Raw genomic sequence first — 55,732 nt, 5'->3', positions numbered from 1 at the left:
GACCACCACATGGCGCGAAACGCCATGAGTGGACAGGAACCAGCTCTCGAAACTCGCGACGCGCTGGTCGCCGAATTGCGCGGCCACATGCCGGGCGGCCATGTAGTCGTCGAAGGTGAAGGTGTCTGATTGCAGGGCGCTTCCGGTCCAGACGACGCAGCTGTAGGTCTCGGTCATCAGATCGTCCTTCGGGTAGATGTCGCTGGCGTTGCGTTCGGGGTAGATCGCCAGATCGACTTCTCCGCGCTCCAGGCGCTGCAGGTTCTTGTCGCCCAGCTCCACGACGTCGATGGAAATGCCCGGGGCCTCTTCTTCCAGGCGCTGAGCCAGGGGCGTCAACAGCACCGTGGTGGCGTAGTCCGACGCGTTGAAGACGAAACGCCGTTGCGCGCTTTTCGGATCGAACTCGATTTTGGCGGCCAGCGTGGCCTGTGAGCGAAGGATGAGGTCCCGCACCGGCTCGCGCAGGCTGAGCGCCAGCGGGGTCAGGTTCATCCGGCGCCCGACCTGCACCAGCAACTCGTCACCGAAGTGCTCCCTCAAACGCCCCAGTGCGCTGCTGGTGGCCGAGGCGCCGATGTGCAGTCGCTCGCTCGCGCGCGTGATGCTGCGGGTTTCGAGCAACGCATCCAGCGTGACAAAAAGGTTGAGGTCGAAGTGGCCCAGACGCATCGAAAGATTATGGCATCGGGCGTTTGACCTGTTGATGGCATCAACAGATTGGTTCGAAAACATTTGATTTGCAGGAGGCATGAAGCCTCCTACATTTGCGCCAGATCAAAAAACAAGGCCAGAAGAGACATGCACAAACACACGTTCCCAGACGCCACGTCCCCGCGCCGTTGACGTGACCGCGCCGACTTGGAGTCGGCGCCGCTCAGCACCCATTCGCCATTTCGACCGTTCAGGCCCGTGCCTGTTCAGGCGGAGCTTTGCCCGTTTTCGCAGAGGGCGCCCCCCGAGCGCCCATTTTCATCAGCCCACTGGAGACAACCACGTGAACACGATCCCCACCGCTCGCGGCACCGTCCGCACCACACGCACCCGGCCCCGCCCGGTTCTGAGCCGCGTGGCCCTGGCCGCGCTGCTCAGCCTGGGCGCTTCCACGGCGCAGGCCTTTGAAGTCGACACCGGCAACCCGGACCTCAAGGTCCTGTGGGACACCTCGGTGAAGTACAGCACCGGCTTCCGGTTGAAGAACCCGTCGCCGGCGATCGTGGAGGGGGCGAACTACGACCCCGCCTCCGCAGGCTACTTCCCCAACACCGACGATGGCAGCCGCAACTTCAAGCGAGGCCTGGTGTCCAGCCGGCTGGACCTGCTGAGCGAGCTGGACGTCGCCTACCAGAACGTGGGCTTTCGGGTCTCCGCGGCGGGTTGGTACGACTCGGTCTATCAGTCCCGCAACGACAACAACTCGCCCGCCACCGCCAACCAGATCTCGGTGGGCAGCAACCAGTTCACCGACGCGACGCGCCAGCTGCATGGCGGAGATGCCGAAGTGCTGGATGCCTTTGTCTTCGGCAAATTCAAGCTGGGCAACATGCCGGTTCTGGGTCGCCTGGGCAAACACACCCTGGTGTACGGCGAGAGTCTGATGTTGGGCGCCAACGGCATCGCTGCGGCTCAGGCCTCAATCGATGTCGTGAAGGCGGCCACGGTGCCGAACGCCCAGTTCAAGGAATTCATGATGCCGATCAACCAGCTGTCGGGCCAGGTGCAGGTCACGCCCGGTGTGATGCTGGGGGGCTACTACATGCTCGACTCCATGAGCGACCGCTTGCCCGGATCGGGCAGCTACTACTCGTTCATGGATGCGCTGGCCACGGGCGGTGAACGTCTGATCGTGGGCTCATCGCCGGCTGGCAACGTCAGCTTTCACCGCGAGGCCGACCTCAAGGCCAAGAAGAGCGGCCAGTTCGGTACCCAGCTGCGCTTCAGTCACGCAGACGTGGACTACGGGCTGTACGCGGTCCAGTGGAACGACCATGGGCCATCGGGGCTGTACCTGCATCCTTCAGCGGGTGCACCGTCGGTGAGCGCCAGTGGTGTTCAGGTCGGGACCTACCAATGGGTGTTCCACGAAGGCATCCGTGCGCTGGGCGGGAGCTTCAGCACCACGGTGGGCAATGTCAACGTCGCCGGTGAGGCCTCCTTCCGCAGCAACACGCCGCTGGACAGCGACGCGCAGGTGGACCTGGCCGGCGCGAACAACAACAGCAATCCCCTGTACGCGGTGGGCAAATCGGCTCACGCCCAGGTGAACTGGATCGCCAGCCTCGGCCCCAGCTTCCTGGCACGCGAGGCCGATTTCGTGGGCGAACTCGGCTGGAACCGGCTGCTGTCTGTGACCAAGAACCGCTCCGCGATGAACCCCAATGCCACCCGCGATGCCACCAACATCCGCGTCATCTTTGAGCCCAAGTACCGGCAGGTGATGCCCGGCGTGGATCTGAGCGTGCCGGTGGGTGTGGGCTACGGCCTGTCGGGCAACTCGTCGGTGGTGGGCGCCTTTCTGGGCGAGGGCATCGGTGACGTCAGTGTCGGCCTGAACGGCTCGTACCTGGATGTCTGGCGCTTTGGCCTGAACCTGACCCACTACTTTGGCAAGGCCGGCGCCTTCATCGAGGCCGGGCACCGCTCGTTCAAGCAGAACTACGCCGATCGAACCTATCTGTCGTTCAACGTCCGCCGCACCTTCTGATCTTTCGGAGACCCACCATCATGTTCAAGAAAAAACTCATTCCCCTGGCCGCGCTGGCCGTGGCCGTGGCCGCAGCGCCTGCCGCTTGGGCCGCCGTCACCGCCGAGGAGGCCGCCAAGCTGAAAACCGAGCTGACGCCACTGGGCGCCGAGAAGGCCGGCAACAAGGACGGCAGCATTCCCGCGTGGAGCGGTGGCTACACCACGCCGATCCCGGGCTTCAAGAACGGCGGCAAACGCGCCGACCCGTTTGCCGCCGACAAGCCGCTGTACCAGGTGACCGCCAAGAACCTGGATCAGCACGCCGACAAGCTGAGCGATGGCGTCAAGGCCATGCTCAAAAAGTACCCCGACAGCTTCCGCGTCGACGTGTACCCGACCCGCCGCACCGCCGCCGCGCCGCAGTGGGTCTACGACAACACGGCCAGGAACGCGGTGAAGGCAGAGCTCAAGGACATGGTGCCGGCGAACGCCTACGGTGGCATTCCGTTCCCCATTCCCAAGAGCGGCGCCGAAGCGATGTGGAACCACGTCCTGCGCTGGCGCGGCGAGGCCTGGCATGTGGCCATCAAGGGCGTGCAGACCACCTCGGACGGCAAGCACGTGACCACCGGTATCTCCTCGGGCGACTTCCAGATGCCCTACTACTTCAAGGACGGCAGTGCGGACAAGTTTGATGGCCAGCACTGGTCGATCCGCATCCAGACCACCGGCCCGGCGCTGCGTGCCGGCGAAGGCGTCGTGGGTCGCCAGCATTTCAACGGCGACAAGACCCAGGTCTGGGTGTACGTCACAGGCCAGCGCCGCGTGCGCAAGGTGCCGAATGCCTGCTGCGACACCCCCACCCCCAACAGCTCTGGCGTGGCCACGTTCGACCAGACTGACGTGTTCGACGGTCGTCTCGACCGCTTCGACTGGAAGATCGTTGGCAAGAAGGAAATGCTGATCCCGTACAACGGCAACAAGTTGCTGACCGTGCCCGAGGACAAGGCCTTGCTGGCGCACCACCTGAACCCCGACGCGACGCGCTGGGAACTGCACCGGGTGTGGGTGATCGAGGCCACCGTGGCCGCCGGCAAGCGCCACGTGTCGCCCAAGCGCCGCTACTACCTCGACGAAGACACCTGGATCGCGACCCTCGCCGACCACTGGGACGCCAACGGCCAGCTCTGGCAGATGGGTTTCTCCAACCCGGTGGTGATGCCCGACCTGCCTGGCACCACGTCGCCGCAGCAGTTTGGTTTCTACGACCTGATCTCGGGTGCCTGGTACCACGACAGCGCCCTCAACGACGCCGCCGAGCAGTACAAGATCATGCCGCGCTACCCCGACACGACCTTCACCCCCGAAGCGCTCGCCGGTGACTCGATCCGCTGAGTGTTGAACATGCACACGTCAACGTTGTGGTCCGCCGCGCTAAGGCGAGGGAAGCGTGTGGGTGTGGCCGGTGCTGCGCTGGTGGTGGCCTGCCTCGGTGGCGCGGTGGCCAGCACCGCGCGGGCGCCGCTGCCCGCGCCGCTGGACCGGCCCGCCATCGCACTGACCGCGCCCGCTCGCGCCGCCTTGTTGGGCCTGGCGTCGGCCGGTTCGAGGGTTGTGGCCGTGGGCGAGCGCGGCACGGTCTTGCTGTCCGACGACGCCGGGGCCACCTGGCGGCAGGCGCAGAGTGTGCCGGTGAGCGCCACGCTGGTGGCGGTGCAGTTCGTCACCCCGCGCACGGGCTGGGCCGTGGGCCACTACGGTGTGGTGCTGCGCAGCGATGACGGTGGTGAACACTGGACCCGCCAGCTCGACGGCCACGGTGCCGCAGCGCTGATGCTGCAGGAGGCCCAGGCCAGCGGCGACGCCAAGGCCTTGGTCGAAGCGCAGCGGGCGGTGCAGGAAGGCGCGGACAAGCCGCTGCTGGCGCTGCACTTCCGCAACGAGCGCGAAGGCTGGGTGGTGGGCGCGTTCAACCTCGCGCTGACCACCCGCGACGGCGGCCAGTCCTGGCAATCGGTCAGCACCCGCTTGCCCAATCCCAAGGCCGCCCACCTGTACGGGTTCGACCAGGCGCAAGACGATGTGCTGATCGCGGGTGAGCAGGGCCTGCTCATGCATTCGAGCGATGGCGGCCTGAACTTCCAGCCCGTCGCCACCCCCTATGCCGGCAGCTTCTTTGGCGTCACGCGCGAGGCCGATGGCGCCTGGCTGGTCGCCGGCCTGCGCGGGAATGTCTGGCGCAGTGCCGACCAGGGCAAGACCTGGACCGCGTTGACCGGTCAGGCGCCCGTGAGCATCACCGGTGTGTTGCGGGACCCCCAAGGCCAGGTCTGGCTGGCCAACCAGGCCGGGCAGTTGCTGCAGCCCCGTCCCGGCGCTGACGCGCTGGGCCTGGTCGGCACCACCGCGGCGCAGCAGCCGGCCAGCCTCCTGCGGCTGGCCGACGGCAGCCTGCTGATGGCTGGCTGGAATGGCATCACCCGCGTCCCCCACGATCCGGCCACGACGGCCCGCTGAGACCATGACCCCCTCGACCCCAATCCTTTCCAGCGAGCAGGTCAGCAGCTTTGACCGGCTTTCCGGCTCGCTCGTGGAGCGCGCGCTGTTCAACCACCGGATCGTGGTGTTGCTGATCTGCGCGCTGATCACGGCCTTGCTGGGCTTCCAGGCCACCCGCCTGACGCTCAATGCGAACTACGAAAAGACCATTCCCCAAAGCCAGCCCTACATCCTGAACTGGCTGGCCCACCAGTCGGACCTGAAGGGCCTGGGCAACGCGGTGCGCATCGCCGTCGTCAACCCCCGGGGAGACATCTACGACGCGGCCCACCTGGAGACGCTGCGCGCCCTGAGCGACCAGGTGTTTCTCATCCCGGGGGTGGACCGTGCCGCGATGAAATCGCTCTGGACACCCAGCATGCGCTGGACCGGCGTGACGGAGGAGGGGCTGGAGGGCGGCCCCGTGATCCCCGATGGTTACGACGGATCCCCCGACAGCCTGCAGGCGCTGCGCACCAACGTGCAGCGCTCGGGCGAGATCGGTCAGATCGTGGCGCTGGACGGACAGTCCAGCGTGATCCACATGCCGCTGCTCGCCCGCACCGCAGACGGACAGGCGCTCGACTACGTGGCCCTGTCGGAGCGGCTGGAGACGTTGCGCACCGAATTCGAGGCCCGGGGTGTGCGCCTGCACATCACCGGTTTCGCCAAGATCGTGGGCGACCTGATCGCGGGCCTGCAACAGGTGCTGGTGTTTTTTGCCCTGGCCGTGGCCATTGCCGCCGCCATGGTCTATGGGTACACGCGCTGCGTGCGCTCCACCGCGCTGGTGGTGCTGAGCTCGCTGATCGCCGTGGTCTGGCAGATGGGCCTGTTGCCCACGCTCGGCTATTCGCTGGACCCGTACTCGATGCTGGTGCCCTTCCTGGTGTTCGCCATCGGCATGAGCCACGGTGCGCAAAAGATGAACGGCATCATGCAGGACATCGGTCGTGGCGTGCCGAAGTGGATCGCCGCCCGCTACACCTTCCGGCGCCTGTTCCTGGCGGGCTTGACCGCGCTGGTGGCCGACGCCGTGGGGTTTGCCGTGCTGCTGACCATCGACATCCAGGTGATCCGGGAGCTGGCGGTGGCGGCCAGCATCGGCGTGGGCGTGCTGATCTTCACCAACCTCATCGTGCTGCCCATCCTGTTGAGCTACACCGGCGTGAGTCCGGCGGCGGCCGCGCGCAGCGTTCGCAGCGAGCAGGCCTTTGCGCAGGCCGACGGGCACGAGCGCAGCGGGCTGTGGGCCACGCTGGAGCGCTTCACCGAGCGGCGCTGGGCGCTGCCGACCGTGCTGATCAGCCTGCTGCTGGCCGGTGTGGGTTACGCCACCAGCCGCCACCTCGCCATCGGCGACCTGGATCCGGGGGCGCCGGAGCTGCGGGCCGATTCCCGCTACAACCGCGACGTGGCCTTCGTCAACGCCCACTACGGCGCCAGCAGCGATGTGTTTGCCGTGATGGTGAAGACGCCCGAAGGCGCGTGCGCCGACTACGACACCCTGATGCGTGTCGATGCCCTGGAGTGGCAGCTCCAGCAACTGCCCGGCGTGGAGTCCACCCAGTCCCTGGCGCGGCTCAACCGCCTGGTGCTGACCGGGCTCAACGAGGGGCAGCCCAAGTGGCTGGAGTTGATCTCCAACCAGGCGATGCTGAACATGGTCACCGGCACCGCACCCCGGGGCCTCTACAACGAAACCTGCAGCCTGCTCACGGTCAGTGCGTTCCTGAAGGACCACAAGGCCGCCACGCTCAACGGGCTGATCGCCAGCGTCGAAGACTTTGCCGCCCACAACGACAGCCCCAAGGCCCGCTTCCTGCTCGCGGCGGGCAGCGCGGGCATCGAGGCCGCCACCAACACCGTGGTCCGGGAGGCCTGGCACACCATGCTGCTGCTGGTCTATGCCGCAGTGGTGGCGCTGGCCTTCATCACCTTCCGCTCCTGGCGCGCCGTGGTCGTCGCGGTCTTGCCCCTGATGCTGACCTCGGTGCTGGCCGAAGCCTTGATGGTGGCCCTGGGCATGGGCGTCAAGGTCGCCACGCTGCCGGTCATTGCGCTGGGCGTGGGCATTGGTGTGGACTACGCGCTGTACATCCTGAGCGTCATGATGGGTGAGCTGCGCAAGGGCGCGACCCTGTCCGAGTCGTACCGGGTGGCCTTGCATTTCACGGGGCGCGTGGTGATGCTGACCGGCCTGACCCTGTCCGTGGGTGTGGTCACCTGGGTGTTTTCGCCGATCAAGTTCCAGGCCGACATGGGACTGTTGCTGGCGTTCATGTTCCTGTGGAACATGCTGGGTGCGCTGGTGCTGCTGCCGGCCTTGTCGCACTGGCTGCTCCGGCCGCTGGTGCACGCCAGCGCCCGCGCGCCCGGCACCCCGTCGCAGGCCGTGGTCACCGCCACCGCCCACTCCACTGCGATCCCAGCCTGATCGATCCCATTGTCATCGCCATTGCCATGACCGAATCACTGACCTGCGCCATCGGCCGCCTTCGACCCCACCACTTCGGCATCAGCGTCCCCGACCTGGACGCCGCCTTGTCCTGGTACGAGCGCATGTTGGGCTTCTCCGTCGAACAACGCTTGTTCATCGACAAGATCCCGGCCCACATCGCCTTCGTGAAACGGGGCGATTTCCGGATCGAGATCTTCCAGGTGGAGGGCGCTGCGGCGCTGCCACCGGACCGCCGCGTGCCCAACCTCGACCTCAAGACCCACGGCAACAAGCACATGTGTTTTGAGGTGCCCGATGTGCCGGCCGCCATGGCCGCCTTGCGTGCGGCGGGAGCCGACATTGCCTTCGAGGTGACCATCGACGGCAACCCCACGGCCTTCGTGCGCGACTGCGCGGGCAACCTGCTGGAGTTCCTGCAGCCTTTCGAGTCGCGTCGCACGCATCAGGGTTGACCCTGGTATGAGCCACTGCGATGCCGTCCATCCAGAGAATCGATTTCCGCAGACAGCGCCGCCTACCTAGCATCGCACCCGAATCCACCCAGCCGAGGGTTTGCCGCTGGCGCCCTCGAATCCTTCCACCCACTTTGTAGCCCTGAAGAATCATGTCCATCCAGATCATCAAACAAGGCAAACCGGCCGCCATCAAGGCCGATATGAATGCGCAGGTGCGAGCCACCGTCGAAGGCATCCTGACCGACATCGAAGCCCGTGGCGACGCGGCCGTGCGCGAGTACAGCGCCCAGTTCGACAAGTGGTCGCCCGCCACCTTCCGCCTGACCCAGGCGCAGATCGACAGCTGCATCGCCCGCGTGCCGGCCAAGGCGCTGGACGACATCCGGTTCGCGCAGGCACAGATCCGCCGCTTCGCCACCATCCAGCGCGAGTCGATGAAAGACGTGGAGGTGGAGACCCTGCCCGGCGTGGTGCTCGGTCACCGCAACATCCCGATGAACTCGGTCGGTTGCTACATCCCCGGCGGCAAGTACCCGTTGATCGCCAGCGCCCACATGAGCGTGCTGACGGCGAAGGTGGCCGGGGTGAAGCGCGTGATCGCCTGCGCGCCGCCGTTCGAAGGCCAGCCCTGCCCCGAGATCGTGGCCGCCATGCACCTGGCCGGGGCCGATGAGATCTATTGCCTGGGCGGTGTGCAGGCGGTGGCGGCGATGGCCATCGGCACCGAAAGCATCGCGGCGGTGGACATGATCGTCGGGCCGGGCAACGCTTACGTGGCCGAAGCCAAGCGCCAGCTGTTTGGCCGCGTCGGCATCGACCTGTTCGCCGGTCCCACCGAAACCATGGTGATCTGTGACGACACGGTGGACGCCGAGCTGGTGGCGGTGGACCTGCTGGGCCAGGCCGAGCACGGCCCCACCAGCCCGGCCTACTGCATCACGACCAGCCAGAAGATCGCCGCCGAACTGCCGGGCGCCATCGAGACCGTGCTGGCCCGCCTGGACACCGCGCCCATCGCCAGCGTGTCGTGGCGCGACTACGGCGAGATCATCCTGTGTGACACCGACGAGGAGGCGCTGGCCGAGGCCGAGCGCCTGTGCTCCGAACACGTGCAGGTGATGACCCGGGACCCCGACTGGTACCTGCAGCGCATGACGCGCTACGGCGCGCTGTTCCTGGGCCACCGCACCAACGTTAGCTATGGCGACAAGGTCATCGGCACCAACCACACGCTGCCGACGCAGGGCGCCGGCCGCTACACCGGCGGGCTGTGGGTGGGCAAGTTCATCAAGACCCACACCTACCAGCGCGTGCTGAGCGACGAGGCCTCGGTGATGGTGGGCGAGTACTGCTCGCGCCTGTGCGGCTACGAACACATGAGCGGCCACAAGGAGCAGGCCGACATCCGTGTGCGCCGTTTCAAGACGGCCGCGGCGGCCTGAGCGGAGACAGCAGCATGACGATGCTTGACGGCCGCGTGGCGGTGGTGACGGGCGGTGCTGGCGGCATTGGTGAGGCCATCTGCCTGGGGCTGGCCCGCGCCGGTTGCGCCGTGGTGCTGGGCTACAACAGCTCCGAAGGCCCGGCGCAGGCCCTGGCGGCGCAGCTGCCCGTCGCCACGCTGCCGCACCAGGCGCTGAAGGCGCCGGTGACCGACAGCGCCGCCCTGGCCGAGCTGGCCGATCAGGTGCAGCGCCGCTATGGCCGTTGCGACATCCTGGTCAACTGTGCCGGCACGACGCGTTTCGTGCCGCACGCCGATCTCGATGCCCTGGACGACGCGCTGATCGACCAGATTCTCAGCACCAACGTGCGTGGGCCGTTCGCCGCCATACGGGCGCTGCGTCCCTTGCTGGCCGCGCCCCGCGCCGACGGCAGCACCGGCCTGGTGGTCAACATCTCGTCCATCGCGGCGGTCACCGCCATGGGCAGCAACGTCATGTACTGCGCGTCCAAGGCGGCGGTGGACAACATGACGAAATCGCTGGCGCGCGCGCTCGCGCCGCAGGTCCGGGTGTTGTCGGTCTCGCCGGGTCTGGCGGACACCGAGTTCGTCAAGTCGATGGACCCGGGCTGGCGCGACGAGCAGGCCAGCCGGACCCCGCTGCAGCGCCTCGCGCAGCCCGAAGAGGTCGCCGCCGCCGTGGTGGCCGCCGCCACCCACCTCACCTTCACCACCGGCGCCGTGATCCCGGTCGATGGCGGCCGGCCATTGGCATGAACACCACCAGAAAGACACCATGAAACTCGCCACCCTCAAAAACGGCCGCCGCGACGGCCGCCTCGTGATCGTTTCGCGCGACCTGCAGCGCGCCGTGGATGCCGCCGCCGTGGCGCCCACCCTGCAACACGCCATCGAGCACTGGAGCCAGGTCGAGCCCGGTCTGCAGGCCTTGTACGCGCAGCTCAACGCGGGTCAGGCCGCGGGCGCCTTCGACTTCGATCCGACCCAGGCCATGTCCCCGCTGCCGCGCACCCACCAGTTCGTCGATGCCTCGGCTTTTCTGAACCACGGCAACATCATGGAAGAGGCGTACCAGCTGTCGGTGAAGAAGACGCCGGGCATCCCGGTGCTGGTGCAGCGCCAGAGCGACGAGTTCTGGGGCCCGTGCGACGACTACCCGCTGCACAGCGAGGCCGACAACGGCGACTTCGAGGGTGAGTTCGCGGTGATCGTCGACGACACACCGATGGCCAGCAGCCCCGAGGTCTGCGCCAGCAAGATCCGCCTGGTGATGATCCTCAACGACGTCAGCATGCGCGCGCACCTGTTCCGCGAGCTGCAGATGGGCTTCGGCTTCATCAACGCCAAGCCGGCCGCCGTGTTCGGCCCGGTGGCGGTCACGCCCGACGAGCTGGGCGAGGCCTGGGGCGCCGATGGCCGCATCCACCTGGACATGCACGTCAGCCGCAACGGCGAGTGGTTCGGCCACCCCAACGGCCGCGAGATGGACTGGAGCTTTGGCGAGCTGCTGGCCCGCCTGGGCCTGAACCGCAACCTGCGCGCCGGCACCATCCTGGGCACCGGCACGGTCAGCAACCGGGCCGCGCGCACCGTGGGCTCGGCCTGCCTGGCCGAGAAGCGCGCGCTGGAGAAAATCAGCACCGGCGACTCCACCACGCCGTTCCTGCGGTGGGGCGACCGCTTGCGCTTCGAAGCGAAAGACGCGCAAGGGCAATCCATCTTCGGCGCGGTGGACCACCGCTTCGTTCCTTTCAAGGCAGAGCAATAAATGACACACGACATCGTGGCGATGGGCGCAGGCCACAACGGCCTGGTGGCCGCGGCCTACCTGGCCAAGGCCGGCAAGAAGGTGCTGGTGCTCGAGCGCAAGCCCTATCCGGGTGGCGGCGTCTCCACCCAGCAGCTCAACACCCCCGGCTACTGGCACGACGAGCACAGCAGCGTGCACATCATGATCCAGGGCAACCCCATGCTGCGCCAGGACGAGCTCGGTCTGCTGAGCCAGCACGGCCTGAAGTACCACTACTCGCCGGTGCCGCACGCGACCATCTTCCCCGACCAGTCGGTGCTCTACACCTACAAAGACATCGACAAGACCTGCGCGTGTTTCGCCCAGGTCTCGCCGAAAGACGCCGAGACCTACCGCAATTTCGTGAAGATGAGCCAGGGCGTGCTGCAGATGTTCATGCCCGGCCTCTACGCGCCACCGCCGCCGCTGGGCGAGCTGGTGGCCATGCTGGACCGCAGCGATGAAGGCCGGCTGATGCTGGACTACATGAACCGCGACTGCCTGGACCTGGTCAACCAGCTCTACGAGAGCGACAAGATCAAGATCCACCTGCTGCGGCTGGTGAGCGAGAACCTGCAGGCCCCCAACGAACTGGGCACCGGCATGGGCGTGCTGCTGATGCCCGGCATCATCCACACCTACGGCGTGAGCCAACCCATTGGCGGCAGCGGCAAGCTCACCGAGTCGCTGGTGCGCTGCATCGAATCGCACGGGGGCGAGGTGCGCTGCAACGCCGAGGTGGCACAGATCCTCACCTCGGGCGGCCGCGCGACCGGTGTTCGCCTGAGCGACGGCGAGCAGATCATGGCCCGCGACGCCGTGATCGGCGCCATCCACCCGCACGTGATCCGCAAGTTCGTTGAAGGCGTGCCCGAGCCGGTGATGCAACGCGCCGAGCGCGCCACGCTGGCGCCGTTCTCCATCATGGTCAGCCACTACGACCTGAAGGAAAACTGCCAGTTTCACGCGGGCGAAGACGTGGGCCTGGCCACCATGCTGGAGTTCATGGCCACCGACAAGCTCGACGAGATGCTGGAAGACTTCGACGGTCTGAAGCGGGGCCAGATCACCGAGCGCCGCCTGTGCGCGGGTGGCGACGAGAGCATTGGCGACAAGACCCGCGTGCCGGCCGGCGCCGGCATGTTCCACGGCATCACCTTCGCGCCCTACAGCGTGAAGGACAAGCGATGGTCGGGAAAGCACTGGGACGAGTTCAAGGAAGAGATCGGTGACCTGTCGCTTGCGCACTACCGCCGGTTCGTCAGCAACCTCACCAGCGACAACATCATCGCCCGCAGCATCGTCAGCCCGGTGGACCTGGAGCGCTCCAGCCCCAACAGCATGATGCGCGGCGACCTGCACGGCGTGGCGCCGTACTTCTACCAGAGCGCCGGGCACCGGCCCACGCCCGACCTGGGGCAGTTCACCGTGCCCGGTGTGGAGCGCCTGTACCTGGCTGGGCCGTTCCAGCATCCGGGCGGCGGCGTCTACGGCGCCGGCCGCGCGACGGCCATCAGGATGTTCGAGCAACTGGGCATGGACTTCGGCGCCGTGACTGGCGGCAGCCGTCAAGACACGGGCGTGCCGGCCACGCTCGCTGCGGCGAAGAAACAGGGCATGGTCCTGCGCGGCGCGGCCGACGAAGAGCTGATGCACGTCGAGTCGATGGACCGCGTCGGCGATGAACTGGTCATCAAGGGCAAGAGCTTCGGCACCATGCCGATGGAAGCGCGGCTGGACGCGTCGTCGGCCCGCGCCGGTCTGAAGATGCTCGGCCTGTCCAAGCTGGCCTTCCTGGCGTCCCTGCCGTTCCGCAAGGGGGGTGGCGAATGACGCATGTCGTGGTCACCGGCTCCGAAGGGTTTGTCGGGCAGGTGCTGGTCCAGCGGCTGCTGAGCGACGGCATCGGCGGGCGCCCCGTCACCCGCCTGAGCCTCATGGACGTGGGTTTCGCGACCCCCCCCACCGATGACCGCGTGCGCCAGATCGAAGGCAGCATCGCCGACCCGGCGGTGCGCGCCCGAGCCTATGACGGCGCGGTGCACGCCGTGTTCCACCTGGCCAGCGTGCCCGGTGGTGCGGCCGAGAAGAACTACGAGCTGGGCCGGTCGATCAACCTCGACGCCACGCTGGGCCTGCTGGAGGACTTGAGGACGCAGGCCCAGCCGCCCCGTTTCGTCTTCGCCAGCACCATCGCCGTCTACGGCGAACACCTGCCGGCCGAAGTCAACGAGCAGACCCTGCCCAACCCGGGCCTGAGTTACGGCGCCCACAAGCTGGCCGGCGAGTACCTGGTGGCCGACGCCACGCGCAAGGGCTGGGTGCAGGGCTGCTCGCTGCGCCTGCCCGGCGTGGTGGCGCGGCCGGGCGACGGTGCCGGGATGATGAGCGCCTTCATGAGCCAGTTGTTCTGGAAGCTGGCGGAGGGCGAGCCCCTCACCGTGCCTGTCAGTGCCGAGGGCGTGGCCTGGTGGATCTCGGTCGGCGCCTGTGTGGACAACCTGCTGCACGCGGCCACCGTGGACCCCGCACGGCTCAACCCCCGCCGCAGCTACCAGATGCCGGTGCTGCGCCTGACCGTGGGCGAGCTGGTGAGCGCGCTGGCCCAGCGCTTCGGCGCCGACCGTGAGGCCCTGGTCACGTACCAGCCCGATCCCTTCATCGAAAAGCTGTTCGCCGCCTACCCGCCGCTGGCCACACCGCAGGCCGAGGCCCTGGGCCTGGCGAACGACGGCGACATCCAGACCCTGATCACCCGCGCCATGGCCGATTGAGCCGCCGCGCACACAAGGAGAAATAACATGAACATCCTCGGACTCGACACCCTGGTCTTTGGCGTTGACGACATGGCGGGTTCGCGCCAATTCCTGCTCGACTACGGCCTGGACGAAGTCAGCTTCGACCCCGCCGTGGGCGGCGTGTTCGCGGCGCTGGACGGCACGTCCATCACCATCCGCCACTCGAACGACCCCAGCCTGCCGCCCCTGCCGCCGGGCGCCCATTCGCCCTGCCTGCGCGAGACCATTTACGGTGTGGACAACGCCGACACGCTGGCTGCGCTGAAGGCCGATCTGAGCCAGGACCGGCCGGTGGCGCAGGGCGCCGACGGCGTGCTGCGCACCATGGACGACGGCGGCTTTGCCATTGGCTTCCAGACCACCGTGCGCCGCCCCTACAGGGCGCGCTTCCTGGGCTTCAACGTGCCCGGCCAGCCGCCCGGCCGCGCGCCCAACGACTGCGCCGCCAACCCGGACGAGGTCATCAAGCCACGCTCCCTGAGCCATGTCGTCTACTTCGTGCCCGACGTGGCCAAGGCCGAGGCCTTCTACGCCCGTCTGGGTTTCGTGGTGACCGACCGCTTCAACCAGCTCGGTCCCTTCATGCGCCCGGCCGGCACGCAGGACCACCACACCCTGTTCATGATCGAGCGCCAGAACGAGCACATGGTCGGCTGCAACCACTTCACCTTCCACCTGGGGTCGTGTGCCGAGGTGCTGCAGCACGGCTGGAACTTCGTCAACAAGGGCTACAAGAGCTTCTGGGGCCCGGGCCGCCACATCCTGGGCAGCAACCACTTCTGGTACTTCAACAGCCCCTTCGGCGCCGTGATGGAGATCGACGCCGACATGGACCTGCACGACGAGCACTGGGTGCCGCGCAGCTGCGACCCGGGCAAGGACAACTCCCAGATCTTCCTGTTCGGCGCCCAGCCCAAGTGGGCGCCGGGAGAGTGATGCCCCCGATGGCCGAACAACGCCTCTGCGCGCTGGCCGACATCCCGGACGGCGGTTCACGCGGCCTGTTGCGTGAGGGGCTTGACGACCGGCTGTGTGTGGTGCGCCAGGGCGACGAGGTCTTCGTCTGGCTCAACGACTGCCCCCACGAGCACCGGCCCATGGAGTACCGGCAGGACCAGTTCCTCTCGGGCGACGGCGGCCACATCGTCTGCTACGCGCACTCGGCGCACTTCGACATTCGCAGCGGCCGCTGCTTTGCGGGTCCCTGCCTCGGCGAACACCTGGTGAAGGTGCCGGCACGCCTGCGCGACGGCGCGGTGTGGGTGCCCGCCGAGTTGCCCACCCTTTTTGACTGAAAGCCTGAATTCCCATGTTCCAGTATTTCCCCAGCAACTATGTGTGGAGCCTGTCCACGATGATTGCGCTGACCCACGGCGGCAACATCGGCGAGGTGGACGCGATGTGCGCGCCCATCCTGGAAGCGGCCCGCGCCGGCGACGACCCCGGCACCCTGGCGTTCTATGAAGCCTGGAAGCGCGGCGGCGACCAGTTGATCGCACTGGCCGAAGCCGACCTGCTGCGCGGGCACAAGCTCTCGGCCGGTGAAAAGTTCGGCCGTGCCGCGCTGTACCACGGCATCGCCGAGCGCATGCAGGCGCATGGCTTTGAGGCCCGGCTGGCGATGTACCAGCGCTCGCTGGCGCTGTTTGCGCTGGCGCGTGAGCATGGCCGCGAGAACTGCGAGCGCGTGGAGATTCCTTATGAGGGCACCCACCTCGCCGGCCTGCTGGTGCGCGCCGAGGGCGTGAGCGGCCCGGCGCCCACCGTGGTCGTGATGAACGGCCTGGACTCCACCAAGGAGATGCTGGCCAAGAGCGTGATGGGCACGATGTTCGCCCGCCGCGGCCTGTCGGCCCTGTTCATCGACCAGCCCGGCACCGGCGAAGCGCTGCGCCTGCACAAGCTGCCGGCGGTGCACAACACGGAAGTCTGGGCCTCGAAGGTGGTCGATTGGCTGGTGCAGCACCCCGAGGTGGCCCCGCAGCGCATCGGCGCCCTGGGCGTGTCGCTGGGCGGCTACTACTGCCCGCGCGCCGTGGCCTTCGAGCCGCGCTTTGCCTGCGGTGCCGTCTGGGGCGCCAACCACGACTGGCGCGAGGTGCAGCAGGCGCGCCTGCGCCGCGAGGGCGAGAACCCGGTGCCGCACTACTGGAAGCACGTGCAATGGGTGTTCGGCGCCAAGGACATGGACGACTTCCTGGTCAAGGCAGAACACATGCACCTGAACGGCGTGATGGACCGCATCACCGTGCCCTTCCTGATCACGCACGGCGAGAACGACCGCCAGATCCCGCTGAAGTATGCACACCAGAGCTACGAACAACTGGTGAACTGTCCCAGGAAGGACCTGTTCATCTTCGACCAGACCACCGGCGGCGTGGAGCACAGCTCGCTGGACAACCCCCACAACGCCGGCAACCAGATCGCCGACTGGCTGGCCGAGCAACTCGGCGGCCGCACGGTGTGACCCATCTATCGATCATTTCAGGAGGACAGAACATGGCACTCATTCAGAACGCACTCATCGTCGGCGGAGGCGTGGGCGGCATGTGCGCCGCCATCCAGCTGCGCAAACAGGGCGTTGCGGTCGACCTGGTCGAGATCAACCCCAACTGGGCGCCCGACGGCGCCGGCATCACCATCAGCGGCCCCACGCTGCGCGCGCTGCGCGAGGTCGGCGTCATCGACGAGGTGCTGCGCGAGGGCGGACACTGGAACGCGGTGGACATCTGTGGTCCTCAAGGGGACCTGCGGATGACCGTGCCGGTGGCTCCCGCCACCGGCGCCGAAGAGCTGCCCGGTGCCGGCGGCATCATGCGGCCGGTGCTGGCCGACATCCTGGGGAATGCCACCCTGCGAGCCGGCGCCCGGGTGCGGCTGGGGCTCAGCTTCCAGACCATGGTGCAGGACGACGAGGGGGTGGATGTCGTGTTCACCGACGGTTCGACCGGGCGCTATGACCTGGTGATCGGCGCGGACGGCGTCAACTCCGCCGTGCGCAAACTGGTCATGCCCGAGTTCCCAGGACCGCGGTTCAGCGGCCAGGGCTCGTGGCGCGCGGTGGTGCCGCGCCAGCGCGAGAACAGCACCATCTACATGGGCGCGACCACCAAGGCGGGCATGAACCCGATCAGCGCCACCGAGTGTTACCTGTTCGTGCTCGACAAACGCGCGGGCATGGACTTTATCGATCCCGCCGAATGGCCCGAGAAGCTGGCCGAGCTGCTGGAGGAATTCGGCGGCCAGGTGGGCGAGATCCGCGATGGCCTGCGCAACGGCCGCCTGAAGGATGCCAGGGTGCTCTACCGTCCGCTGGCCGGGCACATGATCCCGGGCCCCTGGCACAAGGGCCGCATCGTGCTGCTCGGCGACACGGTGCACGCCACCACGCCTCACCTGGCTTCGGGGGCCGGCATCGCCGTCGAAGGTGCCCTGGTGCTGGCCGAAGAACTGGGCCGCCGACACTATCTGGAAGGGGCGCTGCTGGCCTACGCCGGGCGACACTACGACCGCTCGCGCCTGGTCGTCACCGCCTCGGGCCGCATGGGTCAGATCGAGCAGGCCGGTGGTTCGCTGGAGGAGCACACGGCCATCATGCGCGACACCCAGACCCGTCTGCGTGCGCCGCTCTGAAACTGTTTTTTGGGAACTTGGAGAAGACACACATGGACATCCATTTCAACGGCCGCACGGCGGTGGTCACGGGCGCTGCGGGCGGCCTGGGTCGCGCCTTTGCGCTGAGACTGGCTGGCATGGGGCATCGCCTCGTCCTGACCGACCGCGAACCCTGCGACGCGCTGGCGCGGGAGATCGATGCGATGGGCGGGCAGGCCACGGCGATGAACTGCGATCTGTCGGACGCGGCCGACGTGCAGCGCTTTGCCGCCTCGGCGCTGGCGCTGACAGGCCGGGTCGATGTGCTGGTCAACAACGCCGCCTTCATGCCCATGGCACTGATACAGACAATCACTGCCGCGTTGTGGCGACAGATCATGACGGTCAATGTGGACGCGCCCTTCCTGCTCGCGCAGGCCTTCAGTGTCGGCATGGCCGAGCGTGGATGGGGCCGCATCGTCAACCTGGCCAGCAGCACGGTGTGGGGGCCGCCACCCGGCATGAGCGCCTATGCCTGCAGCAAGATGGGGGTGATCGGCTTGACCCGAGCGCTGGCCAGTGAACTGGGCGGGCAGGGCATCACCGTCAACGCGATCTCGCCCGGGCTGACCCGCCACCCCGGCAGCGCGGCCAACCTGCCGGAGCAGGCTTTCGAGGCCGTGAGGTCCCGGCAGTTCATCCCGCGGACGGAGGTGCCTGGCGATCTCACTGGGGCGCTGGCGTTCCTGGTGTCCGACGACGCTGCGTTCTACACCGGCCAGGTGATGAACGTGGACGGGGGCGGTTTCGGCTTCTGATCAGACGCCGATCTGGTCGAGCGCCGGCAGGGACTGGGCCTGGGCGATGATCTTCTCGCGCAGCCAATGGCTGCCGGGATCGAGGTCGCGGTAACGGTGCCATTGCAGCGTCTCGATCAGCCGGGGCGCCTCGAAATCCAGCCGAACCAGGCGCACCGGAAACTGCTGGGCGACCTGGATCGCCATCCGCGTGTGCAGCGTGGCCACGCGGATCGTCCCCTTGAGCAGCAGCGGCAGCAAGCCGAAGTTGTTGACCACCACCTCCACATGCGGGGGTGCGCCGTGTTCGCTGACGAACCAGGACTCGAAGTGGGGCCTGCCGTTGTTCTGCATCGTGATGTGGCGCAGGGCCTTGAACTGCGCCAGCGTGACACGGTCACCGACCGCCGTGTTGTCGCGGTCCACCACCGCGTGGTAGCTGTCTTCAAACAGATCGATGGACGCCTGGTTGGGGGTCGTGAAGCGCGCCGGGTTGATGACGAAATCGACCTCGCCGTTTTCCAGTTCGGTGGCGGCCATGTTGCTGGGCTGATGGAATTCCACGGTCACCCCGGGCGCCTCCTGGTGCACGTCGCGCAGCACGTCCAGCAGCAGCACCTGGGTCAGGTAGTCGGACGCGACGATGGAGAAGTGCCGGCGTGAGCTGGCCGGGTCGAACTCGGGCCGGATGGACAGCGTGGCGTCCAGTCGCAGCATCAGGTCGTTCACCTTTTCCACCAGCGTCTCGGCCAATGGCGTGAGTTCCATGCGCCGTCCGACCGGCGTGATCAGCGGGTCATCGAAGTACTCCCGCAGGCGGGCCAGCATGCCGCTCATGGCGGACTGTGTGACGTGCAGCTGTTCGCCTGCGCGCGTCACATTGCGTTCGGTGAGCAATGCGCGCAACGCGGTCAGCAGATTCAGATCGAGGCGTTGGTAGCGCATGGTGTCGCGGTGGTGGTGTGGCGGCAGTATAGAAATGTCTCGCGCGATTTCGGGGCCATCAAGGGTTTGCACTGATATGTGGGTTCCTGATGCGCTGCATCGCGAGATACGATTTCCGCGCCCGAGAACGGATGCATACCATGCGTGCACTTTCACCAAGGCAATCGCATGAGCATGACAAAGAATCCTCTGAAGGGCTGGCAGGTTGATCGATCCGACATCCGCACAAGGGGTGTCGATCTTCAGCGCCCCGAGTGCATCCTGGCCGAGCGCGATGGCACGCTCTGGACCGCCGACGCGCGTGGCGTCATGAAGCTGAACAACGACGGCAGCCAGGCGCTGATTCGTCAGCAGGGCGTGGCCGACCGCGACCTGAACGCCGCCGCGATGCTCATGGGCGGCAGCCTGCCCAACGGCATCGCGTTTGACCGGGACGGCCACATCCTCATCGCCAACTTCGGCACCGATGCGATCGAGCTGATGACCCGCGACGGGCAGTCCAGAACCCTGCACGACCGCATCGACGGCGAGCCTTTGGGCAAGACCAACTTCGTGCTCACCGATTCCCGGGGGCGCATCTGGTTCACCGTGACCACGCGCCTGCAACCCTGGACCCGGTCGATCAACGAGAAGGCGCCGGACGGCTACGTCGGCCTGATCGACGAGAAGGGCATCCGGATCGTTGCCGACGGTTTCGTCGGGACCAACGAAATCCGCCTCGACGCCAAGGAGGAGTGGCTCTATGTGGTCGAGTCGAATGCCCGGCGCATCTCTCGCCTGCGGGTGGCGGCGGACGGCTCTTGCAGCGACCGCGAGGTGTTCGGTCCGTCCAACCTGGGTGGCATTCCCGACGGCTTTGCGTTCGACGCGTTCGGCAACCTCTGGATCACCCTGATCATGGCCGAGCGGCTGGTGGCGCTGACACCCGAGGGCGAGTTGCTCACGCTGCTGGACGACGGCAAGCCCGAGGTCGTTGCCGAGTTTGATCGCCACTTCTACGACGGGACCATGACGCCCGAGGTCATGGCCAGCTGCAAAGGTAGCCTGGCGCCGTGGATGGCCAGCCTGACCTTCGGCGGTCCCGACTTGCGCACGGTGTACCTGGGCAGCCTGCTGGGGACCAGCCTGCCGTACTTCCGGTCACCGGTGGCGGGGTTGCCGCTGTCGCACTGGCATACGCGTTAACGGATTGATCAACGTGACGCTGGAGATCGCTGCATTTGCAATCCGTCCGGGGCAACAGCCCGGCTTTGAAGCTGCGTTTGCCAAGGCACAGCGCTTGCTGGTGGGCATGAAGGGCTATCTCTCCCACGACCTGCAACGCTCGGTGGACAGCGACCAGAGTTACGTGCTGTTGATCGAGTGGCGAGCGATTGAAGACGCCACCCTGGGGTTTCGCAAGTCGAACGAGTACGAACGGTGGATGGCGCTGTTGCAAAGCTTCCTGGTGGAGACTCCGCTGATCCAGCACTTCCATGCCGTCCGCTAGCGCCCTTTCACCGAACCAGCGTTCATCAGAACGCGTATCCAGACCTACAACCAGGAGACATCCATGACCATTCAACATTCGTTGGCCTCTCAGAGGTCGCTGTCGGCGGAAATCCCTGCACAGCCTCGCCTGATTCAGGCTTTCATTCTGCTCGTGACGGCCAGCCTGACCGTGCTGGTGACGGCCATTCTGGGGCCCAGTCTGCCGGAAATGCAGGCTCACTTCAAAGATGTGCCCGGCGCGGACTACCTGGTCCCGCTCACCATGACCGCACCGATGCTGATGATGGCGGCGCTGAGCGTCTTTGTTGGTGAATTGGCTGACCGTTTCGGCCGCAAGCGCCTGCTGGTGAGCTCCACAGCGTTCTACGCGGTGGTCGGTGCTGCACCCATGTTGCTGGACTCGCTGCCGGCCATCATCGCCAGCCGCTTCGCGCTGGGCATCCTGGAGGCGGTGCTGATGACCGTCAGCACCACGATGATCGGCGACTACTACGAGGGTGCCAAACGCGAACGCATGATGTCGCTGCAAACCACCGTGGCGGCGACATCGGCCTTCTTGCTGAACAACGTGGGCGGCATGATCGCCGAACACGGCTGGCGGGCACCCTATGCCGTATTCACCATCAGCCTGCTCCTCGCACCCTTGATGGTCATCTATCTGTGGGAGCCCAAAAACCGGGCCAGCATGACGACAGAGCAGCTCCGGCTGGACACTGATTCCTTTCGGCCGGGCCAGTTGGCATTTGTCTGTCTGCTCGCGGTCATGCTGGGCATTGTTTTCCTGACGGTGCCGGTGCACTTCGGTTATCTCCACGGTGACATCGGCGTGCAGTCACCGTCGCAGATCGGAATGGCCTATGGCATCAACAGCCTGGGGGTGATCAGCGGCACCTTGCTGTTCGGCTGGGTGCTCGCGCAGAGATTCAAGGTGCCATTCCAGTTGGCGTTCGGTTGTCTGCTGGGAGGCCTGGGCTTCTTCATGATGCAGTCGGCCACGAGCTACGGCAGCCTGACCATGGCCGGATTTTTCAACGGTCTGGGCGCCGGTGTACTGCTGCCAACCATGGTGACCTGGAACATGCGCGATCTGCCGGTTTCGCGCCGCGGCATGGGCACTGGGGCCTTTCAGTCGTGCTTGTTCTTTGGCATGTTTGTCAATCCCATCCTGATCGTCTGGCTGGAAAAGCACCTGGGTGGTGCCCGCGCCCTGGCCATCGGCCTGGAGGGTCAGGTTCTCATGGGGCTGGGGTTGGTCGCGCTGGTGGTTGGTATCTTGAAGAAAGGCCGCTGATCTGACTGTCTGCCAACACGGAGAACGCCATGCAAGGCCAAGTTGATGTGGGTCACAGGGTCAAACCTGCCAAGCCCAGCAAACGGGGCGACCGACTCAACGGCAAAGTGGCGGTGGTCACCGGCATCGGCGCGGGCATCGGCCGAGGCATCGCGCTGATGTTTGCCCAGCAGGGCGCCTGTGTGATCGGCTGCGACATCGACGTGGCCAGCGCCGAGGCCACCGTGGCCGCGGCGGCGGCCGAGGGGCTGACCATCCACAGCCTGCACCCGCTGGATCTCACGCAGCCCGCGCTCATTCGCCAGCTCTTCGACCGTGTGATGGCGCTGCACGGTGGCCTGGACATTCTGGTCAATGCCGCAGCGTTTGGTGCGTTCGAGTGGCTGGAGCAGATGGACTACGAAAGCCAGTGGCGCAAGACCCTCACCGGTGAAGTGGACATCGTGTTCCTGGCGTGCCAGGCGGCATGGCCCCTTCTCAAACAACGCGGTGGTGGCTCGGTCATCAACTTCGCGTCGGCCAACGCCCGCATGGCGCTGCCGCTGTCACCGGCGCTGGCGCACTGTGCCGGCAAAGGGGCGGTGCTGGCCATGAGCCGCCAGCTGGCGATGGAAGGCGGGCCACACGGCATCCGCGTCAACACCATCTCGCCCGCGCTGGTCGAATCGGCGGCCACACGCCATCCGCTGGACAACGTACCGGGCTTCAAAGAGCAGGCGCTGGAGAAGTTCATGATCAGGCGTCTGGGCCAACCCGAAGACATCGGCTGGCTGGCGATCTACCTCGCCTCGGACGAGGCGTCCTGGGTGACTGCTGCCGACTTCAACATCGACGCTGGCGCTACCGCCTGGTGAGGCTCGCTGGGTTCACCGTCCCGGGCAAATGAGTCTTCAGGGTCGAGCGACATTCGGGTCGCTTATTCTCGTGGGCCCGTCCAGCCTGCAAAGCACCGTCAATCAATCCGCGTCAGGCGCTCGTCCAGCCGGTCTTTCAGCCGGGTGAGCTGTTCGGTCAGGGCGGTCAGTTCGGCTGCGCTCAAATCGCCAAAGATCAGTTCGGCCACACCCGCGTCGGCCGTCTCGAAGCGCTCAACCGCCGCAAGTCCGGCGACCGTGGGCAGCAAGCGGTGGCTGCGCCGGTCGTCGGGGTGGTCCTCGCGGAGCAGCAGCCCCTCATCCAGTAGCTCCTTCACCAGCTGGGCCACCTGGCCCTTGTCGCGACCCGTGAGCAGGGCCAGGCCCTGCTGGGTGATGCCGGGCTGGTGTTGGCACAGCTGCAGCATGCGCAGCATGCATGGGCGCCGTGGCGGGCGCACCGTCACCTTCCATTCAAGGGAAAAGATTGCACCATCAAAACCTGGGATCAAACACCTAGGCCGAGCCAGACGGCTCCGCACACTCCGTCCCCAAACGCAGCCCGTCCAGATAGTCCGCCCACCGCTGCATCATCAGCCGCCTCGCGGGCAGGTGCGCAGTGCGGTTGTAGGCCCGACCGTTGACATCTTTCACAGCATGGGCCAACTGATGCTCAATGAGGTCCACACGTTCGTTCAACACCTCGTCCATGATCGTGCGGGCGGTCGCGCGAAAGCCGTGGCCCGTGTGGGTATCGGCGCTGTAGCCCATGGCGCGCAAGGCGGCGTTCACCGTGTTCTCGCTCATTGGGCGCTCGCCAGTGCGCAGACTTGGGAACACGTAGCGACCATGCCCGGAGACAGGTTGCACGCCGCGCAGAATTTCAACGGCCTGCCGGGACAGCGGCACGATGTGATCGTGTTTCATCTTCATTTTGGCACCGGGTATGCGCCACTCGGCGGCATCGAGGTCGATCTCGGCCCACGCCGCCGTGCGCAGTTCTCCGGGCCGTACGAACACCAGCGGGGACAGCTTCAAGGCGGCCAGGGTGCACGGGTGACCCTTGAAGTCCTGGATGGAGCGCAAGAGCTCGCCCACCAGCCTGGGGTCGGTGATGGCGGCGTGGTTGGCCGTGGTCTTGGCGGTCAGCGCGTCGCGCAAGTCGGCTGTGACGTCGCGCTCTGCAAGCCCGGTGACCACGGCGTAGCGGAACACCTGCCCACACAGCTGTTTCAGACGGTGGGCGGTGTCGATCGCGCCGCGGGCTTCGAGCTTGCGTACCACCCGCTCCAGCACGTCGCGCGGGCCGATGGTGGCGATGGGCATGTTGCCGATGAAGGGGAATGCGTCCTTCTCCAGCCAGGTCTTGACCTTCAGCTGGGTGATTTCCGCGCGCTTGGCCGATGTGCGCGCCAGCCAGTCCCGAGCCACGGCTTCGAACGTGTTCGCTGCCTCGGCGATCTTGGCCTGTTTTTCCTGGCGCTTCGCGGTGCTCGGATCGACGCCGTCGGCCAGCAAGGCTCTGGCCTTGTCGCGCCGCTGTCTGGCCTGGGCCAGTGTGACGGCGGGGTAGACGCCCAGTGCAAGCGTTTTCTGCTTGCCCAAGTAGCGGTAGCTGAGGCGCCAGTATTTGCCCGCATTCTTCACATGCAGGTACAGCCCCTGGCCATCGGCATACTTGTCGCCCGGTGGTTTTCCACTGGGCTTGGTGGTCCTCACGAAAGTGTCGGTCAGTGCCATCGCGTACCCCTTCTGTTGGTACTTCTGATGCTGGTATTTGCAAGTGCCAACTCAGATACCAACATTTCTCTGAGATTTAATGGTATCTCTTGGGAGCATTTGGAACAAGAAAAAACCCGCAATGCCAGTGGGCATGCGGGTTTCAAGAGCTTTCCGGGACTTTCTGGGACTTCAATCTGGTACCACCAACAGGAATCGAACCTGTATCTAGCGCTTAGGAGGCACTCGTTCTATCCATTGAACTATGGCGGCAGCAGGGCGCATTGTAAAGGCGGTAGGCCCGGGAGGGCCTGGGTCAGACCGCCTGGTCTGCCGCTTCGCGGCCCAGCAGGCTGCTGTGGGTGGGCACCTGTTCGCCCAGGAAGTCGAGGAAACGTCGCACGGCGGGGGTGAGGCCGCGGCGCGAGGGAAAGACCGCGTGCACGATACCCCGCGGCGGTTGCCAGTCGGGCAGCAGCCGGACCAGCCGGCCCTGGCGCAGGTCGTCTTCGCACATGTAGCTGGGCAGCCAGCACATGCCCGTGCCGGCGAGCGCGGCCAGGCGCAGCGTGAGCAGGTCGTCGGCCACGTAGCGCGGCGTGTGCTGCACAGTGGTTTCCCGCCCGTCCGGGCCGGTCAGGCGCACGCTGGCGCGGCCGTCGGTGGTCGACATGGCCATGCTGTCGAGCCGGCCCAGCTCTTCCAGCGTGGCGGGTGTGCCCTGCCGGGCCAGCAGCGCGGGGCTGGCCACCAGCACGGGCGCGTCGTCGCCCAGGCGCTTGATCACCAGGCTGCCGCTGTCGTCGAGCGTGGTGCGCACGCGCAGCGCCACGTCCACGCCTTCTTCCACCAGGTCGACCACGCGGTTGCTCACCAGCATCTCCACGCGCACCAGCGGGTTGCGCGCCAGGAATGCCGGCATCAGTTCGGCCAGCACGGTCTGCGCCAGCGTGACCGGGCAGGCCACGCGCAGGGTGCCGCGCGGCTCGGTCTGCACCTGGGCCACGGTGTCGGCCGCGGCCTGGGCCGATTCCCGCAACGCCTGGCAGTGGCGCAGGTAGGCCTCGCCGACCTCGGTGAGCGAGAGCTTGCGCGTGGTGCGCTGCAGCAGGCGCACACCGAGTTGCGCTTCCAGCCCGGCCACGCGGCGCGACAGCCGCGACTTGGGCAGGCCCAGCGCCCGGCCGGCCGCGGCGAAGCCGCCGCGTTCCACGACTTCGGCGAACAAGAGCATGTCGTTCAGGTCCTGCATGGTGCACCTCTCCGTTGATTGTCCTGATTATGGAACGATCAATATCAAATCTGGGGACTTATCAGTGAATCGCCACGAAAGCACAATCAATTCACCGCCACGCCACGTGGCTCACCCCTTTCAGGAGATCACCATGCAACTGCTGCACATCGATTCCGCCATCACCGGCGAACAGTCCGTTTCCCGCCAGCTCACCGCCCAAACCGTGGCCGCCTGGGTGGCCACCCACCCCGGCACCCAGGTGCAGCACCTGGACCTGGCCGCCGCCGTGGTGCCCCACCTGGGCGCCGACGCGCTGGGTTTCCGCACCGGTCAAGCCGCCGAAACCGCGATCCAGCGGGAAGAAAACGCGCTGTCCGAAGCGCTGGTGAGCCAGTTCCTGGCCGCCGACGTGATCGTGATCGGCGCGCCGCTCTACAACTTCTCGGTGCCGAGCCAGCTCAAGGCCTGGATCGACCGCCTGGCCCAGGCCGGCCGCACCTTCAAGTACACCGAGACGGGACCGGTGGGTCTGGCCGGCGGCAAGACGGTGATCGTGGCCATCACGCGCGGCGGCGTGTATTCGACCAGCGAAGCCGGTCGCGCCATGGAGCACCAGGAAAGCTACCTGCAGACCGTGTTCGGCTTCTTCGGCATCACCGACGTGCGCTTCGTGCGTGCCGAAGGCGTGGCCATGGGCCCGGACGCCAAGGCCCAGGCGCTGGCCACGGCCGAAAGCGAGATCCAGAGCCACACCGCGGTGGCGGCCAACCAGGCCGTGGTGGCCGAAGCAGCCTGAGTCAACACGGTTCCGGAGCGCCGTGCCTGAACCCGGAACACGGCGGAACCGGCTTGCCGGGCCGCAGCGAGCCAGCGATGGGGGTGGGCTCAGTCGTACCTGTGCGTGAAGATCAGGTCGATGGCGTTCTCGGTGCCGGCGCGGGCGCGCAAGGTCAGGCGTTTCGAGAGGTCGTACAGGATGGACACGGTGCTCATCGCACCGGTCACGCTCTGTTCGTAGCTCAGATAGAGGTCGCTGGAGAGGCGCTTGCCCAGGGTGAGGGCGGCGTCGGTGGTGGTGGTGCCGTCGGCGTTGGTGCGGGTGCCGGTGCTGGAGAAGCCGATCTCGTCCAGTCCCAGGGTCTTGGCCAGCGCGCTGTCGAGGGGTTCGCCGCCACGGGTGAGCAGCTGGCGCGCAGCCTGCTGCAGCACGAAGGCCTGCGCGCCGGCCGATGAAGCCGGGCGGCCGAGCACCAGCCAGGCCAGCTTGTCGCCATCGGGCAGGTCGGGCGCAGCGAACAGGCCCACGCGCGGCCCCTGCGCGTTGCCGGTGATCAGCACGCCCACGCGCTGTTCCGTGTTTTCCGGCAGCTTGCGCATGGCGCGGATGTCCAGTGCCGGGTCGTCGTAGGGGCCGTTGAAGCGCATCACGCCGGATTCGATGTTCAGTTGCTGGCCGTAGGCGCGGTAGGTACCGCTGGCGGTGCGCACCTCGCCGAACACGCGCGGTGTGGGCAGGGTGGGCGTGGCCAGCACGGTGAGCTGGCCTTCAAGCCGGGTCTGGATGCCCTGGCCGCGCACCTCGAACTGCGGGCCCAGGTCGAGGCTGATGGAGACGTCGGGCAACACGCGCTGCGCGTCGCTGGCCTCGGTGGGCAGGGTGCGTGTGGTGCGCACGACCACGTCGGCGTCCAGGCTGGGGGCCCTTTCATCGGGCAGGATGAACAGCGCCGAATCGGCCTTGAGCTGCCCGCGCAACTGCAGCTCCCGGCCGGCGAGTTTCGCGCTGACGTTGCCCGAGAGCGTGAGGCGGCGGTCGGCCCGGTTGGACACGCGCAAGCGCTGCGCCGTGGCCTGCAGCTCGATGAACGGCTGACGCAGCAGGCTGCCGGGCACGGCGCGCCATTCGGCCTGGCCACTGGCTTCGAGCGTGCCGCCGACGGCGGCGCCGCCCGGACCTTGCAGGCTGAAGCGGTCCACGCTGATGCGGTCGCCCACGAGGGTGGCGCGCAGCTGCCCGTTGCTGAAGGCGAAGCCGTCCACCAGCGAGCGCAGCGCCAGTTGATCGCCCTGCAGGTTGCCGCGCCACGCGGGCGCGCCGCGCGTGCCGCCCAGGGTGGCGTCGGCCGTGAGCGTGCCGCTCATGCGCCAGCCCGGCGGCGCCAGCAAGGACCACACGCCCACCTGCGGCAGCCGCACCTGCGCCGTGCCGCTGATCGGCGTGCTGGAGGGCCACCAGCGGTCGAGCAGGCTGGCGTTGGTGTTGGCGCCGCCCGGGTTGAGCCGGGACGACGCGTCGGCGCGGGCCTGGCCCAGGCGTTCGGTGTCCCAGCGCACGAGCGCCTGCACCTCGCGGTCTTGCACCCGCAGGCTGATGCGTGCGTCTTTCACGCCGGCCGTCACCGGGCTGCCGGGCGCAGTGGCGCCTGACGTGGCGGACGCCACGCTGCCGTTGTCCTGCCAGCGCAGGTCGCCACCGCGGCGCTGGAGCGTGGCCGACAGCGTCAACGGCGAGGCCGTGTCGGCGGGCACGCGCAGGTCCCAGTCGCCGTCGAACACCAGGTCGCCGCTCAGGTTGTTCGCCGCGATCGGCCCGCGGCCGGGCGGCTGGCCCAGCGCCGTCAGCGCATCGACCCAGGCCAGGGACAGGCCTTGCAGGCGACCCTGGGTCTCCAGTGCCTGCGCTCGCCAGACCAGGCGCTGCCAGCTGAGGGTGATCGGCGTGTCCAGGGCCGGTGCCGTGCCGGGCTGGGGCCGCAGCTGCAGCTCGCCCGTGCCGGCGTCCACGGCCAGACCGGTCGCCGGTGTGTTTTGCCAGCGCAGCTGGAGCGGCTGGGCGTTTTGCAGCGTCCAGCTGGTGGGGGCGGTGGTGTCGCCTGGCTGGTTTTCCGCCAGGCTCAGCGACAGGCGGCTCAAGTCCAGCCGGCCAGCGCCGGGTGTCAGGGTGCTGTTGCCGGCGGCGGCCAGCGTGGCTTGCCAGGGTGCGGCACTGGCGCTGCCCTGGGCGCTGAGTTGCAGGGCGTTCATCGGACCTTCGGCCCGGAGCGACACACCGCTGAACACGGTGGCCGCGGCTTGGCCGGTCTGCAAGCTCAGGCGTGGCACGGTCACCGAGGCTTGCAGCCGGGGCGCTGCAACGCCACCTTCCGGTCGGGTCTCACCCGGCGGCACCGGCCAGCCCAGCGCACCCAGACCCCCCACCCAGCCCAGACGGGCGCTGCCGCTGCCCTCGGCACGCAGCGCGTCCTGGCCGTCCAGCGCCGCGCGCACGGATTCGCCCACAAAAGGCAGGTTCTGCAGGCTGCGCATCCAGGCCAGCACGCGGGCTGCGCTGTCCAGCTGCAGGCGGGTTTCGCCCTGGCCCTGCGCGTAGGCGGCCTGGCCCTTCGCTTCAAGCCGGGCACCGGGCAGCTGCAGGCTCAGTTGGCCGTCGTAGGCCCAGCGCGTGGTATCGAGTTGGCCGCTGGCATCCAGCTGGGCGTCGGCCATGCGCACGCGCGCATCAATGAGTTCGAGCACCCCGTGCACGGGCGAGGCGGCGTCCGGTCGCCATTGCCCTTTAACGCGCACCTCGCTCAGGCGCAGGCCGCCGAGCTGGGCGCCGGCCGGCTGGCGGGCCGAAGGCAGGACGCGGGCACTCAGATCCAGCGCGTTGGATGCCTTGGCGTCGGGGGCGGCCTGGGCGCTGAACTGGCCGTCCAGCGCACCCGGGGCCAGCGGGCTCCAGAGCAGGGCGGGGCGGATGCCCAGGGCCGACAGTTCGCCCTGCCACTGGCTCACGGTGGTGGTGGCGCCCGCCGTGTCGAGGTTGAACGCGCCCTGGCCTTTCAGTTCACCACCGCCCAGGCGCGCTTCCAGGCCGGAGACGGTCCAGCGCTTGCCGAGCTGCTGGATGTGTGCCTTCAGGCTTTGCAGCGGCAGGCCTTTCTGATCGGCGGGGCCGATGAGCGTGTTGTCGAGGGCGAGCTGCGCGCGCCAGCCGTCGCCCTCGGGCCGGGCCTGCAGCCGGCCGCTCAGGGCTGTGGCGGGCGCGGTGGGCCAGAGCGCGGCGAGGTTCAGGGCCTGGGTGTTCAGGTCGGCGCTCACCAGCGGCTGGGCGGCCCAGGGCATGACGCGGGCGGTGAGCGCGAGCGTGGTTTCAGGGCCGGTGGTGCCGGGCGCGCCCTGGGCGTTGGCGCTCAGGTCCAGCGCGGCTTGTGCGCCGGCGAGCGTGCCGCGTGCCCGGGCTTCGGCGGCCAGGCTCAGGCCGGCACCGTCGGGCACGGTGGTGCGGATGTCGCCCTGCAGGTCCAGCGCCAGCGGCATCGGGGCTTCGCCGCCGAGGCTGAGCTGCGCGCGGTAGTGGCCGTCGGCGAGCTGCAGCGTGTCCAGGCGCAGGCGGTGGGCGGTGCTCAGGCCCGGGGTGTCGGGCAGCGCGGGCGCGTCCCCCGCATCGCTCAGGGCGCCGTAACGGTAGTGCCCGCGAATGCCGTCGAGCTTGAGCGTTGTCTTGCCCATGAGTTCAAAGTGGTCCACGCTGAACGCCAGGCTCAGCGGCAAGGGCAGCGTGAGCGCCTGCAGCGGTTCGGTCGGCGTGGGTGCTCGTTGATCGTCCACACGCAGCGTGCGGATGGTCAGCGCCTTCGGGTGCGCACCGCGGCCGAGCAGGGCGCCAGTCCACAGCGCTTCGTTCCAGTCCAGCTGCACGCCCTCGGCCTGCACGCTGAGCGCGCCCCGTGTCCAGCGCAGCGCGGCGATGCGCCCGCCGCCGCGCAGGCTGCCTTCGACGCCCTCGGTGTGCAGCTGGCCCAGGGTGTCGGTGCGCCCCTGCATCCAGCGGTCGGCCCAGCCCAGCGCCTGCGCCAGCGAGCCCGGCGTGGCGGCCCAGAGCCATAACGCCACACCGCCAGCAAGCAGCAGGGCGATCAGCGCGCCGGGCAGCCACAGGGCCAGCCAACCCAGGCGCCGCCCCGGCGGACGCGGCCCGCGCGCCGGGGTGTCGGGCGGTGGGGGCGGGTTGTGTGCTTCGTTCATGGGTGTCAGAAGCTGAAGCCGACGTTGAGGTGAACGCGCAAGCGTTTCGCGTCCACGCCGTAGGCCAGGTCCAGCTGCAGCGGCCCCACCGGGCTGTTGTAGCGCAGGCCCGCGCCCACGCCCACCCGGGTGTCCACTTGCGAGGTCTGGTTGGTCACCGTGCCCGCGTCCACGAACAGCACGCTTTCCCACGCCGTGCGCAGGCCGTTGCGCCAGATCGGGCGCTGCCACTCCAGGCTGGCCACGCCCAGGTAGCGTCCGGCCGTGACGCTGCCGTCGGGTTGCACCACGCCGATGTCGCGCAGGCCGTAGCCACGCACCGTGGTGTCGCCGCCGGTGAGGAAGAGCAGGGTGTCGGGGATGGGCGCGTCGCGGTTCGCCTGCACCGCGCCGCCCTGCAGGCGCAAGGCCAGCCGGCCGAGGCGGCTGCTGGACGCAGCGTTGCCCGGCGTGTTGCCGGTCGTGAGCCATTCGTCGAGGACCTCGGTCACGGGATCCAGCGGCCAGTAGCCGAGCCAGCGCGCCTGGGTGCTGACGAAGGGCCGGCGCACGCTGCCCAGCGTCATGCCGACACCGAGCGTGAGGCCCAGACCGTAGCCCCGGTTGGGGTAGGGCAGGGTGTCGAAGCGGCGCCAGGTCCAGCCGTAGTTGGCCGAGATGGCGGCCTCATTGCCATCGGATGAGGCCTGCGCCGACGCGGTGTTGACGGTGCGCGCGCGGTCGAACTGCAGGAAATAGCGGCGGTCGAGCAGGGCGCTGGCCTGCGCCTTGCCCGCGCTGAGCCGCAGGCTGGAGAGGGTGGTTTCATCGTCGATCTGGCGCGCCAGGCGCCCACCGGCGAGCCAGTGCCAGCCGTCGTCTTCGATCGGCGCGCTCCAGTCGGACGAGAGCTGCTGGTCGTTGCGTTCGAGCTGCAGCTTGCTCAGCGCCTGCCAGCCAATGCCGGGCACGCGCAGGTGCTTGTGTTCCGCCGAGAGGCGAGGGCCGTTGTTGGTGCTGCCGCCCACGCCGAGCACGATGCTCTGCAGCTGGGCTTCTTTCACCTGCACCACCACCGGCGCCGCACTGTCCCGATCAGCGCCCTCGGGCTCCAGTTCGACGTAGGCGAAGACCGACGTGTAAAAGCCGCTGTCGGTGATTTTCTGCTGGGCGTCCTGCAGCCGGGAGAGGCTGTAGTCGGCACCGGGCCGCAGGCCGGCCAGACCCACCAGCCGCTCCACGGTGGCCGTGCCGTAGCGCTCGGCGCCTTCCACCCGCACAGCACCCACCTGCACCGACGGCCCGGAGTCGAGCTCGATGTGCCAGTGGGCGGCGTTCGCCGTGGTGTCGATGTCGCTCAGGCTGTTGACGATGCGGCCGCGCGGGTAGCGCTCGCTGGTGAGCTGGCGCAGGGTGTCGGCCTTCACCTGGCCCCAGCCGGATTGCGTGAAACTGCGGCCCACCGCCTGCTGGCCGCTGCGCTGGATGGTTTCGCGCTGGGCCGCCGCCGCTTCGGCGGTCGCGATGTCCCCCCGGAAATAGACGCTGGACGACGCGACCGACGTCATCGGGCCCGGTTCGACGCGGATGCGCACTGTGCCCAGCGCGGGCGCTTGCGCGTCGCCAGGCGTGGCGGGCTCGCGGCGGACGCTGATCACCGGCGAAAAGTGGCCCTGCGTGCCCAGCAGGTTGCGCAGGTTCTCAGGGGCGGCAATCAGCAGGCGGTCGAGTTCGTTGCCGTCCAGGTCCTGCAGGCTGCGAAAACGCTGGAGGTCGACGTGGCGCAACAGGAAGGGTTGAAGGTTTGCCGGGGCTTCCAGCTCGATGCCGAAGCGCGCCGGGCCTGTTGCGGCGCCGTCGGCATCATCCTGCGGAGTGACGGCTGTGCCAGCGGTGTCAGGTCCGGGCGTGGCCAGCGTCTGCGCCGCGGCCCCGAGCGGCAGCAGCAAAAGCAGACAAAAAAGCCGTGTGGAAGCCACACGGCGCAGCAGGGGGAGGTTCATGCGGGGCTATTTCGAGAGCATCCTCATCGTGTCCTCCAGCCCCTTGAGGGTCAGCGGGTACATGCGCTGGCCCATCAGTTGCTGGATCACGCTGATGCTCTGTCGATACTGCCACACCCCTTGAGGTTCCGGGTTGATCCAGGCGAATTTGGGAAACGTGTGCGTCAGGCGCTGCAGCCACTCGGCGCCCGCTTCCTCGTTGTTGTATTCCACGCTGCCGCCGGGTTGCAGTATTTCGTAAGGACTCATGGTCGCGTCGCCCACGAAGATGAGTTTGTAGTCCTTGTTGTACTTGCGCATGATGTCCCAGGTCGGGAACTTCTCGGCGTAGCGGCGGCGGTTGTTCTTCCAGACGAAGTCGTAGACGCAGTTGTGGAAGTAATAGAACTCCAGGTGCTTGAACTCGCTCTTGACCGCCGAGAACAGTTCCTCGACGCGCTGGATGTGTTCGTCCATGGTGCCGCCCACGTCCATCAGCAGCAGTACCTTCACGTTGTTGTGCCGCTCCGGGATCATCTTGATATCCAGCCAGCCGGCGTTGGCGGCGGTGGCGCGGATGGTGTCGGGCAGGTCGAGTTCGAGGTCGTTGCCTTCGCGCGCGAACTTGCGCAGGCGGCGCAGCGCGACCTTGATGTTGCGCGTGCCGAGCTCCTGCGTGTCGTCGTAGTCGCGGTAGGCGCGCTGTTCCCACACCTTGACGGCCGTCTTGTTGCCGCCCTTGCCACCGATGCGGATGCCCTGCGGGTTCTTGCCACCGTGGCCAAACGGCGAGGTGCCGCCGGTACCGATCCACTTGCTGCCGCCTTCGTGGCGTTCCTTCTGCTCTTCGAGCCGCTTCTTCAGCGTCTCCATCAGCTCGTCCCAGTCCATCTTGGGCGCGTTGGCGATCTGCTCGGCCGAGAGGATGCGCTCCAGCTCCTGGCGCAGCCAGTCGGCCGGGATCGGCTTGGTGAAATCGGCGATCATCTCCACGCCCTTGAAGTAGGCGGCGAAGGCGCGGTCGAACTTGTCGAAGTGCTTCTCGTCCTTCACCAGCGCCGTGCGGCTGAGGAAGTAGAAATCGTCCATGGTGCAGGCGTCCGGATTCGTCGGCCCCACCACGTCGGCCTGCAGCGCTTCGAGCAGGGTGAGGAATTCCTTGACCGAGACCGGCAGCTTGGCTGCACGCAGGGTGTAGAAGAAGTCGATCAGCATGGCAGATCTCCAGACGTCGAGTGAACGCGCCACCAGCGCCCCGCCGCCGGGCCGCCCCAAGGCGGGGCAGCCCCCTCGGGGGGCAGCGACCCGTGAAACGGCGGAGCGTGGGGGCTCATCGATTCCGCTGGTTCATGAACACCAGCTTTTCGAACAGCGTGGTGTCCTGTTCGTTCTTGAGCAAGGCGCCCACCAGCGGCGGGATGCTGACCTTGCTGTCGGCGCTTTGCAGCGCTTCGAGCGGGATGTCTTCGGCCAGCAGCAGCTTGAGCCAGTCCAGCAGCTCGCTGGTGCTGGGCTTCTTTTTCAGGCCGGGCAGGTTGCGCACGTCGTAGAACGTTTTCATCGCCGCGGTCAGCAGGTCTTGCTTGAGGTCGGGGAAGTGCACGTCCACGATGCGCTTCATGGTTTCGGCGTCGGGGAATTTGATGTAGTGGAAGAAGCAGCGGCGCAGGAAGGCGTCGGGCAGTTCCTTTTCGTTGTTGGAGGTGATGAACACCAGCGGGCGGTGTTTGGCCTTGACCAGTTCGCGCGTCTCGTAGCAGTAGAACTCCATGCGGTCGAGTTCGCGCAGCAGGTCGTTGGGGAACTCGATGTCGGCCTTGTCGATTTCGTCGATCAGCAGCGCCACCGGCTGGTCGGCCGTGAAGGCCTGCCAGAGCACGCCCTTGACGATGTAGTTGTGGATGTCCTTGACCTTCTCGTCGCCCAGCTGCGAATCGCGCAGGCGGCTCACCGCGTCGTATTCGTACAGCCCCTGCTGCGCCTTGGTGGTGCTCTTGATGTGCCACTGCAGCAGCGGCAGCTTCAGCGCTTCGGCCACCTCCTCGGCCAGCATGGTCTTGCCGGTGCCGGGTTCGCCCTTGACGAGCAGCGGGCGCTTCAGGGTGATGGCGGCGTTGACGGCCAGCATCAGGTCCTGGGTGGCGACGTAATTCTGGGAGCCTTGGAATTTCATGACGTGGACGGGGGTTTGGGAAGGGAAAACGCTGGGTGGGCGGGCCGCGGTCCACTGACCGCAGCGCAGGGGATCAGGGTAATCAATAAGTGGCTGGTGATGATCGAGTCTATATAATCGAGCATTGATTTTTATCAATCATCCATCTCATTGTGCTTGCAAAATGAACCAACTGTTGCCCATGATCGCCCGTTCACTTGTCGCCGCTGCGACGTTCTCCGCGGTCGCGCTGACCGCCCAGGCGCAGGGCCTCACCGGCAACGCGGACGCCGGTCAGAAGAAGGCCGACATGTGCATCGGTTGCCATGGCATCCCGGGCTACCAGAACAGTTTTCCCGAAATCCACAAAGTCCCCAAGATTTCGGGCCAGTCGGACAAATACATCGTGGCGGCCCTGACCGCTTACAAGAGTGGTGAACGCAAGCACCCGTCCATGCGCGGCATCGCCGCTTCGCTGAGCGAGCAGGACATGGCCGATCTGGGCGCTTTCTACGCATCGCATGCGTCAAAAACCGCCACCGAAACCCCGAAGGCGGCCAACGAAGTCACGCTGGCGCTGATCGAAAAGGGTGCCTGCGCTTCCTGCCACGGCGCCAACTTCAGCAAGCCGATCGATCCGAGCTACCCCAAGATTGGTGGCCAGCACGCCGACTACCTGTTCGTGGCCCTCAAGGCCTACACGGTCGAGGGCAACAGCGTGGTCGGTCGCGCCAACCCCATCATGGCCGGCATGGCCAAGCAGTACACCCCGGCCGAAATGCGCCAGATTGCCAAGTACCTGGCTTCGCTCGACGGCGAGCTGTCGGTGGTGCCGCAGTCGCGCTTCCGCTGATCGTTGCACCGTTCATGAAAAAGCCGCTCGTTGAGCGGCTTTTTTGTGTCAGTCCTGCGTCGCCCGGCGGCGCACCTGGTCGATGTAGGCCTGGCCGTCGGGCGGTCGGCCGGCGCGCTGGCTTTCCCAGAGCATGGTGCCCAGGCATTCCATCACCTCGTGGTGTGCGGCGTGCAGATCGCCGCGTCGCGCGGCCAGCAGTTCCACCGCCTGGCGGATGCCAGGTGGCTGGTCGATGCTGCACTGTTCGCTGATCGACAGGTGCATCGACAGGTGCAGGAAAGGGTTCTCGCTGGCGCCGCTGCCCGCTTCGCCAAGGCGGGCGAGCGCCGCGTCCACGTCGGAAAGCTCGGCGTGGTATTCGGGGTGTTCGGCGATCCACTGGCCGGCCAGGGTCTCGATGGCTTCCATGGGTTGTTCGCCCAGGCGCTTGGCATGGACCGAACAGAAAAATCGCCGCACATCGGCTTGTGACGGAATGAACATGGATGCATTATCCTGCATGTTTTGAAAACAGGAGACAAGCCATGAACCAAGCCTTCATCTGCGATGCGATCCGCACCCCCTTCGGCCGCTACGGCGGCGCCCTCAGCTCGGTGCGCACCGACGACCTCGGCGCCATTCCCCTCAGAGCCCTGATGGCGCGCAACCCGAACGTGGACTGGGCCGCGATCACCGACGTGCTCTTTGGCTGCGCCAACCAGGCCGGGGAAGACAACCGCAACGTCGCCCACATGAGCAGCCTGCTCGCCGGCCTGCCGCTGGAAGTGCCTGGCGCCACCATCAACCGCCTGTGCGGCTCGGGCCTGGACGCGGTGGGCACTGCAGCCCGGGCCATCAAGGCCGGTGAAGCCGGCCTGATGATCGCCGGCGGCGTGGAAAGCATGAGTCGCGCCCCCTTCGTCATGCCCAAAGCCGAGAGTGCCTTCAGTCGCGCCAACGCCGTGTACGACACCACCATCGGCTGGCGCTTCGTCAACAAGCTGATGAAAGCACAGTACGGTGTGGACTCCATGCCCGAGACGGCCGAAAACGTGGCCACGGAATTCAAGATCGAGCGCGAAGCGCAGGACCGCATGGCGCTCTCAAGCCAGATGAAGGCTGTCGCCGCCATCCAGGCCGGTCACCTGGCGCGCGAAATCTGTCCGGTGAGCATCCCGCAGAAGAAGGGCGACGCCATCGTCGTGGACACCGACGAACACCCGCGCGAAACCAGCCTGGAAACGCTGGCCAGGCTCAAGGGCGTGGTGCGACCCGACGGCACCGTGACGGCCGGCAACGCCAGCGGCGTGAACGACGGCGCCTGCGCGCTGCTGCTGGCCGACGAAGCCACCGCTGCCAAGAATGGCCTGACGCCCAAGGCCCGCATCGTGGGCATGGCGACGGCGGGCGTGGCCCCGCGCATCATGGGCATCGGCCCGGCACCGGCCACGCAGAAGGTGCTGGCGCTCACCGGCCTGGCGCTGGACCAGCTCGACGTGATCGAACTCAACGAAGCCTTTGCCGCGCAAGGCCTGGCCGTGCTGCGCACCCTGGGCCTGAACGATGACGACGCGCGCGTCAACGCCTGGGGCGGCGCGATCGCGCTGGGCCATCCGCTGGGCGCCAGCGGTGCGCGCCTGGCCACCACGGCGGTGAACCGCCTGCACGCCACCGGCGGACGCTACGCGCTGTGCACCATGTGCATTGGTGTCGGGCAGGGCATTGCCTTGATCATCGAGCGCGTCTGACCACAGGGAGCCGACATGTACTACGAGCCCGGTGTCACCGCCCACGGCCTGCCGCACGATCCCTTCAAGTCCTGCGTGGTGCCCCGGCCGATCGGCTGGATTTCCACCATGGACGGTCAGGGGCGCCACAACCTGGCGCCCTACAGCCAGTTCCAGAACGGGACCTTCAACCCGCCAATCGTGATGTTCTCGGCCAACCAGGACACCGGTGGGCAACGCAAGGACTCGGTGCGCAACGCGGAAGAAACCGGTGAGTTTGTCTGGAACATGGCCACCTACGCGTTGCGCGATGCGGTCAACATCAGCGCCGAGGAACTGCCGCACGGTGTGGACGAATTCGAACGCGCGGGGCTCACCAAGCTGCCCTCGCGCAAGGTCAGGCCGGCGCGCGTGGCGGGCTCGCCGATCCAGTTCGAGTGCGTGTACCTCAACACCTTGCGCTTTCCCGGCGTGCCGCCCATGGGCACGGCCGACGTGGTGTTCGGGCGCGTCGTGGCGGTGCACATCGCCGATGAGGTGATCACGCCCGAGGGGCTGGTGGATGTGCTGAAGATCCAGCCGCTGGCGCGCATGGGCTACTTCGACTACACCTTCGTGGACAACAAGTTCCAGATGGTGATCCCGGGCAACAGCCGGGCCTTGCTGGCCGGGCTGGAAGGTTCGCCCGACAAGGCGGGCGTCGCACTGAAACCCTGATCGGCGGTCCGCTCAGGTGCGCCAGGCGGGCAGCTGCCAGTTGCGCCACAGCGCCAGCGCCCGCAGCCCGGCCGTGACGGCCACGCAGGCGACCAGCGCCAGCCAGCCGGGCGCGTCCAGTTGCCACAGGCCCACATACACCCAGCCGCCCACGAAGGCACACACCGCGTAGGGGCGGTGGTCGTGGAAAGCGGTCGGGATTTCATTGCACACCACGTCGCGCAGCACGCCGCCGAACACGCCGGTGATCAGGCCCATGAGCACGGCCACCAGCGCGGGCAGTTCCAGCAGCAGCGCCTGGTGAACGCCAGTGGCGGCGAACAGGCCCAGGCCCAGCGCGTCGGGCCACTGGATGGCCTTTTCGGTCAGGGCAAAATGGCGCACCCGCAAGAACAGCATGGCCAGCACGCACAGGGCCAACACCCCCCACAAGATCTCCACATGGCGCACCCAGAAGAACGGCCGCTGGTCCAGCAGCAGGTCGCGCAGCGTGCCGCCGCCGAAGGCGGTGAGGAAACCGACCACGCACACGCCCACCGCATCGAGCCGCTTGCGCGCGCCCTCCATGATCCCGGCGAGCGCGAAAGCCGCCGTGCCCGCCAGCTCCACCAGCAGACGCAGGGTCTCACCCCAGAATTGAACGTTTTGCATCGCCCGATTGTCGCCCCATGCCCCTGATCACCGACCCGTACTTCTACGCTGTGTCGATTCCCGCTGTGCTGCTGCTGGGGGTGAGCAAGAGCGGTTTTGGTGCCGGCTTCGGTTCACTCGCCGTGCCCATGATGGCGCTGGCGGTCACGGTGCCGCAGGCCGCCGCGATCCTGATGCCGGTGCTGCTGGTGATGGACCTGCTGGGCATGGCGGCGTTTCGAAAGAACGTGGACCGGCAGTTGCTGCGTTTCCTGCTGCCCTTTGGCCTGATCGGCATCGTGATCGGCGCGCTGCTGTTCAAGGCACTGGACGCCAAAGTGGTGGCCGGTATCGTGGGCGGATTCACCCTGCTGTTTCTGGCCCAGCGCCTGCTGTTTCCGCCCAGGGCCGACAGCCCGCCGCCGCCGAAATGGGTGGGCGCCATCCTGACGGCGACATCGGGCTTCACCAGCTTCATCGCCCACGCCGGCGGCCCGCCGATCAACGCCTATGTGATCCCGCTGCGGCTCTCGCCGGTGCTGTTCACGGGCACCATGGCGTTTTTCTTTTTCTTCATCAACCTCTCGAAGTGGATTCCCTACGCCTGGCTCGGCCTGCTCGACGTGCGCAACATGCTGACCTCGCTGGCGCTGCTGCCGTTTGCGCCGATCGGGGTCTGGGTGGGGGTGCGCATCGCGCACCGCATCAAGCCGCTGCTGTTCTACCGGCTGGTCTACACCGGCATGTTTCTCACCGGCATCAAGCTGGTGTGGGACGCCTGGCGCTGAAGGGTGGCGATAACATAGGCCCAGTTTCAGACAACGAGGAGCTGGATATGCCGGTCGTGGTGGTTGCGAATCCCAAGGGCGGCGTGGGCAAGTCCACGCTGTCCACCAACGTGGCCGGTTATTTCGCCAGCCAGGGGCACGGCGTCATGCTGGGCGATGCGGACCGGCAGCAGTCTTCTGCACTCTGGCTGCGGCTGCGGCCGGAGACGGCCCGCCCCATCACCACCTGGAACATCTCGCACGACCTGATCGCCCGCCCGCCTCGCGACACCTCGCACGTGGTGCTCGACACCCCGGCCGGCCTGCACGGCTGGCGTTTCAAGGACGTGCTCAAGCTGGCCGACAAGGTGCTGGTGCCCTTGCAGCCCAGCATTTTTGACATCTACGCGACCCGTGCGTTTCTCGACGAGCTGGCCGAGACGCGCCACGCCGACCAGCTCGACATCGGTATCGTCGGCATGCGCGTCGATGCGCGCACCATCGCCGCCGACAAGCTGCACGAGTTCGTGGACAGCCTCGGCCTGCCGGTGCTGGGTTATCTGCGCGACACGCAGAACTACATCCACCTCGCCGCACGGGGTCTCACCGTGTTTGATGTTGCGCCGAGCCGGGTCGAGAAGGACCTGCAGCAATGGCAGGGCATCTGCGACTGGCTGGACCGCTGATACCAGCGGAGGCGCAGCTTGTCGCGGGTCCGACACCTCGGGTGTTGCTTGCCGGCTAGAGTCGGACCCCATGAAAACCTTTGAAACCCTGGCCGATCTGGCCGCGTGCGTGGGGCAGGAAGTGGCCGTGAGCGACTGGGTCACCATCACCCAGGAGCAGGTCAACCGGTTCGCCGAAGCCACCGGGGACCACCAGTGGATCCATGTCGATGTGGAGCGCGCGCGCGCCGGACCGTTTGGCGCACCCATTGCGCACGGTTTTCTCACACTGTCGCTGCTGCCGGTGTTTTTCGATTCGTCGTTCGAAATCCGGCGCGCCGGCGTGGGCGTGAACTACGGGCTCAACAAGGTGCGTTTCACGGCCCCGGTGCCGGTGGGCAGCCGGTTGCGCGGGCGGCTGACCCTGCTCAGTGCCGAACCGATCGAGCGCGACGGGCTGCAGATGCTGTGGTCGGTGGCGGTCGAGCGCGAGGGCGCCGACAAACCGGTGTGTGTGGCCGAGTCGCTGGTGCGCCGCTATCCGTGAGCCGCGCACCCGGTCCCGTTATTTGATGCGCACCAGCTGGCTGGGTTCGAGCCAGCCTTCGAAGGCCGACATCAGGTCGTTGATGCGATTGGCCGCTGCGGTCTGGTTGTGTTGTTGGGAAATCAGCTGGTAGGCATCGTTGCGCAGCATCCACAGCTCTTTCGCTGTCTGGGTGTGGGCAATTTTGTGGCGCAGCCGTTGCGCAGGCGCGCTGTCGCAGTCCTCCACGCAATGAAGCAGGGCGTTGCGAATGACTTGAAGATCCTTCAGGGTGGGCGTCTTGCGCGCGTTCGAGCGCGGACTGAGCGTCCCCTTGATGATCTTGGCAATGGTTGGAATCACGCGGGCCTCCGGGCGACCTGATGGGGCGCAGGGGTAAGTTGTGCGGCGGCGGGTCTCGCTCGACGCGGGCAAAGAAAGTTCAACATTGTGTCGGCGACCTGAGCCGATGTGTGGGGGTAGCTCCCCAGTGCAACAGTGACTGTTTTCACAGATGTGTGGTCCCGAAGTCCTGCTGGCGCCAGGCTTCGTAAACAACCACCGCCACCGCGTTGGACAGGTTCAGGCTGCGCTGGCCCTCGACCATGGGCAGGCGCAGGCGCTGGCTGTCGGGGAACAGCGATCGCACAGCTTCGGGCAGGCCCTGCGTTTCCGAGCCGAACACCAGCCAGTCGCCGGGCTGGAAGCGGTTGTCGTACACGCTGCGGCTGCTGCGGGTGGTGCAGGCAAACAGGCGCTGCGGATCGGGTTGTTCGGATTCGAGAAATCGGGTCCAGTCGGCGTGGCGACGGACCTGGGCGTACTCGTGGTAGTCCAGGCCCGCTCGCCGCATCTGCTTGTCGTCCATCGAAAAGCCCAGGGGCTCGATCAGGTGCAGTGTGCAACCCGTGTTGGCGCTGAGCCGGATGACATTCCCCGTGTTGGGTGGAATTTCGGGCGCAACAAGAACGATGTGGAACATGGATGCAGGTCAAGGTGCTGTGGCGCGCGCAACGAGTCGGGCCGTTGGCCTGACCTAGTGTGCTCCCTGCTTTCCAGCGATGATAAGCGCAATTCTGTGTGCTCTCGGGGCATCGCTTCGCTCCTTGTTTTTCATCGCAACCGGCTTTGCTTTTGATCAGAAGCGAGTGAAATTCAGTGGGCGCTCGTGCGGGCCAGAACCAGGGCGCTGACCCGCCCCGCGCCCGCCTGCAGCAGGGCCTGCGCGGCGGCGTTGAGCGTGGTCCCGGTGGTGCTGACATCGTCCACCAGGAGCACATGGGTCTTCCGCAGGCGCGCGACATGTTGAGGATGGGTGACAAAGCTGCCCTGCAGGTTGCGCAGCCGCTGTTCACGGGGCAGCGGGTGCTGGTCGGGCGCGTTGCCGATGCGCACCAGCGCATCGGCCAGCGCGAACGCCCGGATATCGACCGCCTGCCGGCGCAAGGCCTTGATCAGTTCCCACGACTGGTTGTAGCCCCGCTCGGCCAGCCGGGAAGCCGTGACCGGGACAGGCACCATCACATCGCACGTGTCCAGCAACTCGCGCCCCCCCGGCTGACGCAACATGAGGGCGGCCAGCGGACCGGCCCAGCCGGGCTCGCCCCGGAACTTGAAACGGGCGATCAACCCGTCCCACGGGTAGGCGTAGTCCACCGCGGCCACGAGGGCGTGGAGACATGTCGGGCCGCCACCCTCGCTTTGCGTCAGGCACGCGCCGCAGTGGGCGGACCCTGGCGGCAGGCGCCGGGCACAGGTCGGGCAGCGGGCTACCGGTGGTGCGTGGCGTGTTTCACAGGTCGTGCACACCGGCATCGAAGGCCAGCGCCCGCAGACCTGACACGTGCCGGGCAGGCGCTGCATGAGCTGGTGCAGAGTGTGTGTGCCGGACATGGGGCCAATATACTGGCGCCGACGCCGCAACCGCGTGCCAGAGCAAACCCGACGACCCTTGAAAACCGCATCTGAAACCGTTTCTGCCGTGCCTGGACTTGATCCGCGCGCGGCTTTGCGCTGGCTCGGCCAGTCGCGGACCCAGAGCCCGTGGCTGCACGAAGAGGTGGCCACGCGCATGGCGGAGCGTCTGAAATGGTTTCGCGACCCGCCAGCGAGCTGGCTGCACTGGGAACCGGTGGACGGCGGCCTGATGGCGCATCGGCGCTTGCGCGAACAGTTGCCGCAGGCGGTGTGTCATGTCGAATCGCGACATCTTCAGCGGGCCTTGCAGGCCACGCAGGAGCCGGCCCGACACGCCTGGAATCCGGCTCACTGGCGCCGTGCCTTCAACCCGCAGGCCGCGACCGACGACACGCGCGTGGCGATGCTCTGGGCCAACATGGCCCTGCACCACGAACCCCAGCCGCTGGACATCCTGAAACGCTGGCACAGCCGCATCCAGACCGATGGTTTTCTGATGTTTTCCTGTCTCGGCCCGGACACGCTGCGCGAGCTGCGGGCGGTGTACGCGCGAGCGGGCTGGCCCGATCCGGCGCATGCGTTCACCGACATGCACGACTGGGGCGACATGCTGGTGCACAGCGGGTTTGCCGAGCCGGTCATGGACATGGAGCGCATCAACCTGTCGTACAGCGGCGCAGCGCCCCTGCTGCGCGACCTGCGCGAACTCGGGCGCAATCTCAGCGCCGGGCGTTTTCCGGGTTTGCGTTCCCGCGCCTGGCACGCCCATCTGTGCCGGGCCATCGAAGACGGTCTGCCACGATCCGACGATGGGCGGCTCTTGCTCACCTTCGAGGTGATTTACGGCCACGCCTTCAAGCCCGCTCCCCGTGTGCCGCTGGGTCCCGCCCAGTCGGTTTCGGTCGAGGACATGCGCGCCATGCTGCGTGCCGGCAGGGGCTGAGTGGTTTTCCCGGATCACCTGCCGGGGCGTTGCAAGGGTCGGAAAGCCAGGTCCGGTTGGCCCGAATTTGGCCGCAGCGTCAGAAAAACCGGGCTGTCTCGCCGCTACAATTGACATAAATCAAACCTCTCGCGACGTTTCCCCCGCATGGCTGATCCGGTCTGCGGACCGAGCAAGGCACGGTCCGACGAGGCAGGGATGAGCCCTTCCACCACCCTCCCGCTGGGCAACCGTGTCTGCCGACGGCACACACTGACCCGGGAAATCGCCCGGGCGTTGAGCGTTGAGAAAAGGTTGACGGGTGTGGGTCGCGCGTTTGGGTATTCCCTGAGTGGGGCGGTGCACGGAATTTGTTCTAATTGGCATTGATATAAATCAATACTTATATTTGAGGCGGAAAAAGTGAGAACGACCAATCAAGCAGGAAATCTCCCCGGCAACGGACTGTCCCGGTTCCGATCGGTGGCCACGACCATGGCCTTGGGCTCGGCCGTCTGGGTGACGGAAGCGGCTCATGCGGTCAATGACCTGCCGGGTGGCCCGGCGGTCAACCAGCTCAACTTTGCACCGCCGGTCACCAGGATCGCCGAAGAGCAGCACTGGCTGCACTGGTTCATGATGGCCATCTGTGCCGTCATCTTCGTGGTCGTGTTCGGCGTGATGTTCTATTCGATCATCAAGCACCGCAAGTCGGTGGGCCACAAATCGCAGGAACTGGCCGAACCGATCTGGGTGGAACTGGGCTGGACCATCGTTCCGCTGCTGATCGTGATCGGCATGGCGCTGCCCGCGACCAAGGTGCTGGTCGCCCAGAAAGACACCACCAACAGCGACCTGACCATCAAGGCCACGGGCATGCAGTGGAAGTGGGGCTACGACTACATCAAGGGTGAAGGCGAAGGCATCGCTTTCCTGTCCACGCTGGACAGCACCCACCGCGAAATGTCCAACTCCGGCAACCCGCCCCCGACGGACGACTACCTGCTCAAGGTGGACAACCCGCTTGTGGTGCCCGTGGGCAAGAAGATCCGCATCATCACCACCGCCAACGATGTGATCCATTCTTTCATGGTGCCGGCCTTCGGCATCAAGCAGGATGCGATCCCCGGCTTCGTGCGCGACACCTGGTTCCGCGCTGAAAAGACCGGTGACTTTTATGGCCAGTGCGCCGAGCTGTGCGGCAAGGAACATGCCTACATGCCGATCCACGTCAAGGTGCTGAGCACCGAGGCGTACACCGCCTGGGTCACCGAGCAACAGAAGGCCCTGGTCGCTGCGAAGTGAACCGTGAGCTGAAGAATTCAAAGTATCCAAGGAATCAACGATGAGTGCAGTTCTCGACCATCACGACGCGCATGGCCACGACCACGACCACGATCACCACGCTCCCACGGGCTGGCGTCGCTGGGTGTACGCCACCAACCACAAGGACATCGGCACGCTGTACCTGCTGTTCGCCTTCACCATGCTCATGGTGGGTGGCGTGCTCGCGCTGCTGATCCGCGCCGAGCTGTTCCAGCCCGGCCTGCAGCTGGTCAACCCCGGCCTGTTCAACCAGCTCACCACCATGCACGGCCTGATCATGGTGTTCGGCGCCATCATGCCGGCCTTCGTGGGCTTCGCGAACTGGATGATCCCGCTGCAGATCGGTGCCGGTGACATGGCCTTTGCGCGCATGAACAACTTCAGCTTCTGGCTGATGATTCCGGCCGCCATCATGCTGGTGGCCTCGTTCTTCATGCCCGGCGGGGCCCCCGCCGCCGGCTGGACGCTCTACGCACCGCTGACCCTGCAGATGGGCCCCTCGATGGACGCCGGCATTTTTGCCATGCACATCCTGGGCGCTTCGTCGATCATGGGCTCGATCAACATCATCGTCACCATCCTGAACATGCGCGCACCCGGCATGACGCTGATGAAGATGCCCATGTTCTGCTGGACCTGGCTCATCACCGCCTACCTGCTGATCGCCGTGATGCCTGTGCTGGCCGGCGCCATCACCATGACGCTGACCGACCGCCACTTCGGCACCAGCTTCTTCAACCCCGCTGGCGGCGGTGACCCGGTGATGTACCAGCACATCTTCTGGTTCTTCGGCCACCCGGAGGTCTACATCATGATCCTGCCGGCCTTCGGCATCGTGAGCCAGGTGGTGCCCGCGTTCGCGCGCAAGAAGCTGTTCGGCTACGCCTCCATGGTGTACGCCACCGGCTCCATCGCCATCCTGTCCTTCGTCGTGTGGGCACACCACATGTTCACCACCGGCATGCCGGTGACGGGCCAGCTGTTCTTCATGTACTCGACCATGCTGATCGCCGTGCCCACGGGCGTGAAGATCTTCAACTGGATCGCGACCATGTGGAAGGGCTCGATGACCTTCGAGACCCCGATGATGTGGGCTGTCGGCTTCATCTTCGTGTTCACCATCGGTGGTTTCACCGGTCTGATCCTGTCGGTCGCCCCGATCGACATCCAGATGCAGGACACCTATTACGTGGTGGCCCACTTCCACTACGTGCTGGTGGCCGGTTCGCTGTTCGCCATGTTCGCCGGTATCTACTACTGGCTACCCAAGTGGACCGGCGTGATGTACAGCGAAACCCGCGGCCAGATCCACTTCTGGTGGTCGATGATTTCCTTCAATATCACCTTCTTCCCGATGCACTTCCTGGGCCTGGCCGGCATGCCGCGCCGCTACGCCGACTACCCGATGCAGTTCGCCGACTTCAACGCCATCGCCTCGGTGGGTGGTTTCGCCTTCGGCATCGCCCAGGTCTATTTCTTCCTCGCCGTTGCGCTGCCCGCCATGCGTGGCAAGGGCGCCAAGGCCCCGCAGAAGCCCTGGGAGGGAGCCGAGGGTCTGGAGTGGGAAGTGCCGTCGCCGGCTCCGTTCCACACCTTCGAGAATCCCCCCAAGCTGGACGCCAGCGCCACCCGCATCGTTGGCTGAAGCCTTTGCCAACGTTGGAAAAAATGACGCCTGACCAAAAAAAGAACAACCTGCGCCTGGGCCTGATCCTGGGATCCGTGGCGCTGGTTTTTTTCCTCGGCTTCGTGGGCAAACTGGTGTTGTTCGGCGGCTGATCGCCGCCCGACACCCGTCACTTCGGAACACCCCATGGGACTGCGTCGCGAAAACTTCAAGATGGTGGGCAAGCTCGCCGTGATCACGCTGGGCATGTTCGGCTTCGGCTACGCGCTGGTGCCGATCTACAACGCCATCTGTGAAATGACCGGCATCAATGTGCTGGCACTGGCCGAGCGCGACGTGCCCGGCCAGCGCGCCGTGCTGCCGGCCAACACCCAGGTGGACCGCTCGCGCAGCATCACGGTCGAGTTCGACGTCAACACCCGCGGGCCCTGGCATTTCAAGCCGGCGGTGCGTTCGCTGCAGGTGCATCCGGGCGAACTCACCACCGTGGTCTACGAGTTCCAGAACATCCAGGACCGCACCATGGCCGCGCAGGCCATTCCGAGTTACGCGCCCAAGCAGTCGGCCGCCCATTTCAACAAGCTGGAGTGTTTCTGTTTCACCCAGTACACGTTGAAAGCGGGTGAAAAGAAGGAATGGCCGGTGGCCTTCGTGATCGATCCGCGCCTGCCCAGGGACGTCACCACCATCACGCTGTCCTACACCTTCTTCGAGGTGGGCGGCAAGGTGCCGGCGGCGCCTCTGGACGTGGCGGTGCACACGCTGCCCATCACCCAGCCGGCGGATCCGGTATGACCCAGGTTCCCGTGCACCGGCGCAAGGGCTCGATCGGCGCCACGGTGAAAGCTGTGCTCTGGGGTTTTCTGGGTGTGCGCCGCAATGCCGACTACCAGAGCGACATTGCCAAGCTCAACCCCATCCACATCCTGGTGGTGGGCGTGGTGATGGCGCTGCTTTTTGTCGCCGGCCTGATTCTGTTGGTGAACTGGGTGGTGCCCTGAGCCCCGGTTCCCGAACACACTTTTCATTCTTCCAGCTATTCATACAAGCGTTCAGCAATTAGGAGAGAGCATGTCAGCAGCAGCACACGGCACAACGCCTTATTACTTCGTCCCCGGGCCATCCCGCCACCCGGTGATGGCGGCCATTGGCCTGTTTTTCGTCATTCTGGGCGCGGGTCAGTGGATCAACGGCGCCGAGTGGGGCATGTATTCGCTGGCCTTTGGCCTGGCGTTCTGGTTCGTGGTGCTGTTCCAGTGGTTTGGGGAGGCCATCGGTGAGAGCGAGAGCGGCATGTACGGGCGCAAGATCGACCTGTCCTTCCGCTGGAGCATGAGCTGGTTCATCTTCTCGGAAGTGATGTTCTTCGGCGCCTTCTTCACCGCCCTGTGGTGGGCGCGCACCCATTCGGTGCCGGCGCTGGGCAACATCGAGAACGCACTGATCTGGCCCGACTTCACGTCGGTGTGGCCGAGCCTGCAAGCCGGTGCCACGGCATCGCCAGCCGGCATCGTCGAGCCGTTCCAGACCATGGGCCCGTTCTGGCTGCCGACCATCAACACCGCGCTGCTGTTGAGCTCGGGCGTGACGCTGACCATCGCCCACCACGCGCTGCAGGTCGGGAACCGGGGCAAGACCATCGCCTTCATGTGGATGACGGTCCTGCTCGGCATCGTTTTCCTGTTTGTTCAGGGATACGAATACGCGCACGCCTACAGCGACCTGAACCTGAAGCTGTCTTCCGGCATCTTCGGTTCGACCTTCTTCCTGCTCACCGGCTTCCACGGGTTCCACGTGTTCGTGGGCATGCTGATGCTGCTGTTCATCACGCTGCGCCTGCAGAAGGGCCATTTCACCGCCGAGCGCCACTTCGGTTTCGAAGGCGCTGCCTGGTACTGGCACTTTGTGGACGTGGTCTGGCTGGGTCTGTACATCCTCGTTTACTGGATGTGAGTCCGGGCGCGGGGTGTGATCACGCTCCGCAGAGGCCAGAAAAAAGCGCCCGCAGGCGCTTTTTTCTTGTCCGGTGTCGTTGCTCCGGCTCAGCGCTGCAAGGGCAGGCCGGTGGGCTGTATCCAGCCCATCAGGTAGCTGACGAGCACCGCGACAAACAGCAGGATGGAGAATCCCACCCGGAAAGCCAGTGCACGCGCCATGTGGTTCTTGCGTGGGGCAGCTGTTTCGCCCTCTTCTCCGGTTTCGCTGGCGCCGCCGCGCATCATGAAGACCAGCGCAGCCGCCAGGCTGCCGATGATGGCGACGAAGGCCGCGATGACAAGGTATTTCATGCAACCAATTATCGGTTTCTTTCTGATTCCCGAGGGCGCTCGGACATGAGTGCCCAGTCCACGCGTTTCTGGATCGTGACGCTGGCCACTGTCGCCACGATGGCGGTGACCGCCGCGCTGGGCTTCTGGCAGCTCGACCGCGCCGGGCAGAAACGCGCGCTGCAGGAACAGCTTGATCAAAGGGGCCAGCTGGCACCCTGGTCGACCAGCGACCTGGTGCAAGCTACCGATCTCCAGGCCGGCCTGCACCGTCCCGTGATGTTGAGGGGGCACTGGGTGCAGGGCGCCAGCCTGTTTCTCGACAACCGGCAGATGAACGCACGCGCGGGCTTTTTCGTGATCACGCCGCTGCGACTCCAGGGCAGCGACCGGGCGGTGCTGGTTCAGCGAGGCTGGGTGGCGCGCGACTTCAACGACCGCAGCCGCGTGCCGACCATTGAGGCTCCTGAGGGCGAGGTCCGCCTGGAAGGCCGTCTGGCACCACCGCCGGGCAGGCTTTTCCAGCTCGGTGAGTCGGGCTCGGGGCCGATCCGGCAAAATGTCGACATCCCCGGTCTGGCCCTGGAGTTCGGCGTGCCTCTGCTGGACGTCTCTGTCTTGCAGACCGGTGACGCAGATGACGGCCTGCAGCGCGACTGGCCGCGTATCGCAGCCGGTGTCGAAAAACACCACGGTTACGCCTTCCAGTGGTTTGGCCTGTGCACCCTCGCCGGTGTTCTCTATGTCTGGTTCCAATTCATTTCCCCCCGCCGAAAGCGCACCCCCCATGGCCCAGAAGCCCGATGAACCGTTGATGCTGACCGTGCACAGCCTGCCCCAGCTGGACCAGGCGAGCGCCCAGGCGGCCGCCAGCACGCGCGCCGGCCGCTGGAAGATGCTGTTCCTGCTGCTCGTGAGCGCAGCGCCCGTGATCGCTTCGTATGTCGCCTACTACGTGGTCCGTCCCGAAGGGCGCCGCAACTACGGCGAGCTGATCAACCCGCAGCGGCCGCTGCCGACGTTCTCCGGCGTCAACGCCCAGGGGCAGACCGTGCCGCTGACGACACTCAAGGACCAGTGGCTGCTCATCAGCGTGGCCGACAGCGCCTGTGACGAAGCCTGTCAGCAACATCTCTACCTGCAGCGCCAGCTGCGCGAGACCCTGGGCAAGGAGAAAGACCGGCTGGACTGGGTCTGGCTGCGCACGGGCGGTGCCGATCTGGGCGAACCCCTGCGCCAGGCCACGGCCGCGGCCCAGGTGCTGCAGGTGGACGCGCAGCAGCTGGCCGAATGGCTGCAGCCAGCGCCTGGCCAGCGCCTGGAAGACCACCTGTATCTGGTGGATCCGCTGGGCAACTGGATGATGCGGTTCCCCGCCCCGCTGGATCCCAAAAAAGCCAAGAGCGATCTGGACCGCCTGCTGCGCGCCTCCGCGTTCTGGGACAAGGCCGGAAGACCGTGAAGCACCCCCCGCGCCGCTTCGCGTCACCCCCCTCTCTCGCCTTCGGCGGGAGGGGAGCAACACCTGCGCCCCGGCAAAGCCGGTTGCGCGGTGTTTCTGGGTGGCTTCCCTGCGCTGGCGTGTCTCTTGTATCCGTGCCGTTCAGGAACCAGTGACATGGACACCCAGCCGTTGTACGACTTCGCCCCCATCGCCCGCATCATGTTGCTGGGCGTGGTGCTCGCACTCGGACCGCTGGCCTGGGTGTGGCTGCGCAACCGCCACGCCGCGCCCGCTCAGCGCCTGCGGATGCTGACCCTTGTCACGCTGTTCCTCACCTTCGATCTGGTGCTGTTTGGTGCCTTCACGCGCCTGACCGATTCGGGCCTGGGCTGCCCCGACTGGCCCGGCTGTTACGGCAGCGTGAGTCCGGTGGGCGCGAATGCGTCCATCGCTGCGGCCCAGGACGCCATGCCGACGGGGCCGGTCACCTTGTCCAAGGCCTGGATCGAGATGATCCACCGTTACCTCGCCACCGCCGTCGGCGTGCTGATCCTGGTGCTGGCCAGCGTGAGCTGGGTCGAACGCCGGCGGCTGACGGTGTCGTTCTGGTGGCCGCTGCTCACGCTGGTCTGGGTCTGCCTGCAAGGCGCGTTCGGCGCGCTCACCGTCACCATGAAGCTGTTCCCGGCCATCGTCACGCTGCACCTGCTGGGCGGGCTGGTGTTGCTGGCCTTGTTGCGGGCGCAGGCGGTGGGCTACACGCAGGCCGATCCCGTCCATCCCGGTCCGGTGACTTCGCCCAACGGCACGCGCCTCGCGCTCGGTGGGGTGTTCGCGCTGTTGTGGCTGCAGATCGCGCTCGGCGGCTGGGTCAGTACCAATTACGCCGTGCTGGCCTGCAGCGAGTTCCCCACCTGCCAGGGCAGCTGGTGGCCCAGCATGGATCTGCGCGAAGGTTTTTCGATCTGGCGCGAGCTGGGGCTGAGCCGCTCGGGCGAAGCCATTCCGTTCGCTGCGCTGACCGCCATCCACTACGTGCACCGCCTCACCGCCTACGCGGTGCTGGCGGCCCTGGGCTGGCTCGCGTGGCGGCTCTGGGCGGTGCCGGCCCTGCGCGGCACGGCGCGATCCCTGCTGGCGCTGGCGGGCCTGCAGTTGCTCAGCGGTCTGGCCAATGTGGTGCTCGACTGGCCGCTGCTGGCGGCTGTCGGCCACACCGGCGGAGCCGCAGCCCTCGTGATCGTCATGACCGGTGCCCTCTTCGGTACCCGCAACGCGGTGCACACCGTGAGCGCTTCCCCATTCAACGTTTCCCGACCGACCTGATGAGCACCGCGCCCACCACCCCCGCCTCCGCCCTGCCGACCCCGGTCTGGCGCCAGTTCCACGCGCTGACCAAGCCGCGCGTGATCCAGCTCATCGTCTTCTGCGCCCTGATCGGCATGGTGCTGGCCGTGCCCGGTGTGCCGTCCTGGCAGCAGGTGCAGCTCGCCGCCATCGCCTCGCTGGGTATCTGGCTCGTGGCCGGCGCGGCCGCGGCATTCAACTGCGTGGTCGAACAGCAGATCGACGCCAAGATGCGGCGCACCGCCTGGCGACCCACCGCCAAGGGCGAGCTCTCCAACGTGCAGACGCTCACGTTCTCGGCGGTGCTGTGCGCACTGGGCTCGGCCATCCTGTATTTCCTCGTGAACCCGCTCACCATGTGGCTGACCTTCGCCACCTTTGTGGGCTACGCGGTGATCTACACCGTGATCCTCAAGCCGCTGACGCCGCAGAACATCGTGATCGGCGGCGCCTCGGGCGCCATGCCGCCGGTGCTGGGCTGGGCCGCCATGACCGGCGTGGTTGCGCCCGAGGCCCTCATCCTCTTCCTCATCATCTTCCTCTGGACACCGCCGCACTTCTGGGCGCTGGCGCTCTACCGCGTCGAGGACTACCGCAAGTCCGGCCTGCCCATGCTGCCGGTGACCCACGGTTCGGACTTCACCCGGTTGCAGATCCTGCTCTACACCTTCGTGCTCTTCGCCGCCTGCCTCATGCCCTTCGTGATGCGCATGAGCGGCTGGTTTTACCTGGTGGTGGCCGTGGGCTTGAGCATCGGGTTCTGCGGCTACGCCTTTGTGCTCTGGCGGGACTATTCGGACGCCCTGGCTCGCAAGACCTTCCGCTTTTCGCTGATCCACCTGTCGCTGCTGTTTGCGGCGCTGCTGGTGGATCACTACATTTCATGAAACGCACCGCTGCCATGAACCCAGCCTCCTTCACGCGCCGTCTCATGCTGCTGCTGGGCGCCAGCACCCTGGCCCTGGGCGCTTGCTCCGACAAACCCGCCGACGCCACCGCCACCGGTTTCTCGGGCATCGACATCACCGGTGCCGACTACGCCACCGGTTTTTCGCTCACCGACCACAACGGGCAGGCCCGCACGCTGGCCGACTTCAAGGGCAAGGCGGTGGTGGTCTTCTTCGGTTTCACGCAGTGCCCCGACGTGTGTCCCACATCGCTGGGCGAACTGGCGCAAGCCCGGCAGCTGCTGGGCACCGATGGCGAACGGCTGCAGGGCCTGTTCATCAGCGTCGACCCCGAGCGCGACACGCCCGAAGTGATGAAGGCCTACATGGCCAGCTTCGACCCCAGCTTCCTCGCGCTCTACGCCGCACCCGAGGCGCTGCCCGAGCTGGCCAAGAGCTACAAGGTCTATTACAAGAAGGTCGACGGCAAGACCCCGACCAGCTACACCATGGACCATTCGGCGGGCAGCTACGTGTACGACCCGCAGGGGCGTATCCGTCTCTACCACCGCTACGGCAGCGGTGCCCAAGCGCTGGCGGATGACGTGAAGAAGCTGCTGAAATAGGCCAATCGGCCGGTTCACCGCCGAGCTGCTCGGGCATGGCCCCTATACTCCACCGGTCCTAAAAAGGGATACGTGGGTCCGACTGCCTTGGCGCCAATGCAAAGGCATGGGGCCCGATCCAACTAATGTGAAATTGCCTGGGGAGGTACGTCTCGTGTTCAAGTCCGTCGCCAAAAGCGTTTGTGCCGTTGTGCTGTTGTCTGTCGTCGCCGCGTGTGGCTCTCACCGTGTTGATCCGGATGAGCTCCGTGAAGCCGCCATGAAAGCCGGCAGGAAGTACCCACAAACCTATATCTCCAGCATCTCGGTGACCTTGCAAGATGCCGATCCCGATGACAACCGGCTGACGCACAAAAAGGAACTCGAAGCCAAGTTCCCGGAGATCATCAGGGAAGAGCTGGAGGATCAGGGCTACCGGGTGCTCACGACTGACCCGGGCAAGTCCCAAGGTGTGGCGTTGGTGAACGTCAAGGTGACATACGACCCCGGAAACCGCGCTCTGCGATGGGGTGTACTGGCTTTTTCCGGAATCGGGAAAGGAACCTTGGAGGTGCAACTGGATGCCGTCGACGCGGTCTCGGGATCGTTACTGGTGAGCCGCAAGGACAACGATACGACGCGCGGGGGCGGCTTCGGTGGCAACTTCTACGACGATGCAGAAGATTTTGTCGGTGACATGGCATCCGACTTGGGCGAGGCCCTGACCGAGTTCCAGTCACAGCCCTCCACCGGCACGCAGCTGTCTGCTGGCGCCGTCTGATCGCGGCACAGCCGGCGCCATGCGGCGCGGACTGTGCCGGATCAGACTCAGTCCACCTTGGCGCCGCTGAGCTTGACGACCCGCTCGTATTTGGTGCGCTCGGCGTTCATGAACTGACCGAACTGCTCCGGGCTGCTCGGTGCCGGCTCGGCCATCAGCAACGCAAACCGGGACTTGACTTCCGGGCTCTGCAGGGCCTGGGTGAAGGCGGCGTTGAGCTTGCGCACCGTGTCGGCGGGCGTGGCCGCCGGCACCACCAGACCCCACCAGGTGTCGATGCTGAAGCCGGGCAGGGTTTCGGCCACCGTGGGCACGTCGGGCATGCTGGCCGTGCGCTGTGCCGTGGTGACGGCCAGCGCCTTCAGCTTGCCGGCGCGGATGTTGGCGGATGCCGTGGCGAGGTTGTCGAAGTTGAAATCCACCTGGCCCGAGAGCAGGCCGAGCTGGGCCGGGTTGCCGCCGTTGTAGGGGATGTGCACCGCGAACACGCCCGCCTGGTTCTTGAACATCTCGCCCGCCAGGTGGCCGGCGCTGCCGTTGCCCCCCGAGCCGTAGTTCAGCTTGGCGGGGTTGGCCTTCGCGTAGCGGATCAGGTCGGCCAGGGTGTTGATGTTCAGCCGCTGTGCCGCATCGGCGTTCATCACCAGCACGTTGGGCACGCGCAGCATTTGCGTCACCGGGGCGAAATCTTTCACCGGGTCATAGGGCAGCTTGCTGAACAGCCAGGGGTTGATGCCGTGCGACGCCGTCGTGGAGATGCCGATGGTCAGGCCGTCGGGCGCCGCCTTGGCCACGGCGCTCACGCCGATGTTGCCGCCCGCGCCCGGCCGGTTCTCCACGATCACGGTGCCCAGCGAGCCTTTCACGGCTTCGGCCAGCACGCGCGCGGTCTGGTCGATCGGGCCTCCGGCACCGAACGGCACGATGATGCGCGTGGTGGTCTGGGCTTGCCCCAGCGCAGGCAGCATCAGCGCGGAAGCGGCCAGGGAAATGGCGGTGACGAGATGGCGGCGGTTCAACATGAGGCGGTCTCCGGGAGTTGTTGTTGGAACGGGAAGAAGGCGGTGATCACAGCTTGTCGGCTGCGCTGGTGAACGAATCGGCGTAGAACTCTTCGGGTGGCAGGCCCGCCTGGGCACTGTACTGCGTGCGCGCCGACTCCACCACGATGGGCGCGCCGCAGGCATAGACCTGGTGGCCCGACAGGTCGGGGAAATCCTGCAGCACCGCGAGGTGTACAAAGCCCGTGCGACCGCTCCAGCCGTCTTCGGGCAGTGCGTCGGAGATCACCGGCACATAGTGCAGGTTGGGCATCGCGGCGGCCTGTGCAAGCAGCCAGTCGTGGTGGTAGAGGTCGGCCGGTCGGCGCCCGCCCCAGTACACGGTGGTCGGCCGGTGGATGCCCTTGAAATGCATGTGCTGGATGATGGCCTTGACCGGCGCAAAGCCGGTGCCCGAGGCCAGCAGGATCACGGGTTTTTCGCTGTCTTCGCGCAGGTAGAA

The 55,732-nt window shown here is 66.5% G+C and carries 55 protein-coding genes, 1 tRNA gene and 1 pseudogene (2 of these 57 only partly in view); 39 read left to right on the top strand and 18 right to left on the bottom strand.

Translation table 11 applies throughout. The features are described 5' to 3' along the window. Positions 1-672 carry the 5' portion of a LysR substrate-binding domain-containing protein gene (locus tag AC23D4_RS11165; RefSeq protein WP_472887625.1) on the bottom strand. The gene continues 237 nt to the left of window position 1, outside the view, so only the first 672 of its 909 coding nucleotides appear in the window; the start codon lies at positions 670-672; its stop codon lies beyond the left edge, outside the window. A gap of 325 nt (positions 673-997) precedes the next feature. Between AC23D4_RS11165 and AC23D4_RS11160 the strand changes: the two genes are divergently transcribed. From AC23D4_RS11160 to AC23D4_RS11090, 15 genes are all read left to right on the top strand, one after another. Beyond that, positions 998-2,704, top strand: coding sequence for a DUF1302 domain-containing protein (locus tag AC23D4_RS11160; protein ID WP_472887624.1), 1,707 nt, complete (start codon positions 998-1,000; stop codon positions 2,702-2,704). Positions 2,705-2,724: 20 nt separating this feature from the next. Then, on the top strand, positions 2,725-4,080 hold the full coding sequence (locus tag AC23D4_RS11155; protein WP_472887623.1) for a DUF1329 domain-containing protein: 1,356 nt from the start codon (positions 2,725-2,727) through the stop codon (positions 4,078-4,080). 9 nt (positions 4,081-4,089) lie between these two features. Beyond that, positions 4,090-5,202 carry a WD40/YVTN/BNR-like repeat-containing protein gene (locus tag AC23D4_RS11150; protein WP_472887622.1) on the top strand — a complete coding sequence of 371 codons (1,113 nt, stop codon included), beginning with the start codon at positions 4,090-4,092 and terminating at the stop codon, positions 5,200-5,202. Positions 5,203-5,206: 4 nt separating this feature from the next. Continuing rightward, entirely contained in the window at positions 5,207-7,660 is a 2,454-nt protein-coding gene (locus AC23D4_RS11145; RefSeq protein ID WP_472887621.1) for an efflux RND transporter permease subunit, read from the top strand. 26 nt (positions 7,661-7,686) lie between these two features. Then, the gene (locus AC23D4_RS11140) at positions 7,687-8,136 is read left to right on the top strand and encodes a VOC family protein (RefSeq protein WP_472887620.1); all 450 of its coding nucleotides are present in this window, start codon (positions 7,687-7,689) and stop codon (positions 8,134-8,136) included. Positions 8,137-8,288: 152 nt separating this feature from the next. Then, positions 8,289-9,581 (top strand): histidinol dehydrogenase, encoded by a 1,293-nt coding sequence (gene hisD, locus AC23D4_RS11135; RefSeq protein ID WP_472887619.1) that lies wholly within the window; start codon positions 8,289-8,291, stop codon positions 9,579-9,581. A gap of 14 nt (positions 9,582-9,595) precedes the next feature. Beyond that, positions 9,596-10,360 (top strand): SDR family NAD(P)-dependent oxidoreductase, encoded by a 765-nt coding sequence (locus AC23D4_RS11130; RefSeq protein ID WP_472887618.1) that lies wholly within the window; start codon positions 9,596-9,598, stop codon positions 10,358-10,360. Positions 10,361-10,379: 19 nt separating this feature from the next. Continuing rightward, complete coding sequence (locus tag AC23D4_RS11125; RefSeq protein WP_472887617.1) at positions 10,380-11,372, top strand: fumarylacetoacetate hydrolase family protein; 993 nt, start codon at positions 10,380-10,382, stop codon at positions 11,370-11,372. Continuing rightward, a complete protein-coding gene (locus AC23D4_RS11120; protein ID WP_472887616.1) occupies positions 11,373-13,226 on the top strand; it encodes a phytoene desaturase family protein in 1,854 nt (617 codons plus the stop codon). Then, positions 13,223-14,167, top strand: coding sequence for an NAD-dependent epimerase/dehydratase family protein (locus tag AC23D4_RS11115; RefSeq protein WP_472887615.1), 945 nt, complete (start codon positions 13,223-13,225; stop codon positions 14,165-14,167). The genes AC23D4_RS11120 and AC23D4_RS11115 overlap by 4 nt, the downstream gene beginning before the upstream one ends. A 27-nt stretch (positions 14,168-14,194) precedes the next feature. Then, on the top strand, positions 14,195-15,127 hold the full coding sequence (locus AC23D4_RS11110; RefSeq protein ID WP_472887614.1) for a VOC family protein: 933 nt from the start codon (positions 14,195-14,197) through the stop codon (positions 15,125-15,127). A gap of 8 nt (positions 15,128-15,135) precedes the next feature. Continuing rightward, positions 15,136-15,486, top strand: a complete 351-nt coding sequence (locus AC23D4_RS11105) for a Rieske (2Fe-2S) protein (RefSeq protein WP_487623607.1) — start codon at positions 15,136-15,138, stop codon at positions 15,484-15,486. 14 nt (positions 15,487-15,500) lie between these two features. Then, positions 15,501-16,658, top strand: coding sequence for an alpha/beta hydrolase family protein (locus AC23D4_RS11100; protein WP_472887612.1), 1,158 nt, complete (start codon positions 15,501-15,503; stop codon positions 16,656-16,658). A 32-nt stretch (positions 16,659-16,690) separates the two neighbouring features. Continuing rightward, entirely contained in the window at positions 16,691-17,824 is a 1,134-nt protein-coding gene (locus tag AC23D4_RS11095; protein ID WP_472887611.1) for an FAD-dependent oxidoreductase, read from the top strand. A gap of 32 nt (positions 17,825-17,856) precedes the next feature. Further along, positions 17,857-18,603, top strand: coding sequence for an SDR family NAD(P)-dependent oxidoreductase (locus tag AC23D4_RS11090; RefSeq protein ID WP_472887610.1), 747 nt, complete (start codon positions 17,857-17,859; stop codon positions 18,601-18,603). Here the strand turns inward: AC23D4_RS11090 and AC23D4_RS11085 are convergent, their stop codons facing one another. After that, positions 18,604-19,527 (bottom strand): LysR family transcriptional regulator, encoded by a 924-nt coding sequence (locus AC23D4_RS11085; protein ID WP_472887609.1) that lies wholly within the window; start codon positions 19,525-19,527, stop codon positions 18,604-18,606. It lies immediately after the preceding gene. Between the two features lie 174 nt (positions 19,528-19,701). On the opposite strand from AC23D4_RS11085, the gene AC23D4_RS11080 reads away from it, so the two are divergent. The 4 genes from AC23D4_RS11080 (at position 19,702) to AC23D4_RS11065 (ending at position 23,163) form a co-directional block, all read left to right on the top strand. Further along, complete coding sequence (locus tag AC23D4_RS11080) at positions 19,702-20,712, top strand: SMP-30/gluconolactonase/LRE family protein (RefSeq protein WP_472887608.1); 1,011 nt, start codon at positions 19,702-19,704, stop codon at positions 20,710-20,712. A 13-nt stretch (positions 20,713-20,725) separates the two neighbouring features. Continuing rightward, a complete protein-coding gene (locus AC23D4_RS11075) occupies positions 20,726-21,016 on the top strand; it encodes an antibiotic biosynthesis monooxygenase family protein (RefSeq protein ID WP_472887607.1) in 291 nt (96 codons plus the stop codon). Between the two features lie 63 nt (positions 21,017-21,079). Then, positions 21,080-22,309: an MFS transporter gene (locus AC23D4_RS11070; protein WP_472887606.1), complete on the top strand. Its 1,230-nt coding sequence runs from the start codon at positions 21,080-21,082 to the stop codon at positions 22,307-22,309. A gap of 29 nt (positions 22,310-22,338) precedes the next feature. After that, positions 22,339-23,163, top strand: a complete 825-nt coding sequence (locus AC23D4_RS11065; protein WP_472887605.1) for an SDR family NAD(P)-dependent oxidoreductase — start codon at positions 22,339-22,341, stop codon at positions 23,161-23,163. Positions 23,164-23,261: 98 nt separating this feature from the next. On the opposite strand, the gene AC23D4_RS11060 is transcribed toward AC23D4_RS11065, so the two are convergent. From AC23D4_RS11060 to AC23D4_RS11045, 4 genes are all read right to left on the bottom strand, one after another. Continuing rightward, positions 23,262-23,600 (bottom strand): MarR family winged helix-turn-helix transcriptional regulator, encoded by a 339-nt coding sequence (locus AC23D4_RS11060; RefSeq protein ID WP_472887604.1) that lies wholly within the window; start codon positions 23,598-23,600, stop codon positions 23,262-23,264. A gap of 79 nt (positions 23,601-23,679) precedes the next feature. Then, a complete protein-coding gene (locus AC23D4_RS11055) occupies positions 23,680-24,903 on the bottom strand; it encodes a tyrosine-type recombinase/integrase (protein WP_472887603.1) in 1,224 nt (407 codons plus the stop codon). A 177-nt stretch (positions 24,904-25,080) separates the two neighbouring features. After that, positions 25,081-25,155, bottom strand: a tRNA-Arg gene (locus AC23D4_RS11050). A gap of 43 nt (positions 25,156-25,198) precedes the next feature. Beyond that, positions 25,199-26,134: a LysR substrate-binding domain-containing protein gene (locus AC23D4_RS11045; protein ID WP_472887602.1), complete on the bottom strand. Its 936-nt coding sequence runs from the start codon at positions 26,132-26,134 to the stop codon at positions 25,199-25,201. A gap of 133 nt (positions 26,135-26,267) precedes the next feature. On the opposite strand from AC23D4_RS11045, the gene AC23D4_RS11040 reads away from it, so the two are divergent. Next, positions 26,268-26,912 (top strand): FMN-dependent NADH-azoreductase, encoded by a 645-nt coding sequence (locus AC23D4_RS11040; RefSeq protein WP_472887601.1) that lies wholly within the window; start codon positions 26,268-26,270, stop codon positions 26,910-26,912. 89 nt (positions 26,913-27,001) lie between these two features. Here AC23D4_RS11040 and AC23D4_RS11035 read toward each other — a convergent pair whose 3' ends face one another. From AC23D4_RS11035 to AC23D4_RS11020, 4 genes are all read right to left on the bottom strand, one after another. Beyond that, positions 27,002-31,126, bottom strand: a complete 4,125-nt coding sequence (locus AC23D4_RS11035) for a translocation/assembly module TamB domain-containing protein (RefSeq protein ID WP_472887600.1) — start codon at positions 31,124-31,126, stop codon at positions 27,002-27,004. A 5-nt stretch (positions 31,127-31,131) separates the two neighbouring features. Continuing rightward, positions 31,132-33,108, bottom strand: a complete 1,977-nt coding sequence (locus tag AC23D4_RS11030; RefSeq protein ID WP_472887599.1) for an autotransporter assembly complex protein TamA — start codon at positions 33,106-33,108, stop codon at positions 31,132-31,134. Positions 33,109-33,114: 6 nt separating this feature from the next. Beyond that, complete coding sequence (locus tag AC23D4_RS11025) at positions 33,115-34,302, bottom strand: vWA domain-containing protein (RefSeq protein ID WP_472887598.1); 1,188 nt, start codon at positions 34,300-34,302, stop codon at positions 33,115-33,117. Positions 34,303-34,417: 115 nt separating this feature from the next. Further along, the gene (locus tag AC23D4_RS11020) at positions 34,418-35,260 is read right to left on the bottom strand and encodes an AAA family ATPase (protein WP_472887597.1); all 843 of its coding nucleotides are present in this window, start codon (positions 35,258-35,260) and stop codon (positions 34,418-34,420) included. A 163-nt stretch (positions 35,261-35,423) separates the two neighbouring features. On the opposite strand from AC23D4_RS11020, the gene AC23D4_RS11015 reads away from it, so the two are divergent. After that, positions 35,424-36,092, top strand: a complete 669-nt coding sequence (locus AC23D4_RS11015; protein WP_304778350.1) for a c-type cytochrome — start codon at positions 35,424-35,426, stop codon at positions 36,090-36,092. Positions 36,093-36,140: 48 nt separating this feature from the next. Here AC23D4_RS11015 and AC23D4_RS11010 read toward each other — a convergent pair whose 3' ends face one another. Beyond that, entirely contained in the window at positions 36,141-36,578 is a 438-nt protein-coding gene (locus AC23D4_RS11010; protein WP_472887596.1) for a DUF1841 family protein, read from the bottom strand. Positions 36,579-36,619: 41 nt separating this feature from the next. Between AC23D4_RS11010 and pcaF the strand changes: the two genes are divergently transcribed. Together pcaF and AC23D4_RS11000 are read left to right on the top strand one after the other, a co-directional pair. Further along, positions 36,620-37,822, top strand: a complete 1,203-nt coding sequence (gene pcaF, locus AC23D4_RS11005) for a 3-oxoadipyl-CoA thiolase (RefSeq protein WP_472887595.1) — start codon at positions 36,620-36,622, stop codon at positions 37,820-37,822. A gap of 15 nt (positions 37,823-37,837) precedes the next feature. After that, positions 37,838-38,518, top strand: coding sequence for a flavin reductase family protein (locus tag AC23D4_RS11000; RefSeq protein ID WP_472887594.1), 681 nt, complete (start codon positions 37,838-37,840; stop codon positions 38,516-38,518). Positions 38,519-38,530: 12 nt separating this feature from the next. Here the strand turns inward: AC23D4_RS11000 and AC23D4_RS10995 are convergent, their stop codons facing one another. Then, complete coding sequence (locus tag AC23D4_RS10995) at positions 38,531-39,169, bottom strand: trimeric intracellular cation channel family protein (protein ID WP_472887593.1); 639 nt, start codon at positions 39,167-39,169, stop codon at positions 38,531-38,533. A gap of 17 nt (positions 39,170-39,186) precedes the next feature. Between AC23D4_RS10995 and AC23D4_RS10990 the strand changes: the two genes are divergently transcribed. From AC23D4_RS10990 to AC23D4_RS10980, 3 genes are all read left to right on the top strand, one after another. Beyond that, positions 39,187-39,936, top strand: coding sequence for a sulfite exporter TauE/SafE family protein (locus tag AC23D4_RS10990; RefSeq protein ID WP_472887592.1), 750 nt, complete (start codon positions 39,187-39,189; stop codon positions 39,934-39,936). Positions 39,937-39,983: 47 nt separating this feature from the next. Then, a complete protein-coding gene (locus AC23D4_RS10985; protein ID WP_472887591.1) occupies positions 39,984-40,601 on the top strand; it encodes a nucleotide-binding protein in 618 nt (205 codons plus the stop codon). Between the two features lie 70 nt (positions 40,602-40,671). Continuing rightward, entirely contained in the window at positions 40,672-41,127 is a 456-nt protein-coding gene (locus AC23D4_RS10980) for a MaoC family dehydratase (RefSeq protein WP_472887590.1), read from the top strand. An 18-nt stretch (positions 41,128-41,145) separates the two neighbouring features. On the opposite strand, the gene AC23D4_RS10975 is transcribed toward AC23D4_RS10980, so the two are convergent. The 3 genes from AC23D4_RS10975 to AC23D4_RS10965 all read right to left on the bottom strand — a co-directional run bounded on the left by AC23D4_RS10975 (position 41,146) and on the right by AC23D4_RS10965 (position 42,762). Further along, positions 41,146-41,469, bottom strand: coding sequence for a hypothetical protein (locus AC23D4_RS10975; protein WP_472887589.1), 324 nt, complete (start codon positions 41,467-41,469; stop codon positions 41,146-41,148). Between the two features lie 145 nt (positions 41,470-41,614). After that, the gene (trmL, locus tag AC23D4_RS10970) at positions 41,615-42,088 is read right to left on the bottom strand and encodes a tRNA (uridine(34)/cytosine(34)/5-carboxymethylaminomethyluridine(34)-2'-O)-methyltransferase TrmL (protein WP_472887588.1); all 474 of its coding nucleotides are present in this window, start codon (positions 42,086-42,088) and stop codon (positions 41,615-41,617) included. Positions 42,089-42,261: 173 nt separating this feature from the next. After that, complete coding sequence (locus AC23D4_RS10965; RefSeq protein WP_487623732.1) at positions 42,262-42,762, bottom strand: ComF family protein; 501 nt, start codon at positions 42,760-42,762, stop codon at positions 42,262-42,264. Positions 42,763-43,087: 325 nt separating this feature from the next. On the opposite strand from AC23D4_RS10965, the gene AC23D4_RS10960 reads away from it, so the two are divergent. The 7 genes and pseudogenes from AC23D4_RS10960 (at position 43,088) to AC23D4_RS10930 (ending at position 48,851) form a co-directional block, all read left to right on the top strand. Next, positions 43,088-43,966 carry a methyltransferase domain-containing protein gene (locus AC23D4_RS10960; protein WP_472887586.1) on the top strand — a complete coding sequence of 293 codons (879 nt, stop codon included), beginning with the start codon at positions 43,088-43,090 and terminating at the stop codon, positions 43,964-43,966. 474 nt (positions 43,967-44,440) lie between these two features. After that, positions 44,441-45,241 (top strand): annotated as a pseudogene (coxB, locus tag AC23D4_RS10955) (cytochrome c oxidase subunit II); the annotation flags it as partial. A gap of 49 nt (positions 45,242-45,290) precedes the next feature. Beyond that, positions 45,291-46,916, top strand: a complete 1,626-nt coding sequence (ctaD, locus tag AC23D4_RS10950) for a cytochrome c oxidase subunit I (RefSeq protein ID WP_472887585.1) — start codon at positions 45,291-45,293, stop codon at positions 46,914-46,916. A 23-nt stretch (positions 46,917-46,939) separates the two neighbouring features. Further along, positions 46,940-47,050, top strand: a complete 111-nt coding sequence (locus tag AC23D4_RS10945) for a cytochrome oxidase small assembly protein (protein WP_304828105.1) — start codon at positions 46,940-46,942, stop codon at positions 47,048-47,050. Positions 47,051-47,084: 34 nt separating this feature from the next. Then, entirely contained in the window at positions 47,085-47,693 is a 609-nt protein-coding gene (locus tag AC23D4_RS10940; RefSeq protein WP_472887584.1) for a cytochrome c oxidase assembly protein, read from the top strand. Continuing rightward, entirely contained in the window at positions 47,690-47,899 is a 210-nt protein-coding gene (locus AC23D4_RS10935; protein WP_472887583.1) for a DUF2970 domain-containing protein, read from the top strand. The genes AC23D4_RS10940 and AC23D4_RS10935 overlap by 4 nt, the downstream gene beginning before the upstream one ends. A 70-nt stretch (positions 47,900-47,969) precedes the next feature. Then, on the top strand, positions 47,970-48,851 hold the full coding sequence (locus tag AC23D4_RS10930) for a cytochrome c oxidase subunit 3 (RefSeq protein ID WP_472887582.1): 882 nt from the start codon (positions 47,970-47,972) through the stop codon (positions 48,849-48,851). Between the two features lie 89 nt (positions 48,852-48,940). On the opposite strand, the gene AC23D4_RS10925 is transcribed toward AC23D4_RS10930, so the two are convergent. Beyond that, complete coding sequence (locus AC23D4_RS10925) at positions 48,941-49,186, bottom strand: twin transmembrane helix small protein (RefSeq protein WP_472887581.1); 246 nt, start codon at positions 49,184-49,186, stop codon at positions 48,941-48,943. A gap of 45 nt (positions 49,187-49,231) precedes the next feature. Here AC23D4_RS10925 and AC23D4_RS10920 point away from each other — a divergent pair, with 45 nt between their 5' ends. The 6 genes from AC23D4_RS10920 to AC23D4_RS10895 all read left to right on the top strand — a co-directional run bounded on the left by AC23D4_RS10920 (position 49,232) and on the right by AC23D4_RS10895 (position 54,229). Further along, on the top strand, positions 49,232-49,972 hold the full coding sequence (locus AC23D4_RS10920; protein WP_472887580.1) for an SURF1 family protein: 741 nt from the start codon (positions 49,232-49,234) through the stop codon (positions 49,970-49,972). Then, positions 49,953-50,627, top strand: coding sequence for an SCO family protein (locus AC23D4_RS10915; protein ID WP_472887579.1), 675 nt, complete (start codon positions 49,953-49,955; stop codon positions 50,625-50,627). The genes AC23D4_RS10920 and AC23D4_RS10915 overlap by 20 nt, the downstream gene beginning before the upstream one ends. A gap of 156 nt (positions 50,628-50,783) precedes the next feature. Further along, positions 50,784-51,935, top strand: a complete 1,152-nt coding sequence (locus tag AC23D4_RS10910; RefSeq protein ID WP_472887578.1) for a COX15/CtaA family protein — start codon at positions 50,784-50,786, stop codon at positions 51,933-51,935. Next, positions 51,935-52,843 (top strand): heme o synthase, encoded by a 909-nt coding sequence (cyoE, locus tag AC23D4_RS10905; RefSeq protein ID WP_472887577.1) that lies wholly within the window; start codon positions 51,935-51,937, stop codon positions 52,841-52,843. Before AC23D4_RS10910 ends, cyoE begins: the two co-directional genes overlap by 1 nt. Continuing rightward, the gene (locus AC23D4_RS10900) at positions 52,840-53,469 is read left to right on the top strand and encodes an SCO family protein (RefSeq protein ID WP_472887576.1); all 630 of its coding nucleotides are present in this window, start codon (positions 52,840-52,842) and stop codon (positions 53,467-53,469) included. Before cyoE ends, AC23D4_RS10900 begins: the two co-directional genes overlap by 4 nt. Positions 53,470-53,623: 154 nt before the next feature. Further along, positions 53,624-54,229 (top strand): hypothetical protein, encoded by a 606-nt coding sequence (locus AC23D4_RS10895; protein ID WP_472887575.1) that lies wholly within the window; start codon positions 53,624-53,626, stop codon positions 54,227-54,229. A gap of 47 nt (positions 54,230-54,276) precedes the next feature. Here AC23D4_RS10895 and AC23D4_RS10890 read toward each other — a convergent pair whose 3' ends face one another. Both AC23D4_RS10890 and AC23D4_RS10885 read right to left on the bottom strand, forming a co-directional pair. Continuing rightward, positions 54,277-55,251, bottom strand: coding sequence for a Bug family tripartite tricarboxylate transporter substrate binding protein (locus AC23D4_RS10890; RefSeq protein ID WP_472887574.1), 975 nt, complete (start codon positions 55,249-55,251; stop codon positions 54,277-54,279). Between the two features lie 46 nt (positions 55,252-55,297). Next, positions 55,298-55,732 carry the 3' portion of a CDP-6-deoxy-delta-3,4-glucoseen reductase gene (locus AC23D4_RS10885; RefSeq protein ID WP_472887573.1) on the bottom strand. The gene runs 597 nt beyond the window's last position, so the window shows 435 of its 1,032 coding nt (coding positions 598-1,032); its start codon lies beyond the right edge, outside the window; its stop codon occupies positions 55,298-55,300.

It is taken from the genome of Hydrogenophaga sp. L76 (genome assembly GCF_057654755.1).
The sequence above is the reverse complement of the archived record's forward strand: the minus strand, read 5'-3'. Positions and strand labels throughout refer to the sequence as shown.

Coding starts and splice junctions, on each gene's coding strand:
- AC23D4_RS11155 (WP_472887623.1), top strand. CDS start 2,725: ATGTTCAAGAAAAAACTCATTCCCCTGGCCGCGCTGGCCGTGGCCGTG.
- AC23D4_RS11150 (WP_472887622.1), top strand. CDS start 4,090: ATGCACACGTCAACGTTGTGGTCCGCCGCGCTAAGGCGAGGGAAGCGT.
- AC23D4_RS11145 (WP_472887621.1), top strand. CDS start 5,207: ATGACCCCCTCGACCCCAATCCTTTCCAGCGAGCAGGTCAGCAGCTTT.
- AC23D4_RS11140 (WP_472887620.1), top strand. CDS start 7,687: ATGACCGAATCACTGACCTGCGCCATCGGCCGCCTTCGACCCCACCAC.
- hisD (WP_472887619.1), top strand. CDS start 8,289: ATGTCCATCCAGATCATCAAACAAGGCAAACCGGCCGCCATCAAGGCC.
- AC23D4_RS11130 (WP_472887618.1), top strand. CDS start 9,596: ATGACGATGCTTGACGGCCGCGTGGCGGTGGTGACGGGCGGTGCTGGC.
- AC23D4_RS11125 (WP_472887617.1), top strand. CDS start 10,380: ATGAAACTCGCCACCCTCAAAAACGGCCGCCGCGACGGCCGCCTCGTG.
- AC23D4_RS11120 (WP_472887616.1), top strand. CDS start 11,373: ATGACACACGACATCGTGGCGATGGGCGCAGGCCACAACGGCCTGGTG.
- AC23D4_RS11115 (WP_472887615.1), top strand. CDS start 13,223: ATGACGCATGTCGTGGTCACCGGCTCCGAAGGGTTTGTCGGGCAGGTG.
- AC23D4_RS11110 (WP_472887614.1), top strand. CDS start 14,195: ATGAACATCCTCGGACTCGACACCCTGGTCTTTGGCGTTGACGACATG.
- AC23D4_RS11105 (WP_487623607.1), top strand. CDS start 15,136: ATGGCCGAACAACGCCTCTGCGCGCTGGCCGACATCCCGGACGGCGGT.
- AC23D4_RS11100 (WP_472887612.1), top strand. CDS start 15,501: ATGTTCCAGTATTTCCCCAGCAACTATGTGTGGAGCCTGTCCACGATG.
- AC23D4_RS11095 (WP_472887611.1), top strand. CDS start 16,691: ATGGCACTCATTCAGAACGCACTCATCGTCGGCGGAGGCGTGGGCGGC.
- AC23D4_RS11090 (WP_472887610.1), top strand. CDS start 17,857: ATGGACATCCATTTCAACGGCCGCACGGCGGTGGTCACGGGCGCTGCG.
- AC23D4_RS11085 (WP_472887609.1), bottom strand. CDS start 19,527: ATGCGCTACCAACGCCTCGATCTGAATCTGCTGACCGCGTTGCGCGCA.
- AC23D4_RS11080 (WP_472887608.1), top strand. CDS start 19,702: ATGACAAAGAATCCTCTGAAGGGCTGGCAGGTTGATCGATCCGACATC.
- AC23D4_RS11070 (WP_472887606.1), top strand. CDS start 21,080: ATGACCATTCAACATTCGTTGGCCTCTCAGAGGTCGCTGTCGGCGGAA.
- AC23D4_RS11065 (WP_472887605.1), top strand. CDS start 22,339: ATGCAAGGCCAAGTTGATGTGGGTCACAGGGTCAAACCTGCCAAGCCC.
- AC23D4_RS11060 (WP_472887604.1), bottom strand. CDS start 23,600: ATGCTGCGCATGCTGCAGCTGTGCCAACACCAGCCCGGCATCACCCAG.
- AC23D4_RS11055 (WP_472887603.1), bottom strand. CDS start 24,903: ATGGCACTGACCGACACTTTCGTGAGGACCACCAAGCCCAGTGGAAAA.
- AC23D4_RS11045 (WP_472887602.1), bottom strand. CDS start 26,134: ATGCAGGACCTGAACGACATGCTCTTGTTCGCCGAAGTCGTGGAACGC.
- AC23D4_RS11040 (WP_472887601.1), top strand. CDS start 26,268: ATGCAACTGCTGCACATCGATTCCGCCATCACCGGCGAACAGTCCGTT.
- AC23D4_RS11035 (WP_472887600.1), bottom strand. CDS start 31,126: ATGAACGAAGCACACAACCCGCCCCCACCGCCCGACACCCCGGCGCGC.
- AC23D4_RS11030 (WP_472887599.1), bottom strand. CDS start 33,108: ATGAACCTCCCCCTGCTGCGCCGTGTGGCTTCCACACGGCTTTTTTGT.
- AC23D4_RS11025 (WP_472887598.1), bottom strand. CDS start 34,302: ATGCTGATCGACTTCTTCTACACCCTGCGTGCAGCCAAGCTGCCGGTC.
- AC23D4_RS11020 (WP_472887597.1), bottom strand. CDS start 35,260: ATGAAATTCCAAGGCTCCCAGAATTACGTCGCCACCCAGGACCTGATG.
- AC23D4_RS11015 (WP_304778350.1), top strand. CDS start 35,424: ATGAACCAACTGTTGCCCATGATCGCCCGTTCACTTGTCGCCGCTGCG.
- AC23D4_RS11010 (WP_472887596.1), bottom strand. CDS start 36,578: ATGTTCATTCCGTCACAAGCCGATGTGCGGCGATTTTTCTGTTCGGTC.
- pcaF (WP_472887595.1), top strand. CDS start 36,620: ATGAACCAAGCCTTCATCTGCGATGCGATCCGCACCCCCTTCGGCCGC.
- AC23D4_RS11000 (WP_472887594.1), top strand. CDS start 37,838: ATGTACTACGAGCCCGGTGTCACCGCCCACGGCCTGCCGCACGATCCC.
- AC23D4_RS10995 (WP_472887593.1), bottom strand. CDS start 39,169: ATGCAAAACGTTCAATTCTGGGGTGAGACCCTGCGTCTGCTGGTGGAG.
- AC23D4_RS10990 (WP_472887592.1), top strand. CDS start 39,187: ATGCCCCTGATCACCGACCCGTACTTCTACGCTGTGTCGATTCCCGCT.
- AC23D4_RS10985 (WP_472887591.1), top strand. CDS start 39,984: ATGCCGGTCGTGGTGGTTGCGAATCCCAAGGGCGGCGTGGGCAAGTCC.
- AC23D4_RS10980 (WP_472887590.1), top strand. CDS start 40,672: ATGAAAACCTTTGAAACCCTGGCCGATCTGGCCGCGTGCGTGGGGCAG.
- trmL (WP_472887588.1), bottom strand. CDS start 42,088: ATGTTCCACATCGTTCTTGTTGCGCCCGAAATTCCACCCAACACGGGG.
- ctaD (WP_472887585.1), top strand. CDS start 45,291: ATGAGTGCAGTTCTCGACCATCACGACGCGCATGGCCACGACCACGAC.
- AC23D4_RS10945 (WP_304828105.1), top strand. CDS start 46,940: ATGACGCCTGACCAAAAAAAGAACAACCTGCGCCTGGGCCTGATCCTG.
- AC23D4_RS10940 (WP_472887584.1), top strand. CDS start 47,085: ATGGGACTGCGTCGCGAAAACTTCAAGATGGTGGGCAAGCTCGCCGTG.
- AC23D4_RS10935 (WP_472887583.1), top strand. CDS start 47,690: ATGACCCAGGTTCCCGTGCACCGGCGCAAGGGCTCGATCGGCGCCACG.
- AC23D4_RS10930 (WP_472887582.1), top strand. CDS start 47,970: ATGTCAGCAGCAGCACACGGCACAACGCCTTATTACTTCGTCCCCGGG.
- AC23D4_RS10925 (WP_472887581.1), bottom strand. CDS start 49,186: ATGAAATACCTTGTCATCGCGGCCTTCGTCGCCATCATCGGCAGCCTG.
- AC23D4_RS10920 (WP_472887580.1), top strand. CDS start 49,232: ATGAGTGCCCAGTCCACGCGTTTCTGGATCGTGACGCTGGCCACTGTC.
- AC23D4_RS10915 (WP_472887579.1), top strand. CDS start 49,953: ATGGCCCAGAAGCCCGATGAACCGTTGATGCTGACCGTGCACAGCCTG.
- AC23D4_RS10910 (WP_472887578.1), top strand. CDS start 50,784: ATGGACACCCAGCCGTTGTACGACTTCGCCCCCATCGCCCGCATCATG.
- cyoE (WP_472887577.1), top strand. CDS start 51,935: ATGAGCACCGCGCCCACCACCCCCGCCTCCGCCCTGCCGACCCCGGTC.
- AC23D4_RS10900 (WP_472887576.1), top strand. CDS start 52,840: ATGAAACGCACCGCTGCCATGAACCCAGCCTCCTTCACGCGCCGTCTC.
- AC23D4_RS10890 (WP_472887574.1), bottom strand. CDS start 55,251: ATGTTGAACCGCCGCCATCTCGTCACCGCCATTTCCCTGGCCGCTTCC.